Origin of the sequence: Bacteroides sp. K03, assembly GCF_019734355.1 — a bacterium.
Classification (GTDB): domain Bacteria; phylum Bacteroidota; class Bacteroidia; order Bacteroidales; family Bacteroidaceae; genus Bacteroides; species Bacteroides nordii.
The window spans coordinates 57672-115342 of the sequence record NZ_JAASHC010000012.1; the positions used below are offsets into that span (position 1 = coordinate 57672).

General features: G+C 39.4%; 49 protein-coding genes, 1 tRNA gene and 1 pseudogene (1 of these 51 only partly in view). 20 read left to right on the plus strand and 31 right to left on the minus strand.

The window, feature by feature from the left end; translation table 11 throughout:
• Together HCG69_RS10525 and HCG69_RS10530 are read right to left on the minus strand one after the other, a co-directional pair.
• Positions 1–333: the 5' end (the start) of an HpaII family restriction endonuclease gene (locus HCG69_RS10525; RefSeq protein WP_221650007.1), read on the minus strand. 756 nt of this gene lie to the left of the window's left edge; only the first 333 of its 1089 coding nucleotides appear in the window; its start codon is at positions 331–333; its stop codon lies off the left edge, out of view.
• Positions 334–349: 16 nt separating this feature from the next.
• Positions 350–1117, minus strand: a complete 768-nt coding sequence (locus HCG69_RS10530; RefSeq protein ID WP_195660120.1) for a C39 family peptidase — start codon at positions 1115–1117, stop codon at positions 350–352.
• A gap of 124 nt (positions 1118–1241) precedes the next feature.
• Between HCG69_RS10530 and HCG69_RS10535 the strand changes: the two genes are divergently transcribed.
• A complete protein-coding gene (locus HCG69_RS10535) occupies positions 1242–1448 on the plus strand; it encodes a CDGSH iron-sulfur domain-containing protein (protein ID WP_002560531.1) in 207 nt (68 codons plus the stop codon).
• Positions 1449–1545: 97 nt separating this feature from the next.
• On the opposite strand, the gene HCG69_RS10540 is transcribed toward HCG69_RS10535, so the two are convergent.
• The 12 genes from HCG69_RS10540 to HCG69_RS10595 form a co-directional block, all read right to left on the minus strand.
• The gene (locus HCG69_RS10540) at positions 1546–2148 is read right to left on the minus strand and encodes a YigZ family protein (protein WP_221650008.1); all 603 of its coding nucleotides are present in this window, start codon (positions 2146–2148) and stop codon (positions 1546–1548) included.
• Between the two features lie 93 nt (positions 2149–2241).
• Complete coding sequence (locus tag HCG69_RS10545) at positions 2242–3489, minus strand: DUF1015 domain-containing protein (protein WP_221650009.1); 1248 nt, start codon at positions 3487–3489, stop codon at positions 2242–2244.
• 8 nt (positions 3490–3497) lie between these two features.
• Positions 3498–4418, minus strand: a complete 921-nt coding sequence (locus HCG69_RS10550) for an NAD(P)-dependent oxidoreductase (protein WP_221650010.1) — start codon at positions 4416–4418, stop codon at positions 3498–3500.
• A 119-nt stretch (positions 4419–4537) separates the two neighbouring features.
• The gene (gene serC, locus HCG69_RS10555) at positions 4538–5605 is read right to left on the minus strand and encodes a 3-phosphoserine/phosphohydroxythreonine transaminase (RefSeq protein ID WP_221650011.1); all 1068 of its coding nucleotides are present in this window, start codon (positions 5603–5605) and stop codon (positions 4538–4540) included.
• A 516-nt stretch (positions 5606–6121) separates the two neighbouring features.
• Positions 6122–7453 carry a DEAD/DEAH box helicase gene (locus tag HCG69_RS10560; RefSeq protein ID WP_221650012.1) on the minus strand — a complete coding sequence of 444 codons (1332 nt, stop codon included), beginning with the start codon at positions 7451–7453 and terminating at the stop codon, positions 6122–6124.
• Positions 7454–7594: 141 nt separating this feature from the next.
• Positions 7595–8866, minus strand: a complete 1272-nt coding sequence (nqrF, locus tag HCG69_RS10565; RefSeq protein ID WP_002560537.1) for an NADH:ubiquinone reductase (Na(+)-transporting) subunit F — start codon at positions 8864–8866, stop codon at positions 7595–7597.
• Between the two features lie 22 nt (positions 8867–8888).
• Positions 8889–9515, minus strand: a complete 627-nt coding sequence (nqrE, locus tag HCG69_RS10570) for an NADH:ubiquinone reductase (Na(+)-transporting) subunit E (RefSeq protein ID WP_002560538.1) — start codon at positions 9513–9515, stop codon at positions 8889–8891.
• An 87-nt stretch (positions 9516–9602) separates the two neighbouring features.
• Positions 9603–10235 carry an NADH:ubiquinone reductase (Na(+)-transporting) subunit D gene (locus tag HCG69_RS10575; RefSeq protein ID WP_195449576.1) on the minus strand — a complete coding sequence of 211 codons (633 nt, stop codon included), beginning with the start codon at positions 10233–10235 and terminating at the stop codon, positions 9603–9605.
• A 16-nt stretch (positions 10236–10251) separates the two neighbouring features.
• Positions 10252–10941 carry a Na(+)-translocating NADH-quinone reductase subunit C gene (locus HCG69_RS10580; protein WP_002560540.1) on the minus strand — a complete coding sequence of 230 codons (690 nt, stop codon included), beginning with the start codon at positions 10939–10941 and terminating at the stop codon, positions 10252–10254.
• Between the two features lie 15 nt (positions 10942–10956).
• Positions 10957–12135, minus strand: a complete 1179-nt coding sequence (locus tag HCG69_RS10585; protein ID WP_195660114.1) for an NADH:ubiquinone reductase (Na(+)-transporting) subunit B — start codon at positions 12133–12135, stop codon at positions 10957–10959.
• A gap of 52 nt (positions 12136–12187) precedes the next feature.
• Positions 12188–13537 (minus strand): Na(+)-translocating NADH-quinone reductase subunit A, encoded by a 1350-nt coding sequence (locus HCG69_RS10590; RefSeq protein ID WP_221650013.1) that lies wholly within the window; start codon positions 13535–13537, stop codon positions 12188–12190.
• Between the two features lie 201 nt (positions 13538–13738).
• Positions 13739–15142, minus strand: coding sequence for a C1 family peptidase (locus HCG69_RS10595; protein ID WP_221650014.1), 1404 nt, complete (start codon positions 15140–15142; stop codon positions 13739–13741).
• 231 nt (positions 15143–15373) lie between these two features.
• Between HCG69_RS10595 and HCG69_RS10600 the strand changes: the two genes are divergently transcribed.
• The 17 genes from HCG69_RS10600 (at position 15374) to HCG69_RS10680 (ending at position 39161) form a co-directional block, all read left to right on the plus strand.
• Positions 15374–16627, plus strand: coding sequence for a BamA/TamA family outer membrane protein (locus HCG69_RS10600; RefSeq protein WP_221650015.1), 1254 nt, complete (start codon positions 15374–15376; stop codon positions 16625–16627).
• Positions 16628–16751: 124 nt separating this feature from the next.
• Positions 16752–17501, plus strand: coding sequence for a TolC family protein (locus HCG69_RS10605; protein WP_221650016.1), 750 nt, complete (start codon positions 16752–16754; stop codon positions 17499–17501).
• Positions 17502–17513: 12 nt separating this feature from the next.
• On the plus strand, positions 17514–19751 hold the full coding sequence (locus HCG69_RS10610; protein ID WP_221650017.1) for a hypothetical protein: 2238 nt from the start codon (positions 17514–17516) through the stop codon (positions 19749–19751).
• A complete protein-coding gene (locus tag HCG69_RS10615; RefSeq protein WP_221650018.1) occupies positions 19741–21090 on the plus strand; it encodes an O-antigen ligase in 1350 nt (449 codons plus the stop codon). The genes HCG69_RS10610 and HCG69_RS10615 overlap by 11 nt, the downstream gene beginning before the upstream one ends.
• The gene (locus HCG69_RS10620; protein ID WP_221650019.1) at positions 21083–21982 is read left to right on the plus strand and encodes a glycosyltransferase family 2 protein; all 900 of its coding nucleotides are present in this window, start codon (positions 21083–21085) and stop codon (positions 21980–21982) included. The genes HCG69_RS10615 and HCG69_RS10620 overlap by 8 nt, the downstream gene beginning before the upstream one ends.
• A gap of 3 nt (positions 21983–21985) precedes the next feature.
• Positions 21986–23176 carry a glycosyltransferase family 2 protein gene (locus HCG69_RS10625; RefSeq protein ID WP_221650020.1) on the plus strand — a complete coding sequence of 397 codons (1191 nt, stop codon included), beginning with the start codon at positions 21986–21988 and terminating at the stop codon, positions 23174–23176.
• A gap of 1369 nt (positions 23177–24545) precedes the next feature.
• Entirely contained in the window at positions 24546–25634 is a 1089-nt protein-coding gene (locus HCG69_RS10630; protein WP_221650021.1) for a glycosyltransferase family 1 protein, read from the plus strand.
• Positions 25635–25810: 176 nt separating this feature from the next.
• On the plus strand, positions 25811–27289 hold the full coding sequence (locus HCG69_RS10635; protein WP_221650022.1) for a lipopolysaccharide biosynthesis protein: 1479 nt from the start codon (positions 25811–25813) through the stop codon (positions 27287–27289).
• Positions 27290–27300: 11 nt separating this feature from the next.
• The gene (locus HCG69_RS10640) at positions 27301–28410 is read left to right on the plus strand and encodes a glycosyltransferase family 4 protein (protein ID WP_221650023.1); all 1110 of its coding nucleotides are present in this window, start codon (positions 27301–27303) and stop codon (positions 28408–28410) included.
• On the plus strand, positions 28407–29561 hold the full coding sequence (locus tag HCG69_RS10645; RefSeq protein WP_221650024.1) for a glycosyltransferase family 4 protein: 1155 nt from the start codon (positions 28407–28409) through the stop codon (positions 29559–29561). The genes HCG69_RS10640 and HCG69_RS10645 overlap by 4 nt, the downstream gene beginning before the upstream one ends.
• Positions 29558–30466: an SP_1767 family glycosyltransferase gene (locus HCG69_RS10650; protein WP_221650025.1), complete on the plus strand. Its 909-nt coding sequence runs from the start codon at positions 29558–29560 to the stop codon at positions 30464–30466. Before HCG69_RS10645 ends, HCG69_RS10650 begins: the two co-directional genes overlap by 4 nt.
• On the plus strand, positions 30463–31611 hold the full coding sequence (locus HCG69_RS10655; protein ID WP_221650026.1) for a glycosyltransferase family 4 protein: 1149 nt from the start codon (positions 30463–30465) through the stop codon (positions 31609–31611). The genes HCG69_RS10650 and HCG69_RS10655 overlap by 4 nt, the downstream gene beginning before the upstream one ends.
• The gene (locus HCG69_RS10660) at positions 31608–32456 is read left to right on the plus strand and encodes a glycosyltransferase family A protein (protein ID WP_221650027.1); all 849 of its coding nucleotides are present in this window, start codon (positions 31608–31610) and stop codon (positions 32454–32456) included. Before HCG69_RS10655 ends, HCG69_RS10660 begins: the two co-directional genes overlap by 4 nt.
• A gap of 14 nt (positions 32457–32470) precedes the next feature.
• Entirely contained in the window at positions 32471–33895 is a 1425-nt protein-coding gene (locus HCG69_RS10665) for a hypothetical protein (protein ID WP_221650028.1), read from the plus strand.
• An 11-nt stretch (positions 33896–33906) separates the two neighbouring features.
• Positions 33907–35106 carry a glycosyltransferase family 2 protein gene (locus HCG69_RS10670; protein ID WP_221650029.1) on the plus strand — a complete coding sequence of 400 codons (1200 nt, stop codon included), beginning with the start codon at positions 33907–33909 and terminating at the stop codon, positions 35104–35106.
• Between the two features lie 69 nt (positions 35107–35175).
• The gene (locus tag HCG69_RS10675) at positions 35176–37824 is read left to right on the plus strand and encodes an ATP-binding protein (protein ID WP_221650030.1); all 2649 of its coding nucleotides are present in this window, start codon (positions 35176–35178) and stop codon (positions 37822–37824) included.
• Between the two features lie 263 nt (positions 37825–38087).
• Positions 38088–39161 (plus strand): endonuclease/exonuclease/phosphatase family protein, encoded by a 1074-nt coding sequence (locus HCG69_RS10680; protein ID WP_221650031.1) that lies wholly within the window; start codon positions 38088–38090, stop codon positions 39159–39161.
• 136 nt (positions 39162–39297) lie between these two features.
• On the opposite strand, the gene HCG69_RS10685 is transcribed toward HCG69_RS10680, so the two are convergent.
• From HCG69_RS10685 to ettA, 3 genes are all read right to left on the minus strand, one after another.
• Positions 39298–40698 (minus strand): choice-of-anchor J domain-containing protein, encoded by a 1401-nt coding sequence (locus HCG69_RS10685; RefSeq protein ID WP_221650032.1) that lies wholly within the window; start codon positions 40696–40698, stop codon positions 39298–39300.
• A gap of 28 nt (positions 40699–40726) precedes the next feature.
• Positions 40727–43408, minus strand: coding sequence for a carboxypeptidase-like regulatory domain-containing protein (locus HCG69_RS10690; protein WP_221650033.1), 2682 nt, complete (start codon positions 43406–43408; stop codon positions 40727–40729).
• A gap of 218 nt (positions 43409–43626) precedes the next feature.
• Positions 43627–45321: an energy-dependent translational throttle protein EttA gene (ettA, locus tag HCG69_RS10695; protein WP_025866443.1), complete on the minus strand. Its 1695-nt coding sequence runs from the start codon at positions 45319–45321 to the stop codon at positions 43627–43629.
• A gap of 117 nt (positions 45322–45438) precedes the next feature.
• Here ettA and HCG69_RS10700 point away from each other — a divergent pair.
• Both HCG69_RS10700 and HCG69_RS10705 read left to right on the plus strand, forming a co-directional pair.
• A tRNA-Lys gene (locus HCG69_RS10700) sits at positions 45439–45511 on the plus strand.
• A gap of 242 nt (positions 45512–45753) precedes the next feature.
• Positions 45754–46818: pseudogene (locus tag HCG69_RS10705) on the plus strand (site-specific integrase); the annotation flags it as partial.
• A gap of 216 nt (positions 46819–47034) precedes the next feature.
• On the opposite strand, the gene HCG69_RS10710 reads toward HCG69_RS10705, so the two are convergent.
• The 14 genes from HCG69_RS10710 to HCG69_RS10775 form a co-directional block, all read right to left on the minus strand.
• Complete coding sequence (locus HCG69_RS10710; RefSeq protein WP_221650034.1) at positions 47035–47628, minus strand: hypothetical protein; 594 nt, start codon at positions 47626–47628, stop codon at positions 47035–47037.
• 11 nt (positions 47629–47639) lie between these two features.
• Complete coding sequence (gene hxsC, locus HCG69_RS10715; protein ID WP_255585787.1) at positions 47640–48494, minus strand: His-Xaa-Ser system radical SAM maturase HxsC; 855 nt, start codon at positions 48492–48494, stop codon at positions 47640–47642.
• The gene (gene hxsB, locus HCG69_RS10720) at positions 48484–49908 is read right to left on the minus strand and encodes a His-Xaa-Ser system radical SAM maturase HxsB (protein ID WP_255585788.1); all 1425 of its coding nucleotides are present in this window, start codon (positions 49906–49908) and stop codon (positions 48484–48486) included. Before hxsB ends, hxsC begins: the two co-directional genes overlap by 11 nt.
• Positions 49905–50252, minus strand: a complete 348-nt coding sequence (gene hxsD / locus HCG69_RS10725) for a His-Xaa-Ser system protein HxsD (protein WP_221650036.1) — start codon at positions 50250–50252, stop codon at positions 49905–49907. The genes hxsB and hxsD overlap by 4 nt, the downstream gene beginning before the upstream one ends.
• Positions 50253–50261: 9 nt before the next feature.
• A complete protein-coding gene (locus HCG69_RS10730) occupies positions 50262–51125 on the minus strand; it encodes a peptidoglycan-binding protein (protein WP_221650037.1) in 864 nt (287 codons plus the stop codon).
• 135 nt (positions 51126–51260) lie between these two features.
• A complete protein-coding gene (locus HCG69_RS10735) occupies positions 51261–52181 on the minus strand; it encodes a DUF5712 family protein (RefSeq protein ID WP_221650038.1) in 921 nt (306 codons plus the stop codon).
• Between the two features lie 4 nt (positions 52182–52185).
• On the minus strand, positions 52186–52770 hold the full coding sequence (locus tag HCG69_RS10740; protein WP_221650039.1) for a BfmA/BtgA family mobilization protein: 585 nt from the start codon (positions 52768–52770) through the stop codon (positions 52186–52188).
• Between the two features lie 254 nt (positions 52771–53024).
• Positions 53025–53375 (minus strand): helix-turn-helix domain-containing protein, encoded by a 351-nt coding sequence (locus tag HCG69_RS10745; protein ID WP_221650040.1) that lies wholly within the window; start codon positions 53373–53375, stop codon positions 53025–53027.
• Between the two features lie 155 nt (positions 53376–53530).
• A complete protein-coding gene (locus HCG69_RS10750) occupies positions 53531–54172 on the minus strand; it encodes an RteC domain-containing protein (protein WP_221650041.1) in 642 nt (213 codons plus the stop codon).
• A gap of 150 nt (positions 54173–54322) precedes the next feature.
• Positions 54323–54781, minus strand: coding sequence for a DUF2867 domain-containing protein (locus HCG69_RS10755; protein ID WP_221650042.1), 459 nt, complete (start codon positions 54779–54781; stop codon positions 54323–54325).
• Between the two features lie 5 nt (positions 54782–54786).
• Positions 54787–55512, minus strand: a complete 726-nt coding sequence (gene ubiE / locus HCG69_RS10760; protein ID WP_221650043.1) for a bifunctional demethylmenaquinone methyltransferase/2-methoxy-6-polyprenyl-1,4-benzoquinol methylase UbiE — start codon at positions 55510–55512, stop codon at positions 54787–54789.
• Positions 55509–56066: a TetR/AcrR family transcriptional regulator gene (locus HCG69_RS10765; protein ID WP_221650044.1), complete on the minus strand. Its 558-nt coding sequence runs from the start codon at positions 56064–56066 to the stop codon at positions 55509–55511. The genes ubiE and HCG69_RS10765 overlap by 4 nt, the downstream gene beginning before the upstream one ends.
• A 114-nt stretch (positions 56067–56180) precedes the next feature.
• The gene (locus tag HCG69_RS10770; protein WP_221650045.1) at positions 56181–56699 is read right to left on the minus strand and encodes a DinB family protein; all 519 of its coding nucleotides are present in this window, start codon (positions 56697–56699) and stop codon (positions 56181–56183) included.
• A gap of 52 nt (positions 56700–56751) precedes the next feature.
• The gene (locus tag HCG69_RS10775) at positions 56752–57297 is read right to left on the minus strand and encodes a TetR/AcrR family transcriptional regulator (protein ID WP_221650046.1); all 546 of its coding nucleotides are present in this window, start codon (positions 57295–57297) and stop codon (positions 56752–56754) included.
• Positions 57298–57671: the final 374 nt, after the last annotated feature.

A 57671-nucleotide genomic window follows, 5' to 3' on the forward strand; every position in this document is an offset into this window, starting at 1 on the left:
TGCTTCATCCAGGAACTCTTCTACCCCATCAGGCGAAGTTACATCATTTTCGGACGAGGACTTGACTGCATCGAGAATTAATCTGGCCACTGTGGCAAAATCTTCCCGTGGTATTCGCTTATCTACTGTTTCGTTTACAATATGAATTTCCTCTTTCTCAATATAATAGCGACGCGTACCATCATGCTCTTCGCGCTGTACCATTGCTACAGGCCAGCACTGTGTATCGTCTTTTTTTGCTTGCGGCGTACCCAACGAAACCTTTCCGTCTGCCAGCAAACGGAAAAAAGCATACAGTTCACTCCATTCTCTTTTTGTTGCTTCAAATGCCATATTTAATATATTTGTTTTACAGATTAATCATTTCGGGCAGTTCCTGCCAAGGGATCAACGGACGTTGTATCTCTATCTCTTTCTCCACAGGTGGTAATTTCCCAGCACGTGCTATAGCCAGTGGAATACGTGGAGTTATCACAATATACCTCCCTGTCCAGCAGCCATCAAACCAGGCCGGATTACCCCGCTCCCGCTTTATTGGAAAACATTGATTTTCACCCTTACTCCGCATCATAGCCGAACGCCCGGGATCGTTGATCCATACATGAGTATCATTTATACCGCGAAGCACCATCCAATGACGGTGACTACCCGGTTGCATCAACCCATGAGACGAACCGCGATGCCTCACATTTATCAGTACGGGAATACCCTGATCAATATATGCCTTCAGCGCCCGGTAGTCTTTATTCATAAAATGCTCAGCACTCACCATATGTTCATAATACCGTGTCAACGAATCTATTTCAAAAGAATAATAGCCACCCTGTCCTATGGATGTACGCCGCTTGAAAGGAGCACGTTTTTTCAAAAAATAATTCTTCTGATACTCTACAAGCTTTGCTTCGGCTTCTGCTGCCGAACGGCAACTATCTACGGTCATCCCTTTATAATAATCAAATACCATCAATGAGGATGCCAGCGAGCAATGCGCATAAGGACATCCGCTGATCTTCTGCGAATACCAGGGTAAAGGAATATCGTTGGGAGCCACTTCCTGAGCCTGAACAGAAGGCAAATGGCTTCCAATCAAAAACAAACCGAGATACAGAGCTTTCATTATCACATTTCGTATCATTGTGTGCAAAGATAAGGAAATCTGATAAAACAAATGGTGGACAGAAAAAACTATTTCCAATTCCAAATGTTATATAAATAGAGTTGACTACTTAAAAAATAAAATTATGGATAAAAATGAAAATCTGATTAGTATCACGGAAGTCCCTGCCGGGCCCTACATCATCAAAGGTGAATTTAAGATGATTAACAAAGAAGGGAAAGAGAGTATTTTGCAAGGAACAAACGCTTTGTGTCGTTGCGGCCACTCTAAAAACAAACCATTTTGCGACGGAACACATCGTAAAATAAATTTTGAAAAGGACAACGAATAGGCTACACAAATGCGTCTTTTATAAACTCCAGTGCGTGTATCAACGGAATATTTACCCGAAGAGACACGCATTCAATTTTCCTGTTTCCACCAACATGTTATTCTTCCTCAAGGATACGTGCTGTCTCTACTTTTTCCAGGCGTGCCTTCAGACGAGACATCATAGAACGACGAATACGAAGCGTCATACTACAATCCATGTCATAGGACTGTCGCAAAATTTCAGGTTCTTCTTCTTTCACAATACGCATCACATCATTCATAAAAGGATATTCAAAAAGCACAGTCACCTCATCATCTACCGTTTTTTCTACAATGGTAGCCGTGGCAATGGCTTCGGCGGCAGCAGCTTTATAAGCTACGATCAATCCGCTTGTTCCCAGCTTGATTCCACCAAAATAACGAACTACAATAATAAGTATATCAGTCAGTTCATTAGAATTGATCTGTCCTAATATAGGTTTTCCGGCTGTACCGGAAGGCTCACCGTTGTCATTCGCACGAAAATCTGTCCGTTCATGTCCCAGCATATAGGCATAGCATACATGACGTGCATCGTAATATTTCTTCTGATACGTTTCGAGATGTGTCTTTATTTCTTCGTGTGTACGCACAGGCAGGGCAATAGCAATAAACTTGCTACGCTTTTCGGTATAGATACCTTCAGAGGGTTCAGTAATGGTTTTGTATGTATCTTCCATGCTTTTAGAATTAAAAATGGAAAGTTGAAAATTGAAAATTACTATGCAGCCTATTATGCAGTTAATTTTCAATTTTCAACTCTTCATTTTCAACTAACTAAGTTTATGAATCACCAGTCCCGAACGAAGTTTCGGTTCAAACCAGGTAGTCTTCGGCGGCATGATATTGCCAGTATCAGCAATATCCATCAATTGTTTCATTGAAACAGGATAAAGTGCCAAAGCTACTTTCATTTCACCGCTATCTACACGTTTACTCAATTCTCCCAGACCACGGATACCACCTACGAAGTCGATACGTTTATCCGAACGAAGGTCTTTAATACCTAAAATTTCATCCAGAATCAAGTTGGAAGAGATAGTAACATCCAATACACCTATCGGATCGTTATCATCATACGTTCCGGCCTTCGCTGTAAGACTGTACCATTTACCATCCAGATAGAGGGCAAAATTATGCAGTGCATTCGGTTTGTAAATCTCCATACCTTTTTCTTCTACAACGAAATTCTTTTCGAGCGCAGTAAGAAACTGTGCAGGAGTCAAACCATTGAGGTCTTTAACCACACGGTTATAATCAATAATAGTCAATTGATTGGCAGGAAAACATACAGCCATGAAATAGTTATACTCTTCATCTCCACGATGATTCGGATTCTGTTTTGCCTTCTCAGCACCTACAAGTGCGGCAGCGGCAGAACGGTGATGTCCGTCAGCAATATAGAGTGCAGGCATTTTAGCAAACTCAGCTGTGACAGAAGCGATATCCTCTGCCTGGTCTATAATCCAGAAAGTATGTCCGAAACCATCACCCGGAGCTATAAAATCGTATACAGGATTCTGAGCAGTATATTTCTTGACGATGGCATCCAGCTTCGCATTATCAGGATATGCAAAGAATACCGGTTCAATGTTGGCATTGTTCACGCGGACATGTTTCATGCGATCTTCTTCTTTGTCGCGACGGGTCAGTTCATGCTTCTTGATAATACCATTCATATAATCAGGAACATAAGCACCCACAACAAGTCCGTATTGTGTCTTACCATTCATTGTCTGAGCATAGATGTAATAGTTTTCTTTATCATCCTGCACCAACCAGCCTTTGTCTTGAAACAGTTTAAAGTTATCGGCAGCTTTGATGTACACCTTCTCGTCATGCTCATCCGTACCTACAGGAAAATCTATTTCAGGCTTAATTATATGATAGAGTGATTTCTCATTTTCACCAGCTTCTGCACGTGCTTCTTCTGAATTAAGTACATCGTAAGGACGCGAGGCAACTTGCTCCACTAATTCTTGTGGAGGACGAATACCTTTAAATGGTTTAATTGTAGCCATAAGTCTTATTACTTATTTACGCGGAATTTTTCGCAACCGTCTTTCAGGAAACCAACGATCTGTTGTGCAGCAGCAATGCCGGCATTGATATTAGCTTCAGCTGTTTGTGCACCCATTTTCTTAGGAGTGGAGAAATAACGTCCGGCAAAAAGTTCGGTGAACTTAGCATTAGCAGCAGGCATAATATCGGTAATATATTTGAAATCGGGACGACCTTCCATCAACTGAATAAGTTCGTCTTCATTGATAACTTCCTTACGTGCAGTATTTACCAAAATAGCTCCTTTGGGCATATCCTTCAACAAAGCATAGTTGATAGAGTTCTTCGTTTCGGCAGTAGCAGGAATATGCAGAGAAACAACATTACAGGTTTTGTAAAGTTCTTCGGCAGAATCAACCGCTTTAACGCCATCTTTCTCGATTACTTCTTTCGGGCAGAATGCGTCATAAGCATAGATTTCCATTCCGAAACCTTTAGCTACACGTGCTACATTGCGACCTACGTTTCCGTAAGCATGAATACCCAGCTTCTTACCCATCAGCTCAGTTCCTGATGTTCCATTATAAAAATTACGGACAGCATATACCAGTAAGCCAAAAACAAGTTCGGCTACCGCGTTGGAATTCTGTCCCGGTGTGTTCATTACACATACCCCGTGTGCAGTTGCAGCAGCAAGGTCTACGTTGTCATAACCGGCTCCGGCGCGTACCACGATTTTCAGTTCTTTGGCAGCATCCAGCACTTCGGCATCTATAATGTCACTGCGTATAATGATTGCATTGGCATCTTTTACTGCATCCAATAATTGTGCCTTCTCTGTATATTTTTCAAGTAAAGCAAGCTCGTATCCGGCTGCTTCGATTTCTTTGCGAATACCGTCCACAGCTACTTTAGCAAACGGTTTATCGGTAGCGATAAGTACTTTCATGATTCGATGTGTATAATTATAAAAAAACGATCCACTACAAACTGACACAGAGTTTCATAGAGAGGACTGCTAAAAACAGAAAACTCCGTGAAACTCTGTGATACTCTGTAGTGAGAATATTAATGAAGTTTCTCAAATTCCTGCATGCAGTCAATCAATGCCTGTACGCTTTCTTTAGGCAGAGCATTGTAGCATGATGCGCGGAAACCACCTACAGAACGGTGTCCCTTGATACCTACCATACCTCTTTCAGTAGCAAACTTCATGAAGTCAGCTTCCAGATCTTTGTATTCGGGAGCCATTACGAAGCAGATGTTCATACGTGAACGGTCTTCTTTAACAGCTGTTCCTACGAACATCTTGTTACGGTCGATTTCAGCATACAGCATATCGGCTTTTTCGATAGCACGGCGTTCCATTTCTTTCACACCACCTTGTGCTTTGATCCAACGCAATGTCTGCAGTGCAGCATAGATAGGCACTACCGGAGGAGTATTGAACATAGAACCATTGTCAACATGTGTCTGATAATTCAACATGGAAGGAATAGACCGTGATACTTTGCCCAATGCATCATTCTTCACAATTACAAAAGTAACACCTGCAGGTGCCAGGTTTTTCTGTGCACCACCATAGATACAGATATATTTTGAAACGTCGATAGGACGAGAGAAAATATCGGAAGACATATCGGCAACCATCGGAACCGGAGAGTCAAGGTCTTCTTTCAATTCTGTACCATAAATAGTGTTGTTAGTAGTGATGTGGAAATAATCAGCATCAGCCGGAACTGTATAATCTTTCGGAATATATGTATAGGTAGCTTCGGCAGAAGAGGCAACTTCTACAACTTCGCCAAAGGCTTTGGCTTCTTTCATCGCTTTCTTGGCCCATACGCCGGTATTCAAATAAGCAGCCTTCTTCTCAAGGAAATTGTATGGTACCATGCAGAACTCCATACTGGCACCACCACCCAGGAACAATACCGAATACCCTTCGGGGATGTTGAGTAATTCCTTGAATAGTGCTACGGCTTCATCAACCACAGGTTGGAAGTCCTTAGCGCGGTGGCTTATTTCCATCAGTGAGAGACCGGAACCATTGAAATCTAAAATAGCCTTCGCTGTATCCTCAATCACCTCACGCGGAAGAATAGAAGGTCCTGCATTGAAATTATGCTTTTTCATTTGAAGTTTGTTTTTGGTTTAACATTTCGTTACTTGTGTCTTTTGACATTGCGAAATTACGGAATTATTTCCGTAAAACAAATCTTTCATTATAAAATCACATTCGGTTTGCTGATTTATCTTACTTTTTATTGGTTTATGCAGGATATATGCACCATTTTGTCATGTATGGATATCAAGAGTGAGCATAAAGAATAAAGTAATAGTATCGGATATTTTTTACTTAAAGACTGAAAGTAAAAGGGATATAAAATGAATATTTATGATATAAAAGAAAGAAAAAATATCCTCCGGAGGATATTCATGTTTAATACGGTATTTCACCACAGAGGTCGCAGAGGGCACGGAGTTTTAGTTCTTTGATGAAACGCGGATGATCTCTGATTCCCGCAAAAGGATATAACAATAAAATAAAGAACTACAGTTTTTTAATCAGCTTTTATCTGCGATCATCCGCGTTTCATCAGAGAAAATAATATCTCTGTGCTCTCCGTGTCCTCTGTGGTGAACTGATAATTAATCAGCTTCTTCAATAACGGTTTTCATTCCTTTTATCTTTTCTCCCCGGATAAGAGTCAGTAACTGCTTCACCTTCCCCCGACGAATAGCAACGAAAGCATAATGCTCTTTTACATCAATCATCCCCACATCTTCACGAGAAAGGTTTCCCTTCTTATACAAGAATCCTGCAATGTCTATACGGCTTAGTTTATCTTTTTTTCCTTTACCTATATATAAGGTAACCCAAAGCGGCTTTGAAGGACGCGGAGCTTGTTCCGGAAGTTCATACATTTCGATATCCATAGGAATATATTCCGGTGTTTTTTCTTCTGCGTTCAGAATGAGATAAGAGGTTCCGGTAGCATCCCAACGAGCTGTACGCCCGTTCCGATGGGTAAAGGCTTCTTCATTCACAGGCATATGATAGTGAATGATGTGCTCTACTTCCGGAATATCCAGTCCACGGGCAGCAAGATCGGTGGAGACAAGTACATGACAGCTTCCGTTACGGAATTTATAAAGTGCACGTTCGCGGTCGGGCTGCTCCATACCACCATGAAAGCGTTCGTTATACATGCCCTTTTCAGTAAGCAGTGCACTCACACGTTCCACCGCATCCCGATGATTACAAAAGACAATACTGGAACTACTCCCCAGTGTACAAAGCAACTTATAGAGTGTATCAATTTTATCTTTTGCAGGAGAGATGACTTTCATTAAGGTCAGTCGCGGTGCTTCTGTGGGGGTATCCGGCAGAAAATTCAGTTTAATAGTACGGTTCAGTCCGGTGAACTGTGGGATTTCTTCGGCATCTGTTGCAGAGAGGAGTACCCGTTTTTTTAATCCGGGCAGTTGAGTGATGATCTCAGCCATTTCATCATGGAAGCCGAATTCAAGAGACTTATCAAACTCATCAATAATAAGTGTACGGATTGTATCGGGATTGAAATTCCCTTTGGCAAGGTGATCTGTTATACGTCCCGGCGTACCGATAATGATTGCAGGATGATTACCTTGAATGCTCTTTTTCTCTTCACTAATAGGGTGACCGCCATAACAGCAACAAGTCTTCCAGGAGGAATTCATGGCCTTGAATACAGAATCTATCTGTAAAGCCAGTTCCCGCGAAGGTACGAGAATCAGTACTTGTATTGTATTATCATCCGGTTTCAGGGATAAAAGCAAAGGTAGCAGAAAGGCCAATGTCTTACCCGATCCGGTAGGTGAAAGCAATATTACGTCTTTTTCTTCAGAAGCAGCATCCAGCGCAGCTTCTTGCATAGGATTCAGCGCTTCAATCTTCAGATTTCTCAGCGCAGCTTGTATCAATTCATTCTTTTGTTTCATAATGGCACAAAGATAGGGAGATTTACGATTAGACGATTTACGATTTACGATTAAAGTTTACTATGATTCCTTAAAATCAATAGCTATAACTAACTCCAATCATAAATTGTAAATCGTCTATCGTAAATTTCAGCGCTTTCCTTATGCTCCGAAATTATCGAACATCAGATTCTTAGCCGGTACCCCCAGGCTATCGAGCATCTTCTCAACAGCTTTAGACATCGGACCAGGACCACACATGTAGTATTCAATATCTTCAGGTGCTTCGTGGTTTTTCAGGTAAGTTTCATAAATTACTTCATGAACAAATCCTGCTGTATAGCTAACACCCGCTGCATCTGCTGCAGGATCCGGACGGTCAAGAGCCAAATGGAACTTGAAGTTCGGGAAGTCTTTTTCAATCTGCAGGAAGTCTTCCAGATAGAACACTTCATTCAACGCACGTGCACCGTAGAAATAGTTCATGATACGATCTGTTGTATGCAGTGTCTTGGTCAGGTGCATGATTTGTGCACGCAACGGAGCCATACCGGCACCACCACCAATCCACATCATTTCATTCTTAGAATCGAATATCGGATGGAAGTCTCCGTAAGGACCGCTCATGATTACCTTGTCGCCGGGTTTCAGTGTGAAGATATAAGAAGAAGCGATACCCGGCATTACATCCATAAATCCAGGACCTTGATCTTTCGGTTTGAAAGGAGGTGTAGCAATACGTACAGTCAACATGATACGGTCACCCTCAGCTGGATAATTGGCCATAGAGTAAGCACGAATGGTCTCTTCATCATTCTTGCACTTGAGTCCCATGAGACCAAACTTTTCCCAAGCCGGCAGATATTCGTCACCGATCAGACTTTTATCAATGTCTTTATTATAATCCATTGAAAATTTAGGAATCTTGATCTGTGCATAAGAACCCGGAACAAAGTCCATGTGTTCGCCCTTCGGCAGAGCTACGATAAACTCTTTGATAAAAGTTGCTACATTCTTGTTTGAGATAACCTCGCACTCCCACTCTTTCACTCCCAGGATTGACTCGTCAATCTTAATAGACATATCCTGTTTCACTTTTACCTGGCAACCCAGACGCCAGTGATCAGCTTGCTGTTTACGAGAAAAGAATCCGGTTTCAGTAGGAAGAATCTCTCCTCCTCCTTCGAGCACCTGACAGCGGCATTGTCCGCAAGAACCTTTACCACCACAAGCCGATGAAAGGAACACATTGTTGGCAGACAGCGTACCCAGCAATGTACCACCGGGAGATGTCTTCAGTTGTTGTTCGCCATTCATCGTAATCGTAACCTCGCCCGAAGGAGTCAGATAACCCTTCGCAACGAGCAGTATAATGACAAGCAGGAGAATCACTCCAAGGAATACTCCGATACTCGCTAATATTAAAGACGTCATTGTATTATTCTTTTTACTTTAGTTATAATTTCAATCCAGAGAAACACATAAAGGCCATTGCCATCAGTCCTACAGTGATAAACGTAATACCCAAACCACGTAGCGGAGCGGGAACATCAGAGTAAGCCATCTTTTCGCGGATAGCAGCCAGACCGACGATTGCAAGCAACCAACCGATACCGGAACCTAAGGCATAAACCACCGCACTACCCACACCTGTGATAGCTTGCGGATTGGCAGGGTCCATTGTTATTCTCTGCTGCATGAACAGTGAAGCACCCATGATAGCACAGTTCACAGCAATCAGTGGAAGGAAGATACCTAAAGAGGCATACAGTGAGGGAGCGAAACGCTCTACCACCATTTCTACCAACTGCACAATACCGGCAATAACGGCAATAAAGAGAATAAAGCTAAGGAAGCTAAGATCGACACCTTCGATGATAGCATTGGCAGCCAGCACCTTCGTCTGGAGCAAGTAGTTCACAGGAAGCGTAACCACTAATACGAAAGTTACCGCAATACCCAGACCTACAGCAGTTTTCACATTCTTCGATACAGCCAGGTAAGAACACATACCCAGGAAGAAGGCGAATATCATATTGTCCACAAATATGGAGCGGACGAATAAACTTAATAATTGATCCATTTGATTTATGATTTCTAATTTATGAATTATGAATTATGTTAGAATTAGGATATGACTATGTACACGACATAAATCACACTTCATAAATCATAATTCTTGTAATTCTTTATGTTTCGCACGCTGATACCAGATGATACAAGCAACGATAATCAATGCCATAGGAGGCATCAACATCAGACCGTTGTTCAAGTAACCCATTTTGTAGAATGACTCCGGGATAATGCGGAAGTTCAGCAAAGTGCCCGAACCCAACAATTCACGGAAGAAAGCTACAATAATCAGAATCTTAGCATATCCAAGTCCGTTACCTATACCGTCGAGACATGACTCCCAGGGACCGTTCTGCATAGCAAAAGCTTCAAGACGTCCCATCAGGATACAGTTAGTAATAATCAGACCTACATAAACAGAAAGCTGAACACTTACATCATAAGCAAATGCTTTCAATATTTCACTCACAATAGTAACCAATGCAGCTACTACTACCAACTGAACAATAATACGGATACGGTTAGGGATTGTCTTTCTCAGCAACGAAATAACAACATTGGCAAAAGCTGTAATTACTGTCACGGATAAACCCATAACGATAGCCGGTTCCAATTTGGCTGTTACCGCCAGTGCCGAACAGATACCAAGCACCTGTACGGTAACCGGATTGTCGACTCCCAACGGAGCAAAGAATACTTCTTTATTCTTTTTAGAAAATAATTGGCTCATATTCTATCGTTCCTCCTTATTTATTAGTTAAAAAATTATTGTACTGACCCAGACAGTTCTTAATCATATCATCTACACCCTTAGAAGTAATTGTACCACCCGAAATACCATCGACCTGATATGCAGGATCAGTAACTTTACCATTCTTCTCAACAGCCAGAGCAATCTGCCCGTCTTTCATCACTTTCTTACCATCAAACTCTTTCTGAAAAGCAGGAGTTGCAATCTCAGCTCCCAAACCCGGAGTTTCACTTGCATGAGAGAAGTACACACCGTAAACCGTGTCTTTGTCTTTGTTTAAACCTACATATCCCCAAATCGGCCCCCAAAGTCCGGCTCCCGACAAAGGAATTACATATTTGGTCTCTCCCTTCACATCGCACACATACAGCGGAAGCTGACGCTCTGCTTCCGGCTTAGACATTTCGGCAGCCATATCTATTGCGAAACCACCATTTTCGGAAACAACCTCTCCGTTGGCGTTCAGAATCTCATCTGCTTTCACATATGTTTTATACAGTTCTTCCGCATTCTGACCTTTTGTGTCAACGTTCAATGCAGCCAGAATCTGTTTCATCTTATCCAACTCTTCGTTCTTTTTCTGCGTCGGTTTCAGAGAAGCAGAAACAAAAGCCAGAAGGAATGCTACGATAACAACCATTACCGAAGCATAAATGATAGTATAGGTATTACTATTTGTATTCATTGTTTTCGTTCGGTTTTAATTGTTAGACTTAACAGCACGTTTCTCGCGACGACCGATATTGCTCTGTACGATACAGTAGTCAATCAGCGGTGCGAAGATATTCATCAACAGAATAGCAAGCATCATACCTTCGGGATATCCCGGATTGAGCACACGGATTATGATAGCCATAGCACCGATAAGGAATCCGAAAATATACTTACCTGTTTCCGTACGGGCAGAAGTAACAGGATCGGTAGCCATAAATACAGCACCGAAACAAAAACCACCCAACACAAGGTGTTCGTACCAAGGCATATGAGCCATAGCAGTGTCCGGACCAGCAACATTAAAAATCCATCCCATAAAAGCACCACCTACAAATACAGAAAACATAGTTTTCCAGCTTGCAATGCCTGTCCACAACAGCAGGATCGCTCCCAGTGCAATGGCAATAACACTTGTTTCACCGATAGAACCCGGAATAAGCCCCGTCACCATATCCCATGAGAATGGAGGATAACCATCGGGGGTTAATGCAGTAGAAGCTACACCGAGTGAAGTAGCAGCAGTCAGCCCATCTACGCTCTGTCCCATACCGAATATACTCTGTCCGGATACCCAAACGGCATCACCAGACATCTTAGTAGGATATGCAAAGAACAAGAATGCACGGGTTACAAGAGCAACGTTGAACACGTTCATACCCGTACCACCAAATACTTCTTTTGCGAAAATTACAGAAAATGCAGTTGCAACAGCCAGAATCCAGAGTGGGCAGTCAACCGGCACAATCATCGGAATAAGCATACCTGAAACCAGAAAACCTTCCTGAATTTCTTCTTTCTTCCATTGTGCTATAACAAACTCGATACCAAGACCGACTACATAGGATACAATAATTTTAGGCAATACAGCCAGGAATCCATAGGCAAACATTTCCAGAAAACTACCTTCGCCTCCTGTATGAGTGAAATGCTGGTAACCTACGTTGTACATACCGAACAGCAAAGCCGGCATCAACGCAATAACCACGATCGACATTATACGCTTACTGTCAATCGCATCGTGAATATGCGTTCCCGTTTTCGAAGTGGTGCTGGGGACGAACAAGAATGTTTCAAAACCATCAAACACCGAACGAAACGCGTGGAATTTGCCGCCCTCTTCAAAGTTCGGCTTTATCTTGTCGAGATAATTTCTTAACGCTTTCATTAATATATTTACTATTTATCTATTTACTAATTACTATCTGATACCTCAATGCTTACATCATTTCGGCACGGAGCATATCCAGTCCGAGGCGGACAATGTGTTGCAGCTCCAGTTTGGATGAATCTACAAACTCACACAGGGCAAAGTCTTCCGGAGCTACTTCGTAGATACCAAGTGCTTCCATACGGTCGATATCCTGAGCAATGATTGCCTTGATAAGGAACTCGGGCAGAATGTCCATCGGGAACACTTTATCGTATTCGCCGGACATGATCATATGACGTTCCCCCCCCTTGATACGTGCATCCATTGTGTATTCTTTCTTAGCCATCAACCAGCTGAAGTAAGAACGGTGTACACTGAAGTGGTTGAAACGCGGCATGATCCATCCCAGCATTTCGTGGATATCATTACCTTCGGGGATAACTGTTACCTGGCTATGGAAAGCACCAAGAAAGCCATTCGGAGATACCAATTTACCAGTCAGCACATTGCCGCTGATATAGCGTAATTCTTTATCTTTTGTTACGTTTCCGGCAAAGATATTAGTCAGTAATGCACCTACACGCAGCTTACAATAAGCTGGTCTCAGTACTTCAGAACCTGTTACGGCAACCGTACGAGTCATATCTACACGCCCTGTATTCATCAGTCGTCCGATGAAGATTACGGCTTGCGGGTCAATGGTCCATACTGTTTCACCTTTTACTATAGGAGCAACATGGTTAATCTGCACGCCTACATTTCCAGCGGGGTTTGGTCCGTCGAAAGCAGTGATAGTAACATTCTTCGCCTGTGTTAAGGCTGCTGATTTCTGTTTCACACTAATGCCGAGATAAGTTTTAGCCATCTTAGCCAATGCATCGAGACCCGTCTGGAAATTTACTTCTTCTCCTTTGAGTGCGAATTCAAATTCAGGAGCCAATGGATTACTATCGAATGCAGAAACGAAAATTGCTCTAGGGGCAATATTCGGATCGGCAATCACATCGTAGGGACGTTGCTTGATGAAAGCGAACATACCTGCCTGCAACAACAGTTCCTTGACCTGATCAGCATTCAGCTGGGCAACATTCTGCTTGCCGAACTCCTCGTAGTCCTGCTCAGCAGCGGCTTCCACAACGATACTCATCACCTTACGGCGATCACCGCGTTCCACGCTTGTTACCACGCCGCTAACGGGCGAAACAAATTTCACTTCAGGATGATTCTTGTCGATAAACAAGGGTCCTCCAGCCATCACATATTCCTGCTCTTTGACTACCACTTTAGGAGTCACCCCAGGAAAGTCGTCGGGTACGAGTCCGTAAAATCCCGGCTCCTTCACTGCAGCTATCTCTTCAGCAGCTTTGCCTTTCAGGTTGATGTCAAGGCCTTTACGTAACTTTATTACATTTGCCATGTGTTATATAAAATAATGGTTTCATAATTTGCCCGCAAAAGTAATAAATAATAATGTGAAATAAGAGGAAAAAAGAAAGGAATTACGGAGATTTTTCCGTAATTCCTTTCGTTAACGTACACGAGGAAGAGAATAGTGAGTAGGGTTTAGTGATAAGTGATTAGTAGTTGCGCTATTACGCCGCATGGTACTAATCGCTAATCACTCCTCTTCCGGAGCAAACATCGGGTCCCATGCCGGCAGACGAACAGGCTTCTGTTTTAGAATTTCCATGACTTTTGATGTGGCGAATTTCTTTTCCACTACCAGACGAAACATATATTCATTAAACCATTCATCCGTCATTATAAGATGTCCCTGATAACCGGAACCTGCGCCCCAGCTATTCTCAACCATCCATTTCACAGGCTTTCCGTCTTTGTTGATATCAACAGCCATTAATGTCATCGCATGACTTGAGCCACTGGAAAAAGTCTGAATACGCTGTTTTTTATCCATTCCAAACGTAGTACCCATTAAAGAACCGTAGTCATAGTTATTAACATCAAGCAGTCCGCGATCTGAGTTCAGAAATTTACCCACATCACAAGAGAAATACATCATAGTGCTGTCCTTCAACGAAGCAATAGCCATCTCTTTAATCTCCTCTATCGGCAAATTGACGTATGTCCAGTTATGTCCGTCATAACGATGGCGGTCAAAATCTATTTCATAACATTTATAATACTCACGACTCGGATCATTCATCAGCATCACATAATTATTGATAAGATTCTCATCTCCGTATTTCTTCAGAAAAGACATTGGAGTGTACTGTTCTGTTTCCACCGGATTCCCTTTGGCATCGTAACGAGTCCATGTAAATTCTGTAGGAGGGACACCCAAATTTAATACCAACATACGATAAACAGTACCCAGCATCTCTGTTTTGCTCTTCTCAAGAGCAGCAGCCTTCGCCCCTTTCGAAGCCTGTTCACGCAATTGCAAACCAAATTCACGTAGTTTAAGTGAAATCAGATTTGCCATCCGTGCTGTATTCTCACTGCTATTCGTTTCAGGCATCACGCCCTTGGGTACCAATCCATATTTCCCCACAATATCTGCAACTCCTGTAAATGTCCCACCGTCACTCAAAGGATTGCGGAACAACCATTCCACCATCTTATCATCCATCGGTTTTTCGCGTGTATCAATCACTCCCTGCAAGAAGAGATTAGCCTTCTCCAGCTGATCATAAAAAAATGGATAGGTCTGTGAGAATTCAAACGAAGTCAATCCATACTTTGCAATCGTTTTGGCACGCATTACGTTCAGTCCGGTGAAAAGCCAGCAACGCCCCGATGACTTCTGATCGGTAATCCCTTTGGAATCTACTTTGATAGAGAAGTAAGTATCCAGCCCCGTCATATTATCCTGATTCAAAGCCAGTTTGCGGATATCATTATTACCAATTGCATTACGCAATGCCTTATCTGCACTTGTTTCCTGGTAACTCTGTTTAATCTGATTCAGCATCTCACTGCTGATTCCACCCTTGTCCCGCTGTGCCTGTACAGAAAAAAAAGCAGCACTCAGAACAAATAATGATAAAATTCGTTTATTCATATAAATAATGTATTAAATAATATGCCAATGTGCTAATGTGCCAATTGGCTGCGCTATGATGCCTCACGGTAATTGGCATATTGGCACATTAGCGCATTGACACATTATCCTTTTGCAAAATTAGTATCCTTTTTTGGAATTTTTATCCATTCCTTTAGATTTATTACCTATTCGGCTGGAAACTATTCCGAATAAAACAGTTTTCTTTGCACCCTCATTCATAAAGAGAATATGAAAAGATATATAATAGGTATATATATGGCGCTAATTCCCGCCATTACTCTTCTGGCACAAGAAGAAGGCATCACATTTTTAAAAGACGGCAAACTGGAAGTTAATACGGTATTTAATCCCGACAGTCTGAAACAGGATACTCTTCCGAAACTTTCCAAACGCGAGCTACGCCGATTGCATGTGGCGAAACGAAATCTCCATTACAACATCCTGGGTGGTCCGAGTTACAGTCCGGATTTCGGATTCCTCATTGGCGGTAGCGCTCTTATGACCTTCCGCATCAATCCTAGTGATACTACCCAGCAGCGTTCTGTTGTACCCATGGCTATTGCCTTCATGTTCAACGGCGGATTGAATCTCTTCTCCAAACCTCAGTTATTCTTCAAAGGTGACCGTTTCCGTATCTTCGGACAGTTCAGCTATAAAAATACACAGGAAAATTTCTATGGAATAGGCTATACCACCAACAAAAATTATGTACGTAGTGACACCACCAGCCAGTACCGATATAGTGGCGTGCAGATAAACCCCTGGTTCCTTTTCCGCCTGGGCGAAAGTAACTTCTTCGCAGGTCCACAGATAGATATTAACTACGATAAAATGAGTAAACCTGCAAAATACCTTGTAGACCAGCCTTCTTATATTGAAGCAGGTGGAACGGCTCATGGTTATAGTAACCTTAGTTCCGGGGTTGGTTTCCTGCTGACGTATGATACACGTGATGTTCCGGCCAATGCATATCGGGGCATATATCTTGACCTTCGCGGTGTCACGTATCAGAAGTTTTTTGGTAGTGACAACGAATTCTACCGTCTTGAAATAGATTACCGCCAATACAAAACAGTAGGCCACCGTAAAGTGATCGCCTGGACTGCACAAACCAAAAATGTCTTTGGAGATGTACCTCTGAATAAGTATGCCCTCAGTGGGACACCATTTGACCTTCGTGGTTATTATATGGGACAGTACCGGGATAAGTCTTCTCATGTCATTATGGGTGAGTATCGCCAGATGTTCAACACGGACAAAAGCACATGGATAAAGAAAATGGTCAGCCATATCGGTTTTGTAGCCTGGGGTGGATGCGGTTTCATGGGTCCTAATCCTACCAAAATCGAAGGCGTGCTGCCCAATGCCGGAGTCGGATTGCGTATCGAAGTGCAACCCCGTATGAACGTCCGCCTCGACTTCGGTCGCAATATGGTAAATAAGCAAAATCTGTTCTACTTCAACATGACAGAAGCCTTCTAAACGAGGGCTATCTCCATTTTTAATTAAAAAAAGAAAATAGAAGAAGCATAAAGAACACAGAATAAAATAATTATCTATATTTGCGGTAGATTACACAATTAAATACAAGCAATTCAGGATAATTATGAAGCATTTTTGCTATCTGTATTCTTTTTCTATACTTCTTCTTTGCGCAGTGCCTTCGTTAGTGAAGGCACAAGAGATGAATGATAATATTAAATCTGAGGTAACAGATTATACTAACATCGTACTCCCCCCACTTGATTTACTTTTTGAAAATGCAAAAGGCGGACCTACTTACGAACTCGCCCAAGTAAAGGAACAGATAGAACGCAAATTATTGGCGAAAGAGAAAAGAGCTTTCCTTGGTTTTTTCAGTTTAAGAGGTAGTTATCAATATGGTATGTTCGGCAACGAAGGTACATACACGGATGTTGCCATTGCTCCGTATCTTACTTATACTACTCAAGCACAAAGAGGTTATACTGTTGGTGCAGGAGTTAATATTCCTATCGATGGTCTTTTCGATTTAAAAGCTCGTGTTAACCGACAGAAGCTTGCAGTAAAGGGTGCTGCATTGGAAAAAGAAATTAAGTACGAAGAAATGAAGCGAGAAATAATCGAAATGTATACGACGGCAACCTCACAGCTCAGCGTACTAAAATTACGTGCAGAAGCACTTGAACTTGCGACACTGCAATATGAAATTGCAGAAAAAAACTTTGCTAATAATAGTATTGATACCGGAGATCTTTCTGTAGAAAAACAAAGACAATCTTCTGCTATGGAAGCCTATGAAAAGAGTAAGTTTGAACTTACTAAAAGTTTAATGATACTTGAAGTTATTACCCGTACTTCTATTTTACGAAAATAAACACAATTTCTTATGGATTATATACTTTATCTATTCCGATCTTTGTATCGTAAATTAGTATGGATCATTTTGGGTGCACTACTTATTACAGTTTTTGTTTACCTTAAAACAGCGAATATGCGAGGTTCCTATAATGTTGAAACAACTCTCTATACTGGTGTTGTATCCGGTTATGGTATCGAAGCCAACAATGTAGGAGTCAATTGGGCCATTGCTCAAAATGCCATCGATAATCTTATTAACATAATACAATCAGAGAGCACCCAAAAGCGTGTTTCCATGCGATTATTTGCCCGTGTACTTGTAAAAGGGAATCCTGATAAAGATCAAAACTCCATAACAGCTGCCAGCTACAAATACACATACGACCATATGAAGAACAGTCCTCACGGCAAAGAGTTAATTACTCTTATCGACAAAAGCAGCGAGGAAAAAACAATGGAGAATTTTATGAAATATGAGAAAGCTGATGTGAACAATTATATTTACGGACTCTTTTATTATCAGCATCCTTATTACAGCCGTAGTGCATTAAAAAAAATACAGGTAACTCGATTGGGGAATAGTGACTTATTAAAAATAAACTATTCATCAGGTGATCCGGGTATCTCTTATAACACTATAGAGATACTAATGAAAGAATTTGTCAATGAATATCGCATACTCCGTTATGGAGAAACAGACAAAGTAATCGAATACTTCAGAGCTGAATTGAACCGCATTGGTGACGAACTGACCAGACACGAAGATGATCTCACCAAATATAATGTAGATAATCGAATCATTAACTACTACGATGAGACTAAAGAGATTGCCGCCATTAACAAAGAATTTGAATTAAGAGAGCAAACCGTATTATTTGCATACAACAGTTCTAAAGCTATGCTCGAAGAACTGGAACGTCAAATGGATAATAACACAAGACAAGCCATTACCAATCTGAACTTAGTTGATAAACTTAGAGAAGCCTCAAGTCTTACCGGAAAGATTACAGAAATGGAAACTGTTTCTGCTAATAAGTCCAAGGATGAGAAGATGTTGAAAGATTATAAAGATCTTTTAAATAAAACCCGCCAGGAATTGTCGAAGATCTCCGATCAGTATGTGGGAGATAAATATACAAAGACAGGAATTGCTCGTACCAATATTGTTGAACAGTGGCTTGATCAGACCTTAGCATATGAAAAGGCTAGGGCAGAACTTGATATTGTGAAGAAAAGCCGGATAGACCTAAATGAGAAATACCAGTTTTATGCTCCTGTAGGTACTACAATCAAACGTAAAGAGCGTGTTATTAACTTCTCTGAACAAAGTTATTTAACCAATCTTGCCAGTTATAATGAAGCTCTGATGCGTAAGAAGAATCTTGAGATGACTTCAGCGGCTCTCAAAGTATTGAACCCACCTGCATATCCTATTAGTGCAGAGGCCACTAATCGCCGTAAAATCGTATATATGGCTTTTCTGGGTACTTTCTTATTTCTAACAAGCTTTTTTATACTGATAGAACTGATAGACCGTACATTACGTGACTCTCGACGTACACGCAAATTAACTGGTTGTCCTGTTTTGGGAGACTTTCCTAGTAGGAAAAAGACTTCCCCATATAGTGTTACCTATGATAATAGTGCTACCCGTTATCTGAGTAGTGCCATACTTCGATTCTTCACACAACGAAAAGAAGGATCTCCTTTTATACTCAACATGCTTAGCATGGAGGACGGATGTGGTAAAAGCTACGTATCCGAATCCATTGAAGCATACTGGAAAAAACTTGGACTCAATGTACGTAAATTGACAGATGGTGTCGATTTTCAGTCCAATTCCTCTGAATTCCAGTTGGCTAATGGTATCCATGAATTATATACACCTGGCAATGAAGATATTTTGATTGTAGAATATCCAGCGATGAGTAACAGCAATGTCCCTACTCCATTACTTCGTGAAGCCCAACTAAACCTAATGATTGTCTCGGCTAACTACGGATGGAAAGCTACGGATAAAATAATGCTCCAAAAACTTGAAGCTCAATTAGGAGCAAAACCCTATCTCTGCCTGAATCGTGCTCCAAGATACGATGTAGAAAACTATACTGGAATGCTTCCTCCATATACACCATTACGCAAAGTAATGTATCTCCTGTCACAATTAGCTTTGACCGAAAATGCAATTCATTGGAAGGACGTCTGGAAAAGAAAAAAGAACTCTCGTACAAGCGTTGCTGAAGTAGAAGAAGACGATGACGATTAATAGTAAAGAAAAGAAGATATACGAAGACAACCAATCGGCAGTCAGTTTTTATATATTGTTCGCCTTCCAGTTTCTATTGGTAGCCGGAGGTATGTTTGTCAACATCAAGACAGGAATATCAACCTCCCTGTTGGTATTATTAATGACTCCTTTTATATTGTCGCGCTGTTCTTCTCTGAATTTTGATTTATCAAGAATTCGCAATGGCATGACAGGACTTTTTGTCTTCCTTTGTGTGTTTTATCTTCTTGAGATCGGAAACCCCAATAATGTGCAGGAAGCCTGGAACATCAGTATAACTCATTATGCAATTTATCCTATTGCTATGGCCATACTGGTGCCAGTTGCAATTCGTGATCGCAAAGGCATAGAATGGCTTTTATTTATTTGGTCAGTATTTATACTGATAGCTTCCATGAAGGGGTACTGGCAAAAGAATCATGGATTCAACCAGCAAGAGCTCTATTTTCTTTATACAATGGGAGGTTATCGTACACATCTTATCTGGTCAGGAATACGTTATTTTTCATTCTTCTCAGATGCGGCCAATTACGGAGTACACTCTGCTATGGGACTTACAGTATTTGCCATATCAGCCTTACTGGTTCGTTCTAAATGGATGAAAATATATTTTGCCGTTATAGCCATTGCTGCTGCCTATAGTGTAGGAATTTCGGGTACCCGCTCCGCGATGGCTATTCCTCTCGTTGGATTAACAATGTATGCATTCATTTCTAAGAGCGTAAAAAGTATTACCATTAGTCTCATCACACTTGGAGCTGTGTTTTGTTTCTTCTATTTTACAAACATTGGTGACAGTAACCAATATATCCGTAAAATGCGAAGCGCTTTTCATCCTACAGAAGATGCTTCTTATTTAGTGCGTGTAGAAAATAGAAAGAAGATGAAAGAACTTATGGCAGATCGTCCTTTTGGCTACGGTGTAGGCTTATCCAAAGGAGCACGCTTTGAACCAAAAGAATTAATGCCTTATCCACCCGATTCCTGGTTGGTATCTGTATGGGTAGAAACCGGGATCGTAGGTTTAGTACTTTATCTTGTTGTACATGGTGCACTCTTTGCATGTTGTGCATGGATATTGTTATTTAAAATAAAGAATAAACACTTGCGAGGATTACTCGCTGCGTGGCTTTGTATGAATGCGGGTTTCTTCGCAGCTGCCTATGCCAATGATGTGATGCAATATCCCAACTCCATTGTAGTTTACACAGGTTTTTCCCTTTGCTTCGCCGGCCCTTACATAGATAAAGTAATGTTAGAGGAAGATAGGCAGAAAAAAGAAAGAAAAAAGAACAATAGTTCTGATAAACATGAATAACACTCCTTTACTATCATTTATCACAATTTGCTATAATGGCATAGCAGACACGTGTGCACTTATTGATTCTATCCATAAGATTATCCACTCAGTATCCTATGAGATCATCGTTGTGGATAACGCTTCCCGGAAAGATGAAGCAACTATCATTAAAGCACACTACCCTACCGTCATCACCGTGCGTAGCCAGCAAAATCTGGGCTTCTCCGGAGGTAACAATCTAGGATTAGAAATAGCACAAGGCAGATACCTGTTCCTTATCAACAATGATACTTATTTTGAATCAGACGGAATACAAGCGCTTATCGACCGGCTAGAAAGCGATTCTCAAATCGGTGCTGTATCTCCCAAGATACGATTTGCCTTTCCGCCGCAGCACATCCAATTTGCCGGATATACACAACTGAGTAGTATCACAATGCGCAATGAACCTATCGGTATGGGACATCCGGATAATGGAAGCTTTGAGACTTCACACCCCAGTCCTTACTTGCATGGAGCTGCTATGCTTATCAAACGTGAAGTTATAGACCGCACGGGACTTATGCCCGAGATTTATTTTCTCTATTATGAAGAGTTGGACTGGTGCACTGCCATGACCCGTGCTGGATATACGTTATGGTACGAACCCCACTGTACCGTCTTTCATAAAGAGAGCCAAAGTACCGGGCAGCAGAGTCCCCTGCGTACATTCTATCTTACGCGTAACCGTCTGCTCTATGCTTGGCGTAATTTCACAGGAATGCGCTGCTTACTGTCTATACTCTACCAGATGACAGTAGCCGCTGGAAAAAACAGTCTCGTCTATCTTCTCAAACATCGTGTAGATCTGGCATCCGCTGTTTGGAAAGGCGTGTTTGCCTTTTTTTCTTTACCGAATAAAAAAAATTAACCTATGAATACTCTGATTACTCTTATCGACTGGATACTCTTCATTCCACTGGCACTGTGTGTTGGCTATCTTTTTTTCTTTGCCATTGCTTCGCGTTTCCAGTCACATCTTATTGACAAAAATTTCATACCACAGGAGCAACACCGTTTCCTTGTGTTCTTTCCCGCCTACAAAGAAGATCGAGTCATTGTAGATTCTGTCAGTAGTTTCCTGGAACAGGACTACCCTTCAGAATTCTACGATATCCTTGTTGTCTCAGACCATATGCAACCACAAACAAATGATGCTTTGCGTAGCCTTGGAGTAACAGTCCTGGAAGCCACTTATACGGATAGTTCAAAAGCCAAAGCAATGAAGCTCGCCATGCAAGAGATACCTGCCGGAGAGTACGATGCGATCGTTATTATGGATGCCGATAATACTACCGTCTCTTGCTTTCTCACCCGTATTAATCAAGTTTACGCACAAGGTTTCATCGCTTTACAGGCACACCGCACCAGTAAGAATCTCACTACTAATATCGCACTGCTCGATGCTGTGAGTGAAGAAATCAACAATGGATTTTTCCGCAGTGGACACAATGCCGTACGTCTCTCTGCTGCCCTGTCCGGTTCGGGAATGGTGATAGCCGAAGAAAAATTCCGCCGTTATGTATTGCAACTGAAAACAGCAGGTGAGGACAAAGAGCTGGAAGCATTGATACTGAAAGAGAACCACGGGCACATAGCTTACATACCTGATCTGCTTGTATACGATGAGAAAACACAACGGCAGGAAGCCATCAGCAATCAACGCCGCCGTTGGATAGCTGCTCAGTTTGGTGCTCTGCGTGCATCATTACCCGATTTACCGAAGGCGCTGATGCAAGGTAACTACGATTATTGTGATAAGATATTACAGTGGATGCTTCCGCCACGACTGGTACAATTGGCAGCTGTCTTTGGGTTTACATTACTGGCCACAATAGTTAGCCCTGCAACAAGTGTAAAGTGGTGGATACTTTCATTTGTACAAGTAATAGCAATGATTGTTCCTGTACCTGCAGAACTGATGACTATCAAACTTCTGAAAGCACTCATGAGAATACCGACATTAGCATTCATCACGATAGGTAATCTGTTCAAATTAAAAGAAGCAAATAAGAAGTTTATACATACGGAGCACGGGAAGGAAGAAGGAAGAAAGGAAAATTGAAAAAGCAGAAAAGATGTACCGACATAGCATAGTAACTGCCATCTCTCCTCCTCCACCACTTGTACCACAAAAGTATTTAATAAATGAATAGAAGCCTTTTCGGAATTGATAGAGAAACTGGAACAGACTTGAAACACCGGTCGAAACGCGATATACACCGAATAGGTACTGATAATTGTGGAAACGATAGGAAAACCGTGAAAGAGTTATATGAGTTATGGACTGTAATTTATTAGCTGCGCTATATACTGCATGGCACAAATCACAATTCATAACTCATAATTTATTTACCAAGCTGCTATTTGTCCAGTTACAGAGTAAATCATCTCCATTAGACTCAACCCAAGCCTTGAAGCCCATGCAGACGTTGTTGTTCCAATGTATAGTATCAGTCAAAATTCTCCCAACCCATCTCCGCTCTCAAGCCGAAACTATTCTTATACATTCCATTAAAACCAACTATTTGTAACACACACATTTTTAATAAAAGTTAATCAACGAAAGTCTCATTTCTTGACTCCATTTTCTGTTTTTATAACAATTGATAATTATTTCCATCTTCATATTCATGCAAATTGTCGTATCTTATGGATATTTAGTTTATTCCTCAGTGAGAAACACCCCGTTGCTCGTAGAGAAACGCTCCGTTTGTCGTAGAGAAACGAGTCAATTCTCTACGAGTAAATAACATAACACATAACATGTTGATTATTAACGCATTAAAATATTATATATTTTTTAACAATCAAACAATCTCTTTATCTGTTTATCCAGCATTTACATATATCTGAAATCACAACACACCTTGGATCTCTTTGTGTATAATCCCTGTCATAAAGCTGTTACTTGTGAATCAGACTGTAAACAAGACGCAATAACTTACTGGCAATATTATCCATCACCACAAATTTACTTACGTAAAAGGACTGCTACTTTGCGACGGATTTGTTCCTGTAGCTCGACTTCATTGGGGATATGAAGGCTACAACCTAATAGATGAACCTATCGTCGAGATTGGCATAAAGGACTTGTCGTGCTCGTTACTGCGATAGTTATGACACTGAAGACAGTATGTTTCCAACCGGGTACTAGTACGACCTCCTACTAAGGTGTTGAACTTGGGAAAAATTCCCATACTGTTGTACTTCCTGTACGGAGTATTGAATAAATTAATAGTTGATTTACTGACAAGTAGGCGGAGAATGGTGGATGATGGATAATTGGCAGCACAGTATATTGGCAAATTATTCAAAACCACCAGAAAGAAATTAATTCTACCAGCAAATCATTGATACTAATATTTTTTATGTATTTTTGTCCCTATTCTAAAATATAAATGTACCAAACGGACAAACATTATAAAAAAACAATGAAAGCATTGATAGTTTTCAGGGAAGATGACGCTGACAATCTCTTTGTCCACGTCCTTTGTCAGGCCATTTACAATTTAAAGATTGACATACATTGTTCTTGTCATGACTTCTGGGAGAAAGACGATATATATGATATTGTTCATTTTCAATGGCCGGAAGAAGTTGTGGGATGGAATTGTACAGATGAGTCTGTTATAGAACGCCTCAAACAGCGTATTGCATATTTCAAGATTGCAGGAACCCAATTTGTCTATACCCGCCATAACAGTTGTCCCCATTACAGTAATCCAGTCATTAAACAGGCATACGAAATAATAGAATCATGCAGTGATTTAATAGTACACATGGGTAAATACAGTTTGGAAGAATTCAAACAAAATTACCCCAGTAGCCGGAATGCTATCATACCACACCATATTTACGAAAACACATATAACGAAAGCATAACACGCGAAGAGGCACGTGCCCGGATAGGAATCCCTAAGAATAGGTTTGTTATTACCGCTTTTGGTAAGTTTCGCAATCATGAAGAAATCAAAATGGTGCTAAATAGCTATTTACGTTTCCGGAATAAAAACAAATTCTTACTGGCTCCACGAATGCTCCCATTCTCTAGGCGTCCCGGACAACGAAATATACTAAAACGGATCCTCTCTTTCATCGGATATTATCTCGTTCCTCTTTTTCTAAGATTAAGAGGTGTCAAAGCTGGAGCAAGTGAAGAGCTCATAGACAATGACGAACTCCCTTATTATATTGCAGCATCAGATGTAATATTTGTACAACGGAAAAAGATTTTAAACTCTGGTAATATCCCTTTAGCATTTTTGTTCAGGAAGGTCGTAATAGGTCCCAATGTAGGAAATGTAAGTGAATTGCTTCACGAGGTAAAAAATCCCATATTTATCCCTAATGATATCAACAGTATAACGAATGCTCTAGAACAGGCAAGACAACTTTGTGAACAAGATAAAGGTGAAGATAATTATCACTTTGCGAAACAGCAAATGGGTCTCAATACAGTTGCAGATGCTTATATAAACGCGTATCAGTCGATTTTGAACATCGATTCTAAATTTGTTTAAACTCTATTTGCTACGGATAAATAATGAATATAGCGCGCTGTGCCGATGCAGCTCTCTCGCCTAGAAAGGCACCCTTATCGGAGGCTGGAAGTGTATTGACACAGCGCAGCCAATTAATATATTTAACTCAATAGCATTTCGCTTTGAATATTTAACAGATTCATATAATACTTTTCATGGCAAGTAATCTCAAACAACAGCTTTTCTCCGGCGTATTCTACACTGCCCTCGCTAAATACAGCGGAATCATCATTTCCCTTGTGGTGGCCGGAGTGCTGGCACGGCTCCTCTCACCGGATGATTTTGGTATAGTTGCCATTGCTACAGTCATCATCGCCTTTTTCGGTATTTTCACCGATATGGGCATCTCCCCTGCCATTATACAAGATAAAACTCTGACCGAACATGAACTGTCAGACATCTTTTCATTCACCCTCTGGATGGGAATAGGGCTATCCGTACTCTTCTTTGCCGCCTCGTGGTCCATTGCTGCTTATTATGACAGTCCCATTCTGCGTATCCTATGCCAATTGCTCTGTCTCAACCTCTTTTTTGCCTCTGCCAACATAGTGCCCAATGCACTATTTTATAAAAATAAAGAGTTTAAGTTCATTGCCCTGCGTAGCTTCGGCATACAAGTGGCGAGTGGTGTAGCCGCAGTCATCGCTGCACTGAGTGGCGCCGGACTGTATGCATTAATTATCAGTCCAATTCTTTCCAGCATACTAATATTCGGTATATCAATTAAACGTTATCCTCAGCGCGCCTCGCTAACGTTGGGATTGAAAGCAATTCGCAAAATATTTTCCTACTCTGTCTATCAATTCCTGTTCAATGTCATCAACTACTTCAGCAGAAACCTGGACAAGCTATTAATAGGCAAATACATGAGTATGTCGCAGCTGGGCTATTATGAAAAGTCTTATCGGTTGATGATGCTTCCGCTTCAGAATATCACGCAAGTGATTACACCAGTAATGCATCCCGTTTTCAGTGATTATCAGAATGATCTGCAACGCCTTAGCTCTGCCTACGAACGTATCATGCGCTTGCTTGCTTTTATCGGGATACCACTCAGTGTATTGTTATTTTTCACTGCCAGAGAAGTTACCCTTATCATCTTCGGAGATCAATGGTTACCCTCTATACCCGTATTCCGTATTCTCACCCTTTCGGTGGGCATACAAATTATCCTTTCCTCTTCTGGAAGTATTTTTCAAGCAGCAGGAGATACGCGTAGCCTGTTTATCTGCGGATTGTTCTCGTCCGTACTCAACGTAAGTGGTATGCTGTTGGGCATTTTCTGGTTTGGCACACTCGAAGCAGTAGCATGGTGCATTGTCATTACATTTTGTATCAACTTCATCCAATGTTACTGGCAGATGTACCGCATCACGCTCAAACGGAGTATGTGGACGCTGTTGCGACAATTTGCATCACCTATTATTGTAAGCATGCTTATTACTGCCGCCTTGCTACCGCTGCACTACCTTACAGAGGGGGATAACATTTTTTTCACGCTACTATTGAAAAGTATTATAAGTTTCCTTATCTTTGGGCTGTACATACAGACCACACACGAATATGATCTGATAAGAAGAGCACGCGGACTGGTCGAGAAACTAAGAAAAAAAATAAACGATACAAACAAGTAACAAAGCAAACAATGAAAATATTGTTTCTTATCTTTCATGGATTTGATGAAGCTAATGGTATCAGCAAGAAAATCCGTTATCAGGTGAAAGCATTACGCGAATGCGGCGCCGATGTACGTGTATGCTGGCTTGACGATGCCAATGGGAAGAAATACCGGATGATAGACGATACTGTACTACAAGACTATGGCTCAGGAATAAAAGGTAAAATTCTGAAACGAACGGGATTGAACTGTATTGCACAGTACGTACGTAAAAATGACATCCACCAGATTTATATCCGTAGTGACCACAACACTACTCCTTTTCTTATCAACCTACTTCGGAAGCTGAAAAAAATAGGATGTGGGATAGTGATGGAAATTCCAACTTATCCATATGATCAGGAATACAAGGGATTATCTTCCGGATACCAACGTGTTATATTTATGGACAAGTGTTTGCGCCGTTTTATGTCAATGTACATTGACCAAATAATAACTTTTTCAAATCATAGAACCATTTTCGGTCGCCCTACCATTCGTATAGCAAACGGAATAGATTTTGATGCAGTACCTCTGAAAACAGGCTTACAACCGGAAGATGGCAAACTACATCTTATAGCCGTAGCAACAATCCATCCGTGGCATGGATTTGACCGCGCTATTCGTGGAATAGTAACACAGACTGCTCTCCTGCAAAATGTCGTATTACACATCGTAGGACAGGGTATTCCTACTATTATGGACGAATATCATCAACTGGTAACAGAGAATCACCTCGAAGAATCGGTTATATTTCATGGTCCTCTTTTCGGAAAAGCGCTTGACGACGTATTCGATCAATGCCAGTTAGGCATTGGTAGCCTGGCACGTCACCGAAGCGGGATCACCCACCTTCGTTCACTAAAAAACCGGGAATATGCGGCACGAGGAATCCCATTTGTTTACTCCGAAATTGACGACGATTTTGAAGAGATGCCATATATAATGAAAATTCCTGCAGATGAGTCACCACTGAATATACAGAAAGTAGTAGATTTCTACCACTCAGTGGCATTAACTCCAAAAGAAATACGGACATCAATACTCGAAAAATTATCGTGGAAAACACAAATGAAATATGTGATCGAAAGCCTATGAACCGAAAAATAAAATTGGCCTATTGTATTCCTGGACTTTATGCTTCGGGAGGGATGGAACGCGTATTAACATTAAAAGCCAACTATCTGGCAGAAAAACTGGGATATGACGTAACAATCATTCTTACAGAAGAAAAAGGGCGGAAATTGTATTATGAACTCTCCCCACTGGTGAAGGTGATAAATCTGGATATCAACTTTGATCGTATTGGAGGTGGAAATCTGGCTATGCGTCTATACAATTATTTCAATCGTCAACAACGCTACAAAAAGCGATTGCGTAAAACTCTTTATGAACTACGTTCCGATATTACTATATCTACATTACGACGGGAGATAAACTTCATTACCTCTATCCGGGACGGAAGCCGAAAAATAGGAGAATTTCATTTTAGCAGAGACAATTACCGGAACTTTAATGATATAAAAGCACCCGCGAGTATCCGAAAAGTAGCTGCTCGCATGTGGATGAATCAACTATTGGGTATACTGGAAAAACTGGAAAAGTTTGTTGTATTAACCAATGAGGACCGGGACAAATGGGTAGAACTAAACAATGTAATATGTATACACAATCCTTCCACTTTCCGTACTACCTGTACATCGGACTGTGAAGCCAAAAGAATACTCGCTATCGGCAGATATACCTACCAAAAAGGGTTTGACTTATTACTCCCAGCTTGGAAGAAAGTAAGTGAAAAACATCCGGATTGGCAACTTGTAATATACGGTGATGGGGAGAGAACTGAATACCGGAAACAAGCTGATGCACTGGGACTAACCCATGAGAACTGCCGGCTTGAAGGTACTACCCCAAAAGTAGCAGAAGAGATGGTAGCAAGTTCGGTATTTGTACTCTCATCACGCTATGAAGGAATGCCCATGGTATTGGGAGAGGCAATGGCATGCGGTATCCCCCCTGTATCATTTACTTGTCCGTGTGGCCCGCGAGATATTATTACCGACAGAGAAGACGGACTGCTGGTAGAAAACGGAAACATAGACCAACTTGCAGCGAAACTGGACTTCATCATCACCAATGAAGATGTACGCAAACAAATGGGAAAAAAGGCAGTAATCAATATACATCGTTTTGACCTCGAAAATATTATGCAAAAGTGGGATGAATTATTTAAAAGTATATTATCATGAATATAAAGCCATTGATTGATAAGATACAGTATAAGATACGCTATGGAAGTACGGTAGAGTGGTATAACTTTTGGTATATCGTGTTGCGACATCGGCAGAAAGTAGTTCCCCGGGTAGCTTCCATTGACGAAACAATACAAACAGTGATAGACAAGCATTGTTCAGTAAGTCGCTACGGTGACGGAGAAATGCTGCTTACCTGTGCAGATAAGGAAATCGGATTTCAAAAAGGAGATCAGTTACTGGCGGCACGACTCAAAGAGGTGCTGGTGAGCCATGAAGAAGGACACCTGGTATGTATATCGGATGTATTTTCAGATTTTTACCGATACAACCGTAAAGCGCGCCGATTCTGGAGAACTCACTTTTTTCTGTATGGTGCATGGTGGGACAAATATCTACAACCGAATCGGTTGTATTATAATACTTTTGTAACAAGACCTTACATGGATTTTGCCTCGAAAGAAGCATGTGGACGCTGGTTTAAAGCCATGCGAGGTATTTGGACTGACCGTAACGTAGTTTTTATAGAAGGCGAAAAGAGTCGTTTGGGAGTAGGCAACGATCTCTTTAGCGGAGCACGTAGTATTCGTCGTATTCTTTGTCCGCCTCATGATGCATTCAGCCGGTATGATGATATTCTGAATGAAGCGCTCAAGCTGGAAAAAGAGGTACTCTATCTTATTGCTTTAGGACCTACAGCGACCGTATTGGCATACGATCTGTTTAAAAACGGACGCCAAGCAATGGATATAGGACATGTAGACATTGAATACGAATGGTGGCGGATGGGCGCACAAAGGAAAGTAAAATTAGAACGTAAATACGTAAATGAAGCACCAGATGGTAGCCAGGTAGCGGATGCCGGAGAAGAATATCAGAAACAAATCATTGCTAAAATATGAAATTAGTATATTATCTGCCTTCTTTAGAAGCACCGGGAGGCTTGGAACGTATTATTACATTCAAAGCTGGCTATTTCGCGGAACAGGGAAATGATGTAACGATTCTAACTTCGGAACTTGGAGATCGTAAACCATACTTTCCGTTATCACCGAAGGTAAAACACATTGACCTGGGAATAGCTTTTGACTATCCATATAATCAGTCACACTTCACAAAACTATTAAAATATCCATTTCGTTATCGTTGTTTCCAAAAAAAATTCACCAAAACTTTGCGGAAACTCAGTCCAGACATCACCATATCAACTTTGAGGCGGGAACTGAATTTTATCAATAAAATAAATGACGGTAGTATTAAAATCGGAGAATTCCACGTTACCCGCCATGCCTATGGAGCCGAAACACTTGCAAGTGGAAATCCTGTTTTGAAATGGTTAAAGGTGCAATGGAATAAGAAATTTGTACACAACCTATCGCAACTGAAACAAGTTATATTACTGACACATGAAGAAGCAGGATTCTGGCCTGAACTTTCCAATATAAGTGTTATTCCTAATCCTATTATTACACCACTGAATAAGAAATCAGACGGAAAAGAAAAAAGTGTAATAGCCGTAGGACGATATGCGCCACAGAAAGGATTTGATAGATTGATAGACAGTTGGGCCCTTGTGATACGCGAACATCCGGACTGGATGTTACGCATTTATGGCGACGGCTTTTTGCGAACAGAATTGCAAACACAGATAGAACGTCTGGGACTAACAGAAAAATGCCAACTGGAACATACTGTGAACAACATTGCCGATAGATACAGCGAAAGTTCCATTTTTGTGCTCTCATCGCGATATGAAGGCTTTGGAATGGTTATAACAGAAGCAATGGGTTGCGGGGTTCCACCCGTATCATTTACATGTCCCTGCGGACCACGTGATATTATTAATGATGGAATAAATGGACTACTGGTAGAAGATGGTAACATTGAAGATATGGCAGAAAAAATAAGTTTTCTCATTGAAAATGTAGACAGACGCCTGCTAATGGGACAGCAGGCATATGAAGACGCTCAAAAATATAAGATGGAAAATATTGCAAAACAATGGGAAGAGTTATTCCAATCAATAACTAAAAAGGACGATGTATGAAATGGTATAATAAATACATACAAGTATATGAAAAACCAGTTTCCGAAATTCCGGCTCCTATTATAGAAGAAGTATGTCGGAAATTAGCAGAATTTCAAAGTAACGAACCATTGGCAAGCATAGTACTTATTGCCCACAATGAAGCAACTCATCTCCTGAGTTGCCTTTGGTCGCTTTGTGATAACCAGTTCAATTTCCCTATTGAAATAATAACCGTTAACAACAACTCAACAGATAATACAGAAGAGGTATTACAACAACTGGGAGCCCGCTATTATAATGAGTCACAAAAAGGCCCCGGATATGCACGACAGTGCGGACTGAATCACGCACGTGGAAAATTGCATCTCTGCATTGATGCCGATACACTTTACCCCCCTTATTATATAAAAACACATGTTGAGCAATTAATGAAACCGGGAATAATAGCTACATTTAGCTTATGGAGCTTTATGGCGGATAACAAACACTCACAAATCGGATTATGGTTCTATGAAAATCTACGAGATGTACATCTACATATTCAGGCTATCAAACGTCCAGAACTATGTGTAAGGGGAATGGCTTTTGGTTTTCATACGGAACCAGCCAGACTATTTGGTTTCAGAACAGATATTATTCGCGGAGAGGATGGATCACTGGCGTTAGCTATGAAATCACAAGGCAAGTTGGTATTCATTAGAAACCATAAAGCAAGGGTACTGACAAGTAATGGTACCATTAATGCAGATGGCTCACTTATGAACAGTTTCAAAATAAGGATGATCAAAGCATTAAAAGGTATAACAGGACTGTTCACTCCAAAAGATAATTACAAAGATGAAGATTCTAATTTGATAAAATAAAAGATCGGTAGTTCATGAAACAAAAATTTATTTATCTCATGTTGTCGGTTCTTTCCTTATTCGCAGTATCATGTATCAGGGAGGTAGACTTAACCAGAGGAAATTTAATAGAAGATAAGCCAATTTATCTTTATCCCTTTCAAAATGAAGAGGAAAATATCAAAACGGAAATTTTCATAAAAATAAAGCAGCCTTTGGTACGTAAAAGCTTAAATGCAGAAATTCCTCATTTGAAATATAACAAATCGTGGCTGTTTATGCTCACACAGGATGATTGTAAACAAGCAGCATTTTCTTGTACATGGGCAGCTATTAACGGAAAGCCTTTGACTAATAAATATTATTATAATGTAGGCCATCTTTTATGGAGTGACCTTCCGCCCGATATCTGGTATTTGGAAAAAACACTTGGAAGTACAGACGGAGCTGGCAATGAAATACGCTTTACTCCTACTACTACGCTCAATCCCGACCAAACATGGATGAATGAGAGAACAGAAATCTTCATGTACAATCCAAAGAACCATAATCGTTTTGGTATAAAAAAAGGCCTAGTATGGAACAACGTGCGCGAAATGCTGAATTATGGTTGGGGAATCGCCTTCCATAATCTTGTCGTAAACAATGAAAAAGACGTAAATGCATTGCTAGAACAATACCCTAATGCACAAGACAGTATATTGAAACACCTCAATGGCCGGGGCTGTAAAACACTGGCTGAACCGGATGGCAATAAGGCATATGTAACCGCAGCACTTGAATATCCTCCCATACAAACCATGGTAGCACAGGCAGGAACAGTCAAACTGTACCCTTTTAAAGTGGCAGACGATTTGCACAATGTGTTAATCGAACGCTGGTTTAACGATTCTCCCAACTACTTTAAACCCTTGATCGAGGAACAACTCCAAAAGCCTAAAGAAGAAAGAATGGCTATTTATATCGGAGTACACGGAACAGACTCCGGCTGGGTAAACTTCCTGCTTTGGCTCAATGACAATTATGGTAAAGACGGAGACGACTCCATGTGGTTCCCTTCTCAGGAAGAGTATTATGAATATAATTACTACCGTACTCATGGGGCCGCTCCGCAAATAGAAGTTATAGACGAAACGACCCTGAAACTAACCGTTGACCTACCAAGTGGACAATATTTCTACTACCCGTCTGTCACCATCAATCTAACAGGTCTGAAGAAACAGGATATTGTTTCTATCGAAACAGATAACGCCGTTAGTGGACTGTCATATGCTGACTTTGAAGATAAACTAATGTTAAACATAGACTGCCGGAAGTATCTGACAGAACATGCCACACATTTTGTAGAACAATACGAAAATGATAAAAGCAACGCTTCCAACAAAGCAGATGCCCTTTATTTTGTGAATATGCTTAAAGATTCACAGAAGAAAACAGAATTACTCAACAGAATAAAATAAAGATACTTTATATGAATACTCTTTGGATTGAAATCATCTTTTGGATAGCCCTCTTCATCGTGTTCTACACGTATCTGGGCTATGGTATCGTTCTCTACCTGCTCGTAAAGTTGAAAGAGCTTTTTGTAAAACCAATAAAGCGAAAACTTCCCGAAGACGGTACACTGCCCGAAGTAACGCTGTTTATCACCGCTTTCAACGAAGAAGAAGTGGTGGACGAAAAGATGGAAAATTCTCTCGAACTGGACTATCCAGAGGATAAACTACACATCATATGGGTGACAGATGGTAGTAATGACGGAACAAACGAACAGCTACGCACTCGTTGGGAAGGAAAAGCCACCGTACTGTTCCAATCCGAACGACAAGGAAAAACTGCTGCGATGAACCGGGGTATGAAGTTGATAAACACGCCTATTGTAGTGTTTACTGATGCCAATACGATGGTAAACCAGGAGGCTATCCGCGAAATCGTACTGGCGTTTGAGGATACACGCGTAGGCTGTGTGGCCGGAGAGAAACGAATTGCCGTACAAACACGGGATGGTGCAGCTGCCGGAGGAGAAGGTATCTACTGGAAATACGAATCAACCCTGAAAGCCTTGGATGCACGATTGTACTCGGCCGTAGGAGCGGCTGGAGAACTGTTTGCCGTACGCCGGGAATTGTTTGAAGAGATGGAGCAGGATACATTACTGGACGACTTCATCCTCTCACTGCGTATTGCCATGCAAGGACATACAATCGCTTATTGTACAGAAGCATACGCTATCGAAAGCGGATCGGCAGATATGCACGAAGAAGAAAAACGAAAAGTACGCATTGCCGCCGGAGGTCTGCAATCTATCTGGAGACTGCGCCGGTTGCTGAATCCGTTCCGCTATGGGATACTGAGTTTCCAATATGTATCGCACCGGGTACTACGATGGTCGCTCACTCCCATACTGTTGTTTCTGTTATTGCCACTCAATGCGCTATTACTGTGTATGGGAGCTTCGTGTGAGATATACGGAACGATTCTGATTCTTCAGATATTGTTCTACATTCTGGGACTTTGGGGGTATTACCTGTCAACACGACAGATAAAAAACAAACTGCTGTTTATTCCTTATTATTTTCTTTTTATGAACGTCAATGTACTGAAGGGAATAGGATATCTGAGGAAAAAACGTGGAACCGGTGCGTGGGAAAAGGCTAAAAGAGGGAAATAAATCCTCATAAATCATAATTCAACATCCTCTCATAATTCATGAATCATAAACCATAAATCATAATACCATATGGACAGAACATTGCATGACGCGCAGAACGCCAAAAAAATACTGCAAATCACAGCTGATACAATGATACTGGTAGATCAGGATGGGACTTGCGTAGACATTGATACACACAGTACTCTTTGGTTTCTGCAGGAAGAGAAACTATTGGGAAAAAACATATTTGATTTATTACCTCTGTATACCCGTCAAAAGCTGGTCCCGATTTTCCGGCAGGTTATAGACAAACAAAAAAGTGTTAGCAAAAACTATAAATTAGAATTGCCAGAGGGAACGTATTACTTCAAATGTATCATGTATCCTTATGAGGATAAAGTACTTTGCCAATATCGGGATATCACGGCTCGAAGCAATGTGAAACTACAGCTGGAACGCACCAATCATGAATTAAGAGAGATTCAAAAGGCTGCCCAGATCGGACAATGGAAATACGTCAGTAAAGAACGGATGTTCTATTACTGGGGATACACAGGTATTCTTTGTAAAGAAGAGCAACGTTCTATTCCAATCGAACGTTACTATGAGATGATAGTTGAGGAAGACAGAAATCTCTTTGCCAAATGGCTGGAGAATAATGAAAAAGAAATTAATGAATATAACATAAACTACCGCATCAGCTATGATGGTGAGGTGTGTTATCTGAGAATACAAACGTATACCCGTGAGGAATTGCCCGACGGGACATTCTACATGGAAGGATATGTACAAAATGTGACAGACATACAACGCCACCGAAATGATATAAATACACTTACGCATGCTATCAACAATGCCAAAGAGAGTATCTTTGCCGCTCGGGAAGATGGTACGCTGATATTCGCCAACAGATTATTCAAAGAGAATCACGGAATACCAGAAGAAGATAAATTGAATCTGTATAAGATATACGAGTTGGCAGGTGATATAAACACGATCGAGGACTGGCAGCAGAGATATAAACAAATAAACGAAGGAGGTTGCTGCAACTTTATCGCATACCAGCCGATACCAGGTAACAAGAAGATATTAGCTTTTGAAGGAACAATGTATCATGTGACAAGTGACGAAGGAGAAAGTAGTTACTGGTCGTTCGCACATGATATCACAGAACGCCTGCACTACGAATCGCAGATAAAACGGCTGAACAGTATCATGGATACCACGATGGAGAATCTACCGGCAGGTATTGTGGTCAAAGATGTGAACAGCGATTTTTGCTATGTATACCGTAATCGGGAATCATACAACCGAAATATGAGTTTTGAGAATGAAACCACCGGAATGACTGATTTCGACTACTATCCTCAGGAAGTGGCCGAGCAGAAGCGAAAAGAAGATATGGAGGTTGCTGCCACCGGAAAATGCAAACACTGGGTGACGGAAGAAAAAGATAAGAATGGAAATCTTATTATCCTGGATAAACAGAAAATAAAGGTAGAGGGGAAAGATTTCTCACCGGTTGTCATCAGCATTGAATGGGACATCACGCAACTGGAACTGATGAAACGCGAATTGATGATTTCTAAAGAAAAAGCTGAAACATCGGATAATATGAAGTCAGCTTTTCTGGCAAACATGAGCCACGAAATACGTACCCCACTTAACGCCATCGTAGGATTCTCACGTCTCATAGCAGAAAGCGAAAATGCTGACGAAAGACAAGAGTACTATACCATTGTAGATGCCAATAATGAACGGTTACTTCAACTGATCAATGAGATACTGGATTTATCGAAAATAGAATCGGGCATTGTAGAATTTACTTGTGCCCCTGTAAGGCTGAATGGATTATGTAAGGAGATCCATGATGCACATGTATTTCGCACCCCGCAAGATGTACAACTACTCTACGAGCCTTCAAATGAAGCAATTATTATTGACTCCGACAAGAATCGTATCTTCCAGGTATTATCCAATCTGATAGGAAATGCCTTGAAATTTACAACAGAAGGAAGTATCAGTTATGGATACCGGCAAGAAGGAGAAAGGATAATCTTCCATGTGACGGATACAGGAACAGGTATCGTAGCAGATAAAGTGAACAAAGTATTTGAACGCTTTATGAAACTAAATAGTACGACACAGGGAACGGGACTCGGACTTTCTATCTGCAAGACAATCATTGAACGGCTGGGCGGAGAGATCTCCGTAACCTCAGAAGTAGGGAAAGGAACAACATTCAGCTTTTGGCTACCTGCAAAAGTCAGTATGAAAACAGAACCACCCACACTGGAAAAAGCACCCTTATCTACAGGTACGGAAGATAACACAGTTACCGTAGAATCACAACCCGGCAATGCCGATAAAGGAACTGATAAACCAAGCATTCTCATCGCTGAAGACACGGACAGTAACTATGATCTGCTGAATGCAATACTGAAAAAGAATTATAATCTGACACGTGCACGAGATGGTATGGAAGTAGTTATGATGTTTGAAGAGGTAAAACCGGACCTGATATTAATGGATATCAAAATGCCTAATCTGAATGGATTGGAGGCTACAAAAATTATTCGCGAACTATCTCCGGACGTACCTATCATCATGCAAAGTGCATTTGCTTATGAGTATGACAGAAATGCCGCTACGGACGCAGGATGTACTGAGTTTATCTCAAAGCCGATAGCACAAGAGAAATTAAAAACAATTATAAAGAAATACTTAAAGAGTTGACAATTGACAGTTGACAATTGACAGTTACTATGTAGGGGGGAAACGTAACCAATTACTCGAGAGGAGGCTGCTCCATAATTACAATGACATATAAACGCACAGTGCAATCTTCTAAACAAATTGAGAAGGAAAAAAAATAATTACACCACAAAAGTTTCCCCAAAGCCCCCCTCTCAGAAGAGATGAGTAGCACCGTCATACTGCATAGCAACTGTCAACCGTCAACTGTCAATTATCAACTGTCAACTGTCAATTAAACAATTATGGGAAAAAGAGCTGTATTCAAACTATTTTATTGCATATCAATTGTAATAACCTTTATATTGGCAGGTATAACACTGGCAGGAGCTTTCTCCGGTTACGTATCTCCGGATAAATACATCGGCTTTGCCTTTATAGGCCTTGCATTGCCGGTATTATTGCTGATAAATCTTATCGTACTTATCTATTGGGCCGCACGGCTCCGAATATGGCTGCTCATCCCCCTTATCGCCATCCTTGGCAACTGGGCATACTTGAACCGGATTATTCAGCTCTCTTCTCCGGATACAGCTAAAGCCCCACTCACCCTCGCCACCTACAACGTAGATGCTTTTAATGGAGATCAGACCGGATATTCCTGTAAAGAGATAGCCCGCTTCATGGAGGAACAAGGTGTAGATATCCTGTGCATGCAAGAGTTTGGCAGCAATCGCGAGTTCAATGAGGATAGCATAAAACAGGTTCTTTCTGCATGGCCCTACTATTCCATCCCTAAACCAACAGATGGAACATCCATCTTACAGGTAGCTTTGTTCAGCAAATTTCCTATCCAGAATACTGTACTTATAACGCATCCGGACAGCAGAAATTGCAGTATGCAATGCGATATCAGTGTGAATGGAAAAATAATCCGTATCTTCAATAACCATCTCCAGACAACAGAGGTGAGCAGTAACAAACGCATTTTGGAAAAAGAGCTCGCCACAGAGAATACCACCGGTACCGAAAATGCAATTCATAAACTGGCAGCAGGGCTGGAAGAGAATTTTGTGAAACGTGCCGCTCAAGCAGCAGAACTGCATAGGATGATAACCGCTTCCCCCTACCCTACATTAGTATGCGGTGACTTCAACTCACTGCCTTCATCCTATACATATCGCACCATGAAAGGTGATAAACTAAAGGATGGCTTTCAAACCTGCGGACATGGATATATGTACACTTTCCGCTATTTCAAGAAACTGTTGAGGATTGACTATATCCTACACACAAAAGACTTTGAAGGGTTGGATTATTTCTCTCCGGAAGTGGATTATAGCGATCATAAACCAGTGGTGATGAGAATGGGATTCTGAGGAAAAAAACAATCTTTGAAATACAGGAAAAAAAAGAGGCTGTCTCGAAAATGAATGCACCCCAAAAGTTTTATCAGACTTTTGGGGTGCACTTTTAGTTATAAACCGATCTTTCTAATTATCGAACGTCAGGTTCTTATTTAGGAATTCCTACATATACATTATCAATCTGACAAGTAGTTGTAAGTCCGGTAGCATTATTACCAATATAGCGGAAACCAACATATATAGTCTGACCGATATATGATGCCAAGTCTACACTATACGAAGTAAACGCTTTGTCATTGGTTTTGTCCAAGTTATCCGGTGTAATGTCAACCCAAGTAGCAGAAGATATGTTTGATGGATCACCATTGAAATCAGTAGAAATCATCAACGTAAATACGTCACCTGCCAGATATCTATACTCAAAATCAAAGTTCAATACCATTTCTTTCTGCAGAATTAGTGCAGGGGTAATCAGCCATGCTTCTAACTCCCCATTATTAAAGGCTGTGATACTGGCATATCTGTTATTCTGGTACGATCTGTATTCCCAAGATTTTTCACCCTTCATCTTGCTGTTACACCAGCCATCCAGAGCAACATTATCATAATCTTTTCCTTTTTCAAAGTCTTCATTCACCAGGATATCGGGAATATCGCTTGGAAGAGTCACAATCCATGTGCTCTTATCGTTATCAACTACTGCACGTGCCTCTTTCACTACAGTTGATGTCACTGATACTTCACGAGCAATATGGATGTTATCCAGCTGAATGGTGGTAGTTTTTGTATCAAGAGCACCAGAGTATTTGAATGCAATATTGATAGCCTTTCCTTCATAAGAAGATAAATCTATCTCACCGGCAGGTCCCAATTTGCCATAAGCATTTGTTGGTTCCTTAGGGATGTTAAAGCTCTCCGTCACATCTTTCCAGGTAGTATATTTGGAAGTAACATCCGAACTTGAACCAGAAAAATCTTCAGAAATGAGAACCTGCAAACAATCTCCTTTATAATATCCGACGCAAACATCAAAGCTGAATTTATCACCTTTTACTACTGTGTATTTAGGAGTAATAAGCCATGCCTCAGTAGTTTCAGCATCACCATTAGCCATCTGGGTATATGCATTTCCACTATATATCTTATTAACCCAAGTCTTATCACCGGTGAAATAATTCATCCATCCCTGAATTTCAGTATTGGCTCCATTTACAAAATTTCTTTGGAAATCTTCATTAAACCCTACTTCATCAGAATAAGATGTTTTAAACAGATTGTATTTAATGGTAGCTTCCGAACCCTTTTCTGCCGTATAATAAGTGGAATTCATCCATTTTTCTATATTTACCTTAGCAGGAGCTGTAGGATTATCAGGATTGTCTTCACCATCAAGAAATCCACCTGTCGATGTGTAATCACCGGCGTAGGTCAATTCCAGTTTCAAAACGTTTCCTGGACTATATTCTTTCATTCCGTCAAATTCGGGTTCATGATTACATGAAACGAATACGAGCGCCAACGCTGCAGTTGCCAATAATATCTTTTTCATACTTGTTATATTCTTTATTATCATAAAATTAGAATCTAATCTTCATACCCATAGACCAAGTACGTCCGAAGCCATAGAACACAGTTGCATCTTTCCATCCGTGACCACCGGTTTTGGCACCATTGTCTGTAGCATCAGTAATATACTGTTCATTTAGCAAATTGTTGCAATTAGCAGTCCAGGTTGCATCAATACCAGCAATCTTAAACTTATAGCTAACACCTGCATCAAAAGTAAAAGAAGAAGGTATGCGCCATGGTTGTGCTACATCTACCGGATCTCCATTCAAAGTACTGGTGGTAATCAGACCCGCAATATCATATTCAGAGTAGTTGCGACCATTAAATAATCCACCGACAAAAACACGAAGACCTTTCAGTATCTCATAATTTACATCCAAAGACGCTGTTGTCTGGGCAGCATTACCAATCTTAACGCCTTTTGTATTCATAAGCAACCGTGCATGTTCTTCCGAACCAGGAGTTACAGGTCTCATACTTTTGTCAACAGCTTGTCCTTGCCCGTCATACATATATCCGAGTACATTGTCTTTTGTCATCGTCCAATCACCAAAAGAGAACATACCATTGATTGTCAACGAACGAACAGGACGCAAAATGAAGTCCAGTTCAATACCCTGATGCAATTCTCCCACACCATTCAAGTATACGTAAGAACTTTCTTGCGATACCGACAAGCGTTTTTGGATAGTACGGTCATCCCAAGTTGTACGATAAAGATTCAAATTGGCAGAGAAAATAGGAGATACGAATCCATAACCTAATTCAAAAGAAAATACACCTTCATTCTTACAATTAGGATTGAGCGCATTACTTGTTTGAGAGTTAAGGAAGATACCACCCGAGAAATATGGAGTACGAGAATAGTAACCTACATTGGCAAATACGTTATGGTGACTATCAATATTATAGTTTACACCACCTTTGACTCCATAGCCAACTTTAGTTTTCGTTGCAGACTTTTCATTATCTGTATAGAAATAACCTTTACGCCAGTTTGAAGCTGCATTCACATTTCCGGATACGATAACAGAAAGCTTGTCCTGAGAATACTCAGCCTGACCAAATGCACCATATTGTGCAATATAGCTATCAAAATTACGATAAACAACATCACCTACACCCAGACGTTCATTCTGCCAAGCTGTATCATCCTTTTTATATCCTACATTTTTTCTGTCAGGATCGACAATAAAATCTCCTCCCATCAAATCTACAATTTCAGCTTTGTGACCTCCATTGTAGTAGCGAAGATCGATACCACCCTGCAAATTCAGATAATCGTTTACCTGGTTGGTATAAGTAGATAGAAGTCCGTACCAAAGATGGGTATTCATATTTTTGGCCAAAGCTACTTTGCTACCATTGTCAGAAGCTGCATTTTGTTCCATTATAGCAGCATAATCCATCGTTCCGTCTATTCTACGATAGGTTGTATTAGGAATACCGGATGTTGCTCCATACAAACTACCTGTGTTACCTACACCTCTATATCCGAAACCGTCGCCAATAGACATGTATACAGAAGAAGAAAGGCTTGACTTACGGTCGATATCCCATACATGATTCAAAGAAATCTGTGGCTTGTGATAAGAGTTATAACTGGTACCGGTCATACCTTTACCATTAATATCATATCCGAAAGCGGCATTATAACGATAACCTAAACCTTTGTTTACTTTCTTTTGCTTGTCCCATTCTTCGATGGTCAACTCATCATAACGTTTATTATGAGTCTGAGGTGCACCGGTTGCAGTCAATGACAAAGAGTGGCTGTCCCCAATACGCTTGGATATATTAACAAACCAGGAGTATGCCTCAAATTCACATCCCTGAATGTATCCATCACCCCATGTTTTAGAACCTAAAACAGAAAAAGCCCAGCCGTCTTTTGTCAATCCGGAAGAAAGGCTGAACAATACTTTGTTATATCCATCATTACCAACACCATAGGATAGCGTACCACCTTTTTGTGCGTCAGTAGAATTCGTTATAACATTGATAGAACCACCTACAGACGGAGAAGAAAGCTTGGATGCACCCAATCCTCTTTGCACCTGCATAGAACGTGTTACATCTGACAAACCTGCCCAGTTGGACCAATAGATACCGCCCCATTCCATATCATTCATAGGGACACCATTAATCATCACTCCCACATTGGAAGTACCGAAACCACGTACAGTCACGCGGGATTCACCAAAACCACCGTTATCTTTGGAAGCATATACACCCGGAGTAGATTTCAATATTTCCGGAAACTCTTGTGTACCCAACTTCTCTGAGATAAATACCGGATCAACAGTAGATACTGCCACCGGAGTTTTACGTGAAATGGCAATAGATGAAGTAATTGTTACGTCATTCAACATCACAGCTTCCTGTTCTAACTTTACAATACCTAAATCCACAGAAGATCCCTTCTGTATTACTTTCTTTTTCAGGTCTTTGAAACCAACATACTTAAATAGTAATGTTGCATTGGGAGCGATACTTAAGGCAAATTTACCATCAAGATCGGTAACAGTTCCTTGTGAAGTACCTTCCGCCATAACGGCTGCGCCAATCAATGGGTCACCGGTTTCAGCATCAACAACTTGACCTTTCACTGTAGTCTGGGCAAAGGCAGTAGCAGCAGAGCAAACTGTCAGTATTGCAACCAGCAGGAAATGAATTAGATGTCTTCTCATAAATTCTGTTTGTTAGTTAATAGAATTTGTTAATTAATAAATGTTTTGAAGTGCAAATATAATTAATAAGATTTAAAACCACATTACATTTTCATGTCGATTTTTAAGAGTAACAAACATTTTATTGCATTATAAAACACGAGAAGCTCCGCAGTAAAACCACGGAGCTTCCCATTTGAAACTGAAAGCTTTAGAAAGCTTTCAGAATATCATAAATATCAGTCATTAACGAGCTTTCTATAACGAACACGTTTCGGTTCTTCATTACCTAATCGCTTCTGTTTATTCTCTTCATACTCCGAATATGAGCCTTCAAAATAGAACACATTTGAATCTCCTTCAAAAGCAAGAATGTGAGTACAGATACGGTCGAGGAACCAACGGTCATGCGAAATAACAACGGCACATCCTGCAAAGTCTTCAAGACCTTCTTCAAGTGCACGAAGTGTATTCACATCAATATCATTGGTAGGTTCATCGAGAAGAAGCACATTGCCTTCTTCTTTCAATGCAATAGCAAGGTGCAGACGATTACGTTCACCACCTGAAAGCATTCCACAAAGCTTTTCCTGATCAGCACCAGAGAAGTTAAAACGTGAAAGATAAGCACGTGCATTGATATCACGCCCACCCATACGAATCAATTCCGTACCACCGGAAATAACCTGGTAAACGGTCTTATTAGGATCAATATCTTTATGCTGCTGATCTACATAGGCTACCTTTACAGTCTCTCCTACTTCAAACTCACCTTTATCCACGGCATCAAGCCCCATTATCAGACGGAAAAGGGTTGTCTTACCTGCACCATTAGGACCGATAATACCTACAATACCATTAGGAGGAAGCATGAAATTAAGATCATCAAAGAGCAACTTATCACCATAAGCCTTAGCCACATGTTTAGCTTCGATCACCTTATTTCCCAAACGAGGACCATTGGGAATAAATATCTCAAGTTTCTCTTCTTTCTCTTTTACATCCTCGTTCAGTAGCTTATCATAAGAATTCAGACGAGCTTTACCTTTAGCCTGACGTGCTTTAGGAGCCATACGCACCCAATCCAGCTCACGCTCAAGTGTTTTGCGACGTTTGCTCGCTGTCTTTTCTTCCATCTCCATACGTTTGGTTTTCTGTTCAAGCCAACTGGAATAGTTACCTTTCCAGGGGATACCTTCACCACGATCCAGTTCAAGAATCCATCCGGCTACATGATCAAGGAAGTAACGGTCATGTGTTACGGCGATTACCGTACCTTCATATTGTTGCAAGTGTTGTTCAAGCCAATCGATAGACTCAGCATCAAGGTGGTTGGTAGGCTCATCAAGAAGAAGGATATCCGGCTTCTGTAGCAACAGGCGACAAAGTGCTACACGACGGCGTTCACCACCTGACAGATTTTCCACTAATTGATCTTCCGGGGGACAACGAAGAGCATCCATAGCACGTTCCAACTTACTATCCAGATTCCAGGCATCAGTAGCATCAATAATATCCTGTAATTCTCCCTGACGGGCAAAGAGCAGATCCATTTTATCCTGGTCTTCATAATACTCGGGCAAACCAAACTTCTGGTTGATCTCTTCGTATTCGTTCAACGCATCAACAATGGGTTGTACCCCTTCCATCACGATTTCTTTCACCGTTTTCGTATTATCCAAATAGGGTTCCTGAGCCAGATAGCCAACCGAATACCCCGGTGAAAAGACTACCTCACCCTGATAGGATTTTTCCAGTCCGGCAATAATCTTCAGCAAAGTCGATTTACCCGATCCGTTGAGACCAATGATACCAATCTTTGCTCCATAGAAGAAGGATAGGTAAATATTTTTTAAAACCTGTTTATTATTCTGGAAGGATTTACTCACTCCCACCATTGAGAAAATAATCTTTTTATCGTCTACTGTTGCCATATTATATAATAATGTGTAAAATGTAATTTGGTACAAAGATAAGAAAAAATATTAGATTTTCTTTGGCAGTTAAAAAAATCCCTCTATCTTTGCACCCGCTTAACAGCAATAAGGATTGATTCGCTAGCTCAGCAGGTAGAGCACAACACTTTTAATGTTGGGGTCCTGGGTTCGAGCCCCAGGCGGATCACTGAAAATAAAAGAAAAATCAAGCAAATCCCTGATAATCAGATATTATCAGGGATTTCTTTTTTCAGGCAGGTAGTAGAAAATAGCCGTTTCAAGCATATTATCGGTGGATAAATCGTGGGACTAAAATTTAGTCGAAAAAAGTCCCACGAATTTGCATATTTCTCACTGATTCATAGCATTTTGCATGGTCGTACTTTGGAAGAGAATACATAGTTTTGTAACTCTAAAAACGATGTAAAAATGGCTAGAAAATCATTTTCTGTTTTGTTCTTTATCAAAAAAGCCAAGTTATTAAAGAACGGAGAAGCACCTGTGTGCATGAGAATCACTGTAAACGGCTGTATGGTAGATATTTCTATCAAAAGAAGTTGTCCCGTAAACCTATGGAATCAGGCAAAAGAGAATTCAAAAGGAAAAGACCGCATGTCAGTGGAACTGAACCACTACTTAGAAATCACACGTTCCCACGTACACCAAATTTATAGAGAACTGGAAACTTCCGGTAAGGTTATCACTGTTGATCTTGTTAGAAAACTGTATTATGGTGTGGACGAAAATAACAAAACGCTATTGCAGGTATTCAGGGAGCATAACGAACAAAGCCGTAAGCTGATCGGCAAAGATTTCGTAAGCAAAACTGTTCAACGGTATGAAACCACTACCCGATATTTAGAGGAATTCATTAAGAAAGAATATCAGTTATCGGATATTGCCCTGAACAATTTGGAAGCCAACTTCATTTCTAAGTTCGATGCTTTCTTGAAGATTGAAAAAGGTTGTGCGCAGAACTCCGCTATCACCCGACTAAAGAATTTGAAGAAGATTATCCGCATTGCTCTGGAAAACGACTGGATAAAGAAAGATCCATTTGCTTATTATCGCTTCAAACTGGAAGAAACTGATCCCGAATTTCTGACGATGGACGAGATTAAAATCATTCTCGCTAAAGAGTTCACAATTAAACGAGTAGAACAGGTACGTGACGTTTTTGTCTTTTGCATTTTTACTGGCTTGGCGTTCAGCGATGTGAAAGATTTATCACCCGAACACTTGGTAAAAGACAACAAAGGGGAACTTTGGATAAGGAAAAACCGCCAAAAGACAAAAATCATGTGTAACATTCCTGTGTTACCTGTGGCAGCTTCCATACTTGATAAATATAAGGATGTGGCAGAGTGTACCGGAAAACTTTTACCTGTATTGTGTAATCAACGTATGAACAGTTATTTGAAGGAGATTGCCGATGTGTGCGGAATTCATAAAAATCTTAGCACACATACCGCCCGTCATAGCTATGCTACTACTGAACGTTTGCAATTTATCTATCTAATAAACAGCGCATTATAATATACTATTTTGAAAAGGGTAATGATTTAGCAACGTGCTCTCTGCTCTAATATTCTTAAGATTGCATCATTTCAATAACCTATCACAAAGATAATGCTTAATCTGATAAAAACAAAATTTAGCTAGTTAGCAAAAGTGGATATCCAGAATTTTACAGTATAATAAAATTCATTTTCACTGTAAATCATCAATAAAAGATGCATTATTAATATTCACTTCTTGTATCTCTTCTGACATGAGCATTAGTTCTGATATTAAGTTGTATATACATTTTTGACAATTACGAGCTGCTTCAATAACTTGACAATTCATGTCAATCCAATTCTTTTGATTATTCTCATATTTAATCTGCAAAAATATCCTTTGTTGTCCCCAATAGATATTATGTTTTCCAGTCATATTACGAACATCAGAATACAATCTAGGGAAATACACAATTATTATACTTTCCAAACGATGTATCTTGATAAGTTCTTGTTGATATATCTCATCATGTTCAAATTCTGTTACGCTTTTCATCATATCCATAAAACTTTTAGTTTGCGAAATAGCATCCTCAAGATAAGATAGAATTTCAGTTGCTTCTAATAATAACTCTAACTTTTGTTTCTTTTGCTCACTTATCTCTTTTTCTTGTAATAAGTAAAATTCTTTTTTAGACCTTTTCTTTTCTAAATAAAATGAGTATCTATTATTAATAATCAGTGTAATAATTGATATTAGTCCCCCAGAAGCAGTTGCTATTATTGTTGATAAAAAGTTTTCCATGCTCAAATTATTTATATAGACTTAATATTAAGACTTTGTGTCTTTGACGTTGAAAACAGGCCACAACACTCGTTTTTTCTAGAGCAATTAAGACAAGTATCTATATAAGTAACTTTCCAATCAGAAATAGATTTCTTTGCAAACTTGTACAACGATGATCTTAGCAGACAGAGAGGTATGTTAAAAATAGAAACATCCAGCTTCCACTCTGCTAAATCAGTAACAGCTTTTTCAAGTTCTATTTGATAATCAATAGGATCAATCCATATTTTGTCATGATTTTTAATAGAATATCCAGTAACTTCCAACCCCATAAATGATATATATGCAACGAATGGTAAGTTTCTCCATATAAAATTAGCCAATTGCGGAAGTCTCTGGTAGTTCATTTTATTAATTACAATTCGTAGCTCTATATCAGCACCGATATATGCAAGGTTGTATAATCCCTTCATTGTTTCTATATATGAACCCTTTACTTGAGTTATCATGTCATGATCTGCCGGAAAGTCAGAATGTAAGGGAATACCGAACAAGAGATTAGAAGATCCAACAAACTTCCTAGTGTATTGAATATCTGAAAATGCTCTTCCATTAGTCAGTATGTGAATTAAGCTATCTGGGTAGCGAAGTTTTATATATTTGACTAAATGCACTAATCTTTCTTGCAGTAAAGTGGGTTCTCCACCAGTGATTCCAATATTCGTTAGACCATTAGGAGCATTATCTATAAGTTTAATATTCCTTTCAAAAAAGAAATCTATATCATCCCTATTCAATGGGGGTTGCGCGCACATTAAACATCTGTTGTTACATTGAGAGGTAACAAATAGTGAGTTATCGTTGGAGTTTATATCAAAATCCATTTTCATTTTTATTAATCCATTGTTTGAATATTGGCATAACCCTATCATACTCATTCTGAATTAAGTAAAATAAATAAGTTATAATAGCTTTATGCTTTTTACAAAAAGAGGAAGTAGGTCGAAAACCATACATATCATTTTGAGTAGAATGATTTCGTACAGGATCAGCACCACAATAAGATTGAAAAGCACAATCGGCACACCCTGCAATAAACTCGGTTCCCCAAATTAAGGCTATTTGCTGGGCTTTCTTTCCATAAAATAGACTTTCATACTTGTCTGTAACATGTCCTAGTCTGAATGTGTAATCATGATACTCTGCTAACATTCTTGATTCATCAGACGCATATACATAACCATCATAATTATAAACGACAACGCTATTTATTATTCCGGTAGGAGATTGTAAATCAACAAATCCTGTTGTAAAAGGAGTGAGCATTTTACGTAGCAGTATAGCTGTAAATTCTTCTACAAAAAAATCTCCTTGAATATTAATATCAATTATATAGTTTAATGCCGATTTATAGAAAGTTATGAATTTATCAAAATATATATTCCAGTCCGTATTATTAAGAGCTAAACCATAAGGATTTAGAGGGCGAAGAAATATATTATTGAAGCCATTTGATAAATAATTATCGATAATTTCTTTTGGATAATTTAATGATAACTCCGATGTAGTCATTAATGCAGATACTCTATCTGTTCCTAAATAATTTCTAGCTTTACTTATGCCTTCTATTACACGCTTATAACTATCATTTTTCCCTCTGTTGTGATTGTGTATGAAAGCTGAACCGTCCAGAGATGTTGAAATAAGGATATTATACTCTTTACACAGGCATAATATTTCTTCCGTTAGATTTATAGAGTTTGTACATAGAACATATGTTATCTGCTTTTTGTACTTTTCATTTAGTTCTGTAGCTCTTTCTACAGCTTTTTGGAGTAGATGGAAAGGTAAAGAGGGTTCTCCCCCTTGAAATTCCATAGTGATAGAGTGTGATGGGCTTCGAAACATTAAGTCTATAGCTTTAAATAAATGTTCCTCATTCATATCATATAGAGCTTCGCTACTATCTTTACTAGAGGCTTGACAATAAATACAATTTTGATTACATCTTAATGTTAAGACAAAAATATGTAATGAGGTGAATGAATTAAGAAAAGCTTTTTTAGTTCTAAGCCTTGTTGCCATATTATCAATTAATTCAGGTATAGGACTTTCTGAAATAAAAAAGTTGGAAATTAAGTCCTTGTATACATCTTCCTGCTTTTTGAGTAGATGATTGACAATTCTATTTGTAGTTCCTATTGGAACAAAGACATAATCACCTAATTCATTGACAAGTAACTCTTGTTCTCCGACTCTTTCAAATCGGAATGGTAATAAATAATAGTGATTTATCATTCTGATGTTAGATTAAAATCGTCAAAATCATCATTATTTGCAAAAGCTTTCACATATAAGATATTACGAATATCTTTAGTTTCATGCATAATTAAATCTCTATTTTTGTAATCAATCAAGTCTTGATTGAATTTGCTAGCCACATATTCAAAAGTATATGATTTGTTTGTATTAGGTTTAAGTTTTAAAATTATTTCATGTACACTATCACTCTTTTTACTCCAATAAATATCAAAGTATTCTGTATACCAATACAATGCTTTTGTTATTACACTCTCACTAAAGATAGATGTGTCTATTGTGAAATAAAATATATCCTCTGACTTTAATTCGGCATTAATCATAATTGAATTCTATTTTTTCAAAAAATAAACTGTTTGAGTTTCTACAATACCATCAGCATCTATTCCTATTGCCTTTTGGAATTTTATCACAGCTTTTTCTGTTTCTTCATCAAAAATAGAATCACCTTTGAATAAATTTCCCGATAAATAGCCTTTGTCAATTAGAATATTTTTGAGTTGTGTCACATCATGCCCTTGCATTTGCTTTTTAAGTACCCGATCACCTAAATTGTATTTATGTGAACTAATATTTCCAATCTCATAGTTTGTTTGCTCTATACGCTTATTGATAGCTTCAATCGTTTTATGCCCAACAATACCATCGGCTATTTGGTTGTGATCTTTTTGAAATTTTTTAATTGCACTCTCCAATTTAGTAGAATACGTGACATCTCCTGAATAGTTCTTTTCTATATCCGATTCTATTATATATCTTATTTTAAGCAATTTATTCGCTAACTCAGCAACATCTTTACCTGAAACACCACGAACAATGTTTCTTTCTCCTAATGAGTAAGTCGCTTTTGTAGAAGTGGTGGTATTTGCTTTATATGTTGAGGTATTAGAGCTTGTTGAAGTAGAGGAACCACTGTAGCTTCCATAACTACTTGATCTGTGTGAAGAATGAGAGCGATGTGAAGAGTGTGAGCGATGACTTCTATGTCCTGCAATCAAGTATGAATTATCATTATGTATTTTAAGTATGTACTTTTGAGAAAGATCATTCTTTTTTCCCTGCTCAATGTTATTGTCATTGTCATTACTTATTTTAGAAAGATCATAAGATATAGCATTAGCTTCATTGGATGAAACCAAAGAAGCTATGGATGTCAAGAAAATACCTTTTAGAAGTTCTTTGAATTTTGTTTTCATGGCTACAATAGCAATTTATTAATACTTACGCAAATATAGATAATATAGTTGAAACTTAAAAATATGTGAATGAAGGATTTTTGGATAAAAATGCTTGTTGCTCAATTAATTCCAATGTTCAAAAGAAAAAGCAAATTATAACCTACGACTTTTTTTCTTTTTCTTCTTGTGTTTCTGTGCTTGTAATTCCTCTGCCAGTGTAGCATCATTATTATTACCATCTCCCAATGAAAAGATAGATAACAGAGAATCACTACCACTATTATTTTGTTGATTGTAAGAGTGTTTTTTATCTACTTGGCTATCAAGATTGCAAGAAATCATGTTTTCTTTTTCAGTGGATTGGAATATGTCTTTTTTCTTTTCGTCAGTAAAGTTTTGGTTCTGTAATTCAAGTTGTTCGGAAATAGAAGCGTTCTTTATTGTATTATGGTAGTCAAACGATTCGGATTGTTGGCGGTCGTAGTCAAACTGTTTATCAAAGCCCTGTTCTGCTTGTTGGAACAGGTTCACACGGTCAAAGCCACCTTTGACTACTCCGTTCTTGGTGTACTTATGATTGGTGAGCGGTGACAGCTTCTTTTTATTAGATTGGTCTTTACGGCTGACTATCAAATGACAGTGCATATTTAGTTCGTTGTCGGAACGGTTGCGGTCGAAATGGATTTTTCCGTAAAATTTTATATCCACTTCGGATAGTCCTTTGTTAAAGTTCTTGGCATATTCAGGGATAAAAATCTCTCGTATATACCGTTTCATTGCCTCGGCTTTTTCCTGTTCGGTGTTCCCCATTGCCCGAAGTTCGCTTTCCGATGGGCTGACATGGATAGCGAAAAACTTTGCATCCGTTTTCAACAATTGCCCGATATTGGCATCTATATCCTTAACAACCTTTGATTTGTAGATATTATCATCGGTCAGGTTGAAAAAGCCTTCGGTATAAATACCTTTTTCCATCCGTTCCAAATCTTCGTGCTCCAAATAGCTTGCCAGTTGTCGGCTACTCCCTGCATTGTTGTATGTTCCTTTCGAGGGTGGGGCAAAATCGATGTGCATAAGCCTATGTATTTATCAGATTGCTGATTTCAATTTTCAGGTTCTCTTTCCTTTTGCTATCCATCACACCGCAAGCAGAAAGCTCTGAATAGAGTTGTATCAGTTGAAGTAGCTTCTTATAATCCCGTTGGTGTATCTGGTAGAGTGCATTAATCTGTTTAGACTGGTTATTTATCACATCGGCATGATTGCCAAACTGTTCACTTAACTTCTTAAGTACGGCTGTTTGTCTCTCCTGACTGGCTTCCAGTTGAGAGAGAATAAGAGCTTCTAAAGTTTTGCCGATAGCATCGAAACGCAAAGCTATAGAATTTGTTGCCCGTATCATGGGATTCAGTTGTTCTTCCTCATAGTGACGGATGAAGCGGATAATATCATCCTGCCTTTTATTTATTTTCGCTAGTTCCGATTTTACGGATTCCGGTGCTTCGGATGGGTTGATATGCGCCTTATCTATATACCCGAACGCCAACTTTACAACTTCACTCTTTTTCAGTGAATGGCGTTTGCATATCTTTTCTACCAAAGCTGCCGTTTCCTTGTCTACGGAAATGGTAGTGAATATCGTTTTCCGACTGTTGTTTGGCATGGTAATTACTTTTTTATATAAATATGAATAGATAAATACCTGATAATAAGCATTACAAAGAAAATGCTTATTACAGGTGTCATTACAGCGTGTTCTTGTAACACGCTAAAGCCGAAGGCTTTGCCTCGCAGAGCAAGAGGGAAGAACAGGACTTGTCCAGTTCCCTCTTGCTTCATTTAGCGAAATGAGCCGAGCCACAGAGCGAGGCAATTTCTGCTAAATGGGGAGCGATGGCACTTCATCAGGCGGTAACACTACCCACCTTGATTTACTTCGGTTTGCTTATCGAGTTGATTTTCCTTTTTGAACCGTTCGTAAGTCTTGCAATCCGCATTTTCTTGAACAAATGCCCGAATATCTGATGCCCGATAATAGGTCTTATGGCTTATCGTAAAGTAAGGGAGTTTGCCACTTGCCCGATACCGTTGCAGGGTTCGGAAAGATACTTTTAACAGAAAAGCTAAATCCTGATTATCTAATATCTTATCGTTGGGGTCTAATACGTTATCGGTATTGATAAGAGATTTCAGGTCTTGCCCGATTTCGGTGAGCTTCTTCGATAGCCGTTCCATCCACTTATCGAAGTTTTCGTTGTCTATATACATTTTGCTTCATTTTTTAGTTCAACATTATTGTTTTCAATCGATTGATGAAGCAAAGTTCGGCAAATGGGTGCAAATAAGTTAGGGGAATACCACTGGTACTCCCCCATAAATAATTGCTATCTTATTGATAAACAGAATAGAATATTTCCGTTTCTTTACGGCTGATAATAACCCTCGTCCTTACTCTTTTGAATAATGGCAGCTTTCAGCCTGTCTAAAAACTCGGTGATTTTAATCGGTTTGCGTTTGATTACAGCTTCTTCTTTTTTGTAAATATCTCCCAAATTAACATTGAACATCTTTTCAAAGATACGTGTAACATCTATGAGGTGTAACTCTTTATTGTCAATACGCAAAAGTCCATCCATAAGATAGAAGAAACCGCAAGCCAACTCCATCAAATCAATAAGTTTTATTACATCTGCATTTACACAGATAGGTGATTTCCATTCAGATTCTATATTGATAAAGAATTTAAGGTACTCCATTTGACGATAAAGCAAATCTTGCTCTTTCTCTATCAGGGTTATCAACTTATTCAGAAACACTATCTTTAGCTTGTTATTTTCGGTGGGTATAGATTCTTCAAATGCTTTTATAGTAGCAAATTCGATATAGGTTATGTTTAGTTTACGAATGATTTCTTTGTTGTCTTTGGTGTTGCCAATATAAGCGAACAACTCTTCCACAAACTCCAAGTATGCGGAAGTCATGTTTTCAACTACCGATTTATCAATTTGATAAGGGTGTTTCAATAGTTGATAGATATGTTGTTCAGTTATTTCCCAATCTGGCATTGTTATCACATTATATTATAAATGATGAAAATATTTTGTTTAAAAGCATTCCTTATTATTGACAGTGTGCGGCATCCCGTCTTCAAAATATAGTTTTCAAATTGAGGTAAATATAATCCTGAGATATGATATTCATTAATTACGTATATATCAGTTTGTATTTTTATCTATATTATTCAGGATTGATTTTATTATTATTCCATGAAATGGTCTGATAACAAAGAAATATACTCGTCCGAACCAGTTGTTATACTTCACAACAGTAGTAATTCGAAGTTCCTGTTTGCCATCTTTATGCTCGCCACACCACATTGATACATTAAACGTCAGATGCTTATCTGACATCCCCCATATAATTTCTTTATCGTTTCTTTCGCATATAGAATCGGAAAAACGACTTGCTGTGTCCAATCCCAAAGGTTTGACAATTATGTTTCTCAGTTTTAGCAACCAATCTATCCAAGCTGGGAATTGGTTAAATGCCATATTGAAGAAAGCATCAGGCGTAATATTCTCTTTAGTATCAACCTCTTTCGAGAAAGAATCTAAGTAATCAGCAGGTAGGTAATTATCAATTAAGTCGCCTTTATGTATTTTAGTCTTGTTCATATTATCTATAATTTAGGTTTAACACCTATGTAAATGTGAGCGATTCCATTCGTCAGAGATATGGCAGTGCAATTATTAAAGCCATTATTCTGTAATAGTTCAGTAAATTCATCTTTTTGATAAAACTCTACGATTGATTCTGGCAGATATGTATAAGCCTTATTATCCTTTGAGATTACTTGACCAATTACAGGCAAAATATATTTTGAGTAAAAACGATATAGTACATTGAATACTTTATGTTTAGGTGTCGAGAACTCCATCACAAATAAACTTCCTCTTTCTCTCAAAATCCGGTAAAACTCCGATAGCCCTTTATCTATATTTTCAAAATTTCTTATTCCAAATGAGATTGTTACTACATCAAAAGAATTACTGGGGAGCGATAGGTTTTCTGCATCTTCACATAAGAGCCTTATGTTTGACTTGACACCCAAACGTTCAATTTTCTGCTGCGCAACTTTCAGCATCTTTTCCGACAAATCAATTCCAACTATTTGACTGGTTGGAATATTTTTCGCCAAACTTATGGCAACATCACCCGTTCCTGTTGCTATATCAACAATGTGAGTAGGCTTCATTTCGGTAATTAGCTTCACTAATTGTTTCCGCCAAAGTCTATCTATATTGAATGATAGAATGTGGCATATCTTATCGTAGTAGGGGGCTATGTTATTAAACATCCTACGAACCTGAATCCTTTTGGATTCATCTTTATTGTACGGTTTCATCCCAACTCGTCCGATTTAAGTTTTTGATAATAGAACAGATAAATCCGCTCCAACTCTTTTTTATCCATATCAGGAAATAACTGTTGCCCTCCGACAAAGATTGCGTATTCTAAAAGAGTGGTGTTTTTGGCTTCATCTTCTGCCATACCTAACAGCACTCTCTGTTTGGTTGAATATTCAATCCGTAAATCATCTGCCTGCTGAACATACTTTTTGACAATAGGATTAGAAAACCCCCAAGCACGTATCACCTGTTCACTTTTATGTGACCTTTTATGCGACCTTTGAATTACCACATTACCAATAAATTCTATTCGTTCTTTAGCTGATGGCAATTTATCTGCATCTTCAATTACTTGAATAGTATTTTGGTTTAACCAGTATTTCATCAAAGCATCAATGTAGCCATCAATATTTTTGAAGTGGTGGTAAAATGCACCTTTGGTAATTTGCAGCAATTCGCATAGGTTATCTATCGTGATTCTTGCAAAACCATCGTTCGCCAACACATCAAGCCCCACTACAAACCATTGTTCTTTATCTACTTTCTTCATAATCTAAAACCATACCATATAGTACGGTATGCAAATATAATCACTTTATTGGTATAACCAATAGCTTGCCTGTCTATTTTATGATCATCACCTGTATTTAAGGTACAACGACCTTTATAGCCATTTGATAGGATAGCCCAGCATACGCTTTAGTTCTTCCATTTCTGCACTATGCCACATTTCATGTTTGAAACACCAAGATAATGCCTCATATTTGTTATTAGCTACTGGATGCTTAAACGGAATAGGTTCTAATTGCTCAAATAATATATCATCATTTAATTGCAATAAATTATCTATACATATTTCATGAATGGCATCAAACTGTTCTTTTAGCTCATATGCTGGGATCAAGTTTTTTTCTACTGACCTGTGTAGAGTTCCCATACCATTGAAGATTTTCACATAATCAACAATGGGTAACAATTCTGCGACTTTAGTATTTCTTCCTGTGATACATGTGATAGCATGGAAGTTTTGACTAATCATTAAATGCCCAACTTGCCAAGCAAAATTTGAATCTGTGTTTTGAGGAATTGTGTACCATAAATCTTGTGGCATTTCGGAAATCAAGCGATTTACAAAATTCCTCGATTCGATAATCTGTTCTCTTAAAAAATCAATTCTTTCCATTTTTATAAATTTATATACTTATTAGTAAGTAAGTTTTTGCAGCAAAAAAATATTAGATATTTAGTAATCCTTCTTGTATTGACTTATACACATCATTTCTTAATACTTTATTCATTTGCAAAGAAGATAGTAATGCAGAATGAACCATAAAAGCCTTTGTTCTTGGTGTTTCTGTAAATGAAAAAGCATTGTTTCTTAAACCATTATCTAATAAGGCTGTAAGCCATTTCAAAATCGTGTTTACCAATCCCTGCAACTCATTCTGCATGTTTTCAGGTAAAGTGTCATAAGATGGAGAAAGTGAGCCAACTATACAAACCCAGTGATTATTGATAAAACTATCGTGCATGTGAATATAATTGGAAAACTGTAATTTATAATCCAATTTTGCCCATGTCTTAGTTAGTTCGTTGAAAGCATTCAGATTTCCCCTTATTATCTCTACTCCTAAATCTGACTTAGAAGGGAAATAATAATGAACAGCTGCATTCTTTATATTCAACGCTTTAGATATGTCTGCGTAGCTAAAAGAATTGTAGCCAATAGAGCGGATTAATTCACTTCCTAACCTTATTATTTCACTTCTTGTATCGTTCATGCTGCAAATATAATCAAATTTACTTAGTAGTAAGTAGATTTTAAATAAAAAGATCTATATGTCGTGAGAGTAATTCAAAACAATGAAAAAGCAGAAAAGACTAGAAAAGTTCGCCCAATTCTACACTATAAGTCATTGTTGTTTTCTGCTTCTTAAAATTTTATGATTTTATCAACCAATATTTTTTCCAAAACGGATTAACAACATTAACTCTATCAGTGTAGCATCCAGTCTGTGCAAGTCTTAAGTTGAAAATACAACCCGAAGCGTAGCGCAGGTGTGGAGATTTTCAACTTAACCCGTAGGGCTTGGACTTGAACGGACTGGATGCGGAGCTTACCTTTGTTAATGTTTTAGTCTGCTTTGGAAAAGAC

Excerpts from the sequence above, each read along its gene's own strand:
- HCG69_RS10530 (WP_195660120.1), bottom strand. The coding sequence starts at position 1,117 with ATGAAAGCTCTGTATCTCGGTTTGTTTTTGATTGGAAGCCATTTGCCT.
- HCG69_RS10535 (WP_002560531.1), top strand. The coding sequence starts at position 1,242 with ATGGATAAAAATGAAAATCTGATTAGTATCACGGAAGTCCCTGCCGGG.
- HCG69_RS10540 (WP_221650008.1), bottom strand. The coding sequence starts at position 2,148 with ATGGAAGATACATACAAAACCATTACTGAACCCTCTGAAGGTATCTAT.
- HCG69_RS10545 (WP_221650009.1), bottom strand. The coding sequence starts at position 3,489 with ATGGCTACAATTAAACCATTTAAAGGTATTCGTCCTCCACAAGAATTA.
- HCG69_RS10550 (WP_221650010.1), bottom strand. The coding sequence starts at position 4,418 with ATGAAAGTACTTATCGCTACCGATAAACCGTTTGCTAAAGTAGCTGTG.
- serC (WP_221650011.1), bottom strand. The coding sequence starts at position 5,605 with ATGAAAAAGCATAATTTCAATGCAGGACCTTCTATTCTTCCGCGTGAG.
- HCG69_RS10560 (WP_221650012.1), bottom strand. The coding sequence starts at position 7,453 with ATGAAACAAAAGAATGAATTGATACAAGCTGCGCTGAGAAATCTGAAG.
- nqrF (WP_002560537.1), bottom strand. The coding sequence starts at position 8,866 with ATGACGTCTTTAATATTAGCGAGTATCGGAGTATTCCTTGGAGTGATT.
- nqrE (WP_002560538.1), bottom strand. The coding sequence starts at position 9,515 with ATGGATCAATTATTAAGTTTATTCGTCCGCTCCATATTTGTGGACAAT.
- HCG69_RS10575 (WP_195449576.1), bottom strand. The coding sequence starts at position 10,235 with ATGAGCCAATTATTTTCTAAAAAGAATAAAGAAGTATTCTTTGCTCCG.
- HCG69_RS10580 (WP_002560540.1), bottom strand. The coding sequence starts at position 10,941 with ATGAATACAAATAGTAATACCTATACTATCATTTATGCTTCGGTAATG.
- HCG69_RS10585 (WP_195660114.1), bottom strand. The coding sequence starts at position 12,135 with ATGAAAGCGTTAAGAAATTATCTCGACAAGATAAAGCCGAACTTTGAA.
- HCG69_RS10590 (WP_221650013.1), bottom strand. The coding sequence starts at position 13,537 with ATGGCAAATGTAATAAAGTTACGTAAAGGCCTTGACATCAACCTGAAA.
- HCG69_RS10595 (WP_221650014.1), bottom strand. The coding sequence starts at position 15,142 with ATGAATAAACGAATTTTATCATTATTTGTTCTGAGTGCTGCTTTTTTT.
- HCG69_RS10600 (WP_221650015.1), top strand. The coding sequence starts at position 15,374 with ATGAAAAGATATATAATAGGTATATATATGGCGCTAATTCCCGCCATT.
- HCG69_RS10605 (WP_221650016.1), top strand. The coding sequence starts at position 16,752 with ATGAAGCATTTTTGCTATCTGTATTCTTTTTCTATACTTCTTCTTTGC.
- HCG69_RS10610 (WP_221650017.1), top strand. The coding sequence starts at position 17,514 with ATGGATTATATACTTTATCTATTCCGATCTTTGTATCGTAAATTAGTA.
- HCG69_RS10615 (WP_221650018.1), top strand. The coding sequence starts at position 19,741 with ATGACGATTAATAGTAAAGAAAAGAAGATATACGAAGACAACCAATCG.
- HCG69_RS10620 (WP_221650019.1), top strand. The coding sequence starts at position 21,083 with ATGAATAACACTCCTTTACTATCATTTATCACAATTTGCTATAATGGC.
- HCG69_RS10625 (WP_221650020.1), top strand. The coding sequence starts at position 21,986 with ATGAATACTCTGATTACTCTTATCGACTGGATACTCTTCATTCCACTG.
- HCG69_RS10630 (WP_221650021.1), top strand. The coding sequence starts at position 24,546 with ATGAAAGCATTGATAGTTTTCAGGGAAGATGACGCTGACAATCTCTTT.
- HCG69_RS10635 (WP_221650022.1), top strand. The coding sequence starts at position 25,811 with ATGGCAAGTAATCTCAAACAACAGCTTTTCTCCGGCGTATTCTACACT.
- HCG69_RS10640 (WP_221650023.1), top strand. The coding sequence starts at position 27,301 with ATGAAAATATTGTTTCTTATCTTTCATGGATTTGATGAAGCTAATGGT.
- HCG69_RS10645 (WP_221650024.1), top strand. The coding sequence starts at position 28,407 with ATGAACCGAAAAATAAAATTGGCCTATTGTATTCCTGGACTTTATGCT.
- HCG69_RS10650 (WP_221650025.1), top strand. The coding sequence starts at position 29,558 with ATGAATATAAAGCCATTGATTGATAAGATACAGTATAAGATACGCTAT.
- HCG69_RS10655 (WP_221650026.1), top strand. The coding sequence starts at position 30,463 with ATGAAATTAGTATATTATCTGCCTTCTTTAGAAGCACCGGGAGGCTTG.
- HCG69_RS10660 (WP_221650027.1), top strand. The coding sequence starts at position 31,608 with ATGAAATGGTATAATAAATACATACAAGTATATGAAAAACCAGTTTCC.
- HCG69_RS10665 (WP_221650028.1), top strand. The coding sequence starts at position 32,471 with ATGAAACAAAAATTTATTTATCTCATGTTGTCGGTTCTTTCCTTATTC.
- HCG69_RS10670 (WP_221650029.1), top strand. The coding sequence starts at position 33,907 with ATGAATACTCTTTGGATTGAAATCATCTTTTGGATAGCCCTCTTCATC.
- HCG69_RS10675 (WP_221650030.1), top strand. The coding sequence starts at position 35,176 with ATGGACAGAACATTGCATGACGCGCAGAACGCCAAAAAAATACTGCAA.
- HCG69_RS10680 (WP_221650031.1), top strand. The coding sequence starts at position 38,088 with ATGGGAAAAAGAGCTGTATTCAAACTATTTTATTGCATATCAATTGTA.
- HCG69_RS10685 (WP_221650032.1), bottom strand. The coding sequence starts at position 40,698 with ATGAAAAAGATATTATTGGCAACTGCAGCGTTGGCGCTCGTATTCGTT.
- HCG69_RS10690 (WP_221650033.1), bottom strand. The coding sequence starts at position 43,408 with ATGAGAAGACATCTAATTCATTTCCTGCTGGTTGCAATACTGACAGTT.
- ettA (WP_025866443.1), bottom strand. The coding sequence starts at position 45,321 with ATGGCAACAGTAGACGATAAAAAGATTATTTTCTCAATGGTGGGAGTG.
- HCG69_RS10710 (WP_221650034.1), bottom strand. The coding sequence starts at position 47,628 with ATGGAAAACTTTTTATCAACAATAATAGCAACTGCTTCTGGGGGACTA.
- hxsC (WP_255585787.1), bottom strand. The coding sequence starts at position 48,494 with ATGGATTTTGATATAAACTCCAACGATAACTCACTATTTGTTACCTCT.
- hxsB (WP_255585788.1), bottom strand. The coding sequence starts at position 49,908 with ATGATAAATCACTATTATTTATTACCATTCCGATTTGAAAGAGTCGGA.
- hxsD (WP_221650036.1), bottom strand. The coding sequence starts at position 50,252 with ATGATTAATGCCGAATTAAAGTCAGAGGATATATTTTATTTCACAATA.
- HCG69_RS10730 (WP_221650037.1), bottom strand. The coding sequence starts at position 51,125 with ATGAAAACAAAATTCAAAGAACTTCTAAAAGGTATTTTCTTGACATCC.
- HCG69_RS10735 (WP_221650038.1), bottom strand. The coding sequence starts at position 52,181 with ATGCACATCGATTTTGCCCCACCCTCGAAAGGAACATACAACAATGCA.
- HCG69_RS10740 (WP_221650039.1), bottom strand. The coding sequence starts at position 52,770 with ATGCCAAACAACAGTCGGAAAACGATATTCACTACCATTTCCGTAGAC.
- HCG69_RS10745 (WP_221650040.1), bottom strand. The coding sequence starts at position 53,375 with ATGTATATAGACAACGAAAACTTCGATAAGTGGATGGAACGGCTATCG.
- HCG69_RS10750 (WP_221650041.1), bottom strand. The coding sequence starts at position 54,172 with ATGCCAGATTGGGAAATAACTGAACAACATATCTATCAACTATTGAAA.
- HCG69_RS10755 (WP_221650042.1), bottom strand. The coding sequence starts at position 54,781 with ATGAACAAGACTAAAATACATAAAGGCGACTTAATTGATAATTACCTA.
- ubiE (WP_221650043.1), bottom strand. The coding sequence starts at position 55,512 with ATGAAACCGTACAATAAAGATGAATCCAAAAGGATTCAGGTTCGTAGG.
- HCG69_RS10765 (WP_221650044.1), bottom strand. The coding sequence starts at position 56,066 with ATGAAGAAAGTAGATAAAGAACAATGGTTTGTAGTGGGGCTTGATGTG.
- HCG69_RS10770 (WP_221650045.1), bottom strand. The coding sequence starts at position 56,699 with ATGGAAAGAATTGATTTTTTAAGAGAACAGATTATCGAATCGAGGAAT.
- HCG69_RS10775 (WP_221650046.1), bottom strand. The coding sequence starts at position 57,297 with ATGAACGATACAAGAAGTGAAATAATAAGGTTAGGAAGTGAATTAATC.